Annotated in this window: 47 protein-coding genes, 2 tRNA genes and 1 pseudogene (2 of these 50 cut by a window edge); 29 read left to right on the top strand and 21 right to left on the bottom strand. The window is 73.2% G+C overall.

The genetic code is table 11. The features are described from left to right. From cimA to B9L22_RS16660, 8 genes are all read left to right on the top strand, one after another. A protein-coding gene (gene cimA / locus B9L22_RS16695; RefSeq protein WP_076405729.1) for a citramalate synthase crosses the window boundary here: on the top strand, positions 1–1,024 show its 3' portion. 635 nt of this gene lie to the left of the window's left edge; the window shows 1,024 of its 1,659 coding nt (coding positions 636–1,659); its start codon lies beyond the left edge, outside the window; it ends in the stop codon at positions 1,022–1,024. 35 nt (positions 1,025–1,059) lie between these two features. Further along, positions 1,060–2,109: a biotin/lipoate A/B protein ligase family protein gene (locus tag B9L22_RS16690; RefSeq protein WP_086151210.1), complete on the top strand. Its 1,050-nt coding sequence runs from the start codon at positions 1,060–1,062 to the stop codon at positions 2,107–2,109. 297 nt (positions 2,110–2,406) lie between these two features. Then, on the top strand, positions 2,407–3,714 hold the full coding sequence (locus tag B9L22_RS16685) for a sugar ABC transporter substrate-binding protein (RefSeq protein ID WP_086151209.1): 1,308 nt from the start codon (positions 2,407–2,409) through the stop codon (positions 3,712–3,714). 112 nt (positions 3,715–3,826) lie between these two features. Next, on the top strand, positions 3,827–4,831 hold the full coding sequence (locus B9L22_RS16680) for a carbohydrate ABC transporter permease (protein WP_085387622.1): 1,005 nt from the start codon (positions 3,827–3,829) through the stop codon (positions 4,829–4,831). Between the two features lie 56 nt (positions 4,832–4,887). Continuing rightward, a complete protein-coding gene (locus tag B9L22_RS16675; RefSeq protein WP_369824859.1) occupies positions 4,888–5,724 on the top strand; it encodes a carbohydrate ABC transporter permease in 837 nt (278 codons plus the stop codon). Next, the gene (locus B9L22_RS16670; RefSeq protein ID WP_086151208.1) at positions 5,721–7,433 is read left to right on the top strand and encodes a glycoside hydrolase family 3 N-terminal domain-containing protein; all 1,713 of its coding nucleotides are present in this window, start codon (positions 5,721–5,723) and stop codon (positions 7,431–7,433) included. The genes B9L22_RS16675 and B9L22_RS16670 overlap by 4 nt, the downstream gene beginning before the upstream one ends. Beyond that, the gene (locus B9L22_RS16665; RefSeq protein WP_086151207.1) at positions 7,430–8,728 is read left to right on the top strand and encodes an anhydro-N-acetylmuramic acid kinase; all 1,299 of its coding nucleotides are present in this window, start codon (positions 7,430–7,432) and stop codon (positions 8,726–8,728) included. The genes B9L22_RS16670 and B9L22_RS16665 overlap by 4 nt, the downstream gene beginning before the upstream one ends. Continuing rightward, positions 8,725–9,717, top strand: a complete 993-nt coding sequence (locus B9L22_RS16660; RefSeq protein ID WP_086151206.1) for an N-acetylmuramic acid 6-phosphate etherase — start codon at positions 8,725–8,727, stop codon at positions 9,715–9,717. The genes B9L22_RS16665 and B9L22_RS16660 overlap by 4 nt, the downstream gene beginning before the upstream one ends. Before the next feature lie 102 nt (positions 9,718–9,819). Here B9L22_RS16660 and B9L22_RS16655 read toward each other — a convergent pair whose 3' ends face one another. Beyond that, positions 9,820–10,569 carry a YggS family pyridoxal phosphate-dependent enzyme gene (locus tag B9L22_RS16655; protein WP_086151205.1) on the bottom strand — a complete coding sequence of 250 codons (750 nt, stop codon included), beginning with the start codon at positions 10,567–10,569 and terminating at the stop codon, positions 9,820–9,822. A 109-nt stretch (positions 10,570–10,678) separates the two neighbouring features. Here B9L22_RS16655 and B9L22_RS16650 point away from each other — a divergent pair, with 109 nt between their 5' ends. Further along, positions 10,679–11,077: a YccF domain-containing protein gene (locus tag B9L22_RS16650; RefSeq protein WP_021483390.1), complete on the top strand. Its 399-nt coding sequence runs from the start codon at positions 10,679–10,681 to the stop codon at positions 11,075–11,077. Positions 11,078–11,085: 8 nt separating this feature from the next. Here B9L22_RS16650 and ybaK read toward each other — a convergent pair whose 3' ends face one another. The 3 genes from ybaK to B9L22_RS16635 all read right to left on the bottom strand — a co-directional run bounded on the left by ybaK (position 11,086) and on the right by B9L22_RS16635 (position 13,809). Continuing rightward, complete coding sequence (gene ybaK, locus B9L22_RS16645) at positions 11,086–11,589, bottom strand: Cys-tRNA(Pro) deacylase (protein WP_086151204.1); 504 nt, start codon at positions 11,587–11,589, stop codon at positions 11,086–11,088. A 44-nt stretch (positions 11,590–11,633) separates the two neighbouring features. Further along, a complete protein-coding gene (locus B9L22_RS16640; protein ID WP_086151203.1) occupies positions 11,634–12,818 on the bottom strand; it encodes a Cmx/CmrA family chloramphenicol efflux MFS transporter in 1,185 nt (394 codons plus the stop codon). A gap of 262 nt (positions 12,819–13,080) precedes the next feature. Then, positions 13,081–13,809: a VIT family protein gene (locus tag B9L22_RS16635; RefSeq protein WP_086151202.1), complete on the bottom strand. Its 729-nt coding sequence runs from the start codon at positions 13,807–13,809 to the stop codon at positions 13,081–13,083. 89 nt (positions 13,810–13,898) lie between these two features. Here B9L22_RS16635 and B9L22_RS16630 point away from each other — a divergent pair, with 89 nt between their 5' ends. Then, entirely contained in the window at positions 13,899–14,324 is a 426-nt protein-coding gene (locus B9L22_RS16630; RefSeq protein ID WP_085388710.1) for a carboxymuconolactone decarboxylase family protein, read from the top strand. A gap of 36 nt (positions 14,325–14,360) precedes the next feature. Here B9L22_RS16630 and B9L22_RS16625 read toward each other — a convergent pair whose 3' ends face one another. Next, entirely contained in the window at positions 14,361–17,096 is a 2,736-nt protein-coding gene (locus B9L22_RS16625) for an RNA helicase (RefSeq protein ID WP_086151201.1), read from the bottom strand. Positions 17,097–17,434: 338 nt separating this feature from the next. On the opposite strand from B9L22_RS16625, the gene B9L22_RS16620 reads away from it, so the two are divergent. Both B9L22_RS16620 and B9L22_RS16615 read left to right on the top strand, forming a co-directional pair. Next, complete coding sequence (locus B9L22_RS16620) at positions 17,435–22,552, top strand: glycoside hydrolase domain-containing protein (RefSeq protein ID WP_086151200.1); 5,118 nt, start codon at positions 17,435–17,437, stop codon at positions 22,550–22,552. A gap of 118 nt (positions 22,553–22,670) precedes the next feature. Next, positions 22,671–23,267, top strand: a complete 597-nt coding sequence (locus B9L22_RS16615) for a YdeI family protein (protein ID WP_086151199.1) — start codon at positions 22,671–22,673, stop codon at positions 23,265–23,267. A gap of 30 nt (positions 23,268–23,297) precedes the next feature. Here B9L22_RS16615 and B9L22_RS16610 read toward each other — a convergent pair whose 3' ends face one another. Both B9L22_RS16610 and B9L22_RS16605 read right to left on the bottom strand, forming a co-directional pair. Beyond that, complete coding sequence (locus B9L22_RS16610; RefSeq protein ID WP_086151198.1) at positions 23,298–24,125, bottom strand: aminoglycoside 3'-phosphotransferase; 828 nt, start codon at positions 24,123–24,125, stop codon at positions 23,298–23,300. An 87-nt stretch (positions 24,126–24,212) separates the two neighbouring features. Then, positions 24,213–25,205: a 3-methyladenine DNA glycosylase gene (locus B9L22_RS16605; RefSeq protein ID WP_369824858.1), complete on the bottom strand. Its 993-nt coding sequence runs from the start codon at positions 25,203–25,205 to the stop codon at positions 24,213–24,215. A gap of 199 nt (positions 25,206–25,404) precedes the next feature. Between B9L22_RS16605 and B9L22_RS16600 the strand changes: the two genes are divergently transcribed. Then, positions 25,405–26,475 carry a DUF4190 domain-containing protein gene (locus B9L22_RS16600; RefSeq protein WP_086151197.1) on the top strand — a complete coding sequence of 357 codons (1,071 nt, stop codon included), beginning with the start codon at positions 25,405–25,407 and terminating at the stop codon, positions 26,473–26,475. A gap of 32 nt (positions 26,476–26,507) precedes the next feature. Next, positions 26,508–27,452 (top strand): hypothetical protein, encoded by a 945-nt coding sequence (locus B9L22_RS16595; protein WP_086151196.1) that lies wholly within the window; start codon positions 26,508–26,510, stop codon positions 27,450–27,452. A gap of 25 nt (positions 27,453–27,477) precedes the next feature. Here B9L22_RS16595 and B9L22_RS16590 read toward each other — a convergent pair whose 3' ends face one another. From B9L22_RS16590 to B9L22_RS16580, 3 genes are all read right to left on the bottom strand, one after another. Continuing rightward, positions 27,478–27,858, bottom strand: coding sequence for an MmcQ/YjbR family DNA-binding protein (locus tag B9L22_RS16590; RefSeq protein ID WP_086151195.1), 381 nt, complete (start codon positions 27,856–27,858; stop codon positions 27,478–27,480). Positions 27,859–27,924: 66 nt separating this feature from the next. Then, positions 27,925–28,932 (bottom strand): aldo/keto reductase, encoded by a 1,008-nt coding sequence (locus tag B9L22_RS16585; protein ID WP_086151194.1) that lies wholly within the window; start codon positions 28,930–28,932, stop codon positions 27,925–27,927. Positions 28,933–28,942: 10 nt separating this feature from the next. Then, positions 28,943–30,163 carry a heparan-alpha-glucosaminide N-acetyltransferase domain-containing protein gene (locus B9L22_RS16580; RefSeq protein WP_086151193.1) on the bottom strand — a complete coding sequence of 407 codons (1,221 nt, stop codon included), beginning with the start codon at positions 30,161–30,163 and terminating at the stop codon, positions 28,943–28,945. 129 nt (positions 30,164–30,292) lie between these two features. Between B9L22_RS16580 and B9L22_RS16575 the strand changes: the two are divergent. From B9L22_RS16575 to B9L22_RS16555, 5 genes and pseudogenes are all read left to right on the top strand, one after another. Next, positions 30,293–31,183, top strand: a pseudogene (locus B9L22_RS16575) (methyltransferase domain-containing protein). A 31-nt stretch (positions 31,184–31,214) separates the two neighbouring features. After that, a complete protein-coding gene (locus B9L22_RS16570; RefSeq protein WP_034654511.1) occupies positions 31,215–31,997 on the top strand; it encodes a fumarylacetoacetate hydrolase family protein in 783 nt (260 codons plus the stop codon). A 2-nt stretch (positions 31,998–31,999) separates the two neighbouring features. Next, positions 32,000–32,266, top strand: coding sequence for a hypothetical protein (locus tag B9L22_RS16565; protein WP_086151192.1), 267 nt, complete (start codon positions 32,000–32,002; stop codon positions 32,264–32,266). A gap of 66 nt (positions 32,267–32,332) precedes the next feature. After that, the gene (gene gltX / locus B9L22_RS16560) at positions 32,333–33,835 is read left to right on the top strand and encodes a glutamate--tRNA ligase (protein WP_021482938.1); all 1,503 of its coding nucleotides are present in this window, start codon (positions 32,333–32,335) and stop codon (positions 33,833–33,835) included. After that, the gene (locus B9L22_RS16555; RefSeq protein WP_086151191.1) at positions 33,832–34,623 is read left to right on the top strand and encodes an HAD family hydrolase; all 792 of its coding nucleotides are present in this window, start codon (positions 33,832–33,834) and stop codon (positions 34,621–34,623) included. Before gltX ends, B9L22_RS16555 begins: the two co-directional genes overlap by 4 nt. A 182-nt stretch (positions 34,624–34,805) precedes the next feature. Here the strand turns inward: B9L22_RS16555 and B9L22_RS16550 are convergent, their stop codons facing one another. Continuing rightward, positions 34,806–36,062, bottom strand: a complete 1,257-nt coding sequence (locus B9L22_RS16550) for a YeiH family protein (RefSeq protein WP_086151190.1) — start codon at positions 36,060–36,062, stop codon at positions 34,806–34,808. A 69-nt stretch (positions 36,063–36,131) separates the two neighbouring features. Here B9L22_RS16550 and B9L22_RS16545 point away from each other — a divergent pair, with 69 nt between their 5' ends. Then, a complete protein-coding gene (locus B9L22_RS16545) occupies positions 36,132–37,055 on the top strand; it encodes a LysR family transcriptional regulator (protein WP_086151189.1) in 924 nt (307 codons plus the stop codon). A gap of 8 nt (positions 37,056–37,063) precedes the next feature. On the opposite strand, the gene B9L22_RS16540 is transcribed toward B9L22_RS16545, so the two are convergent. Then, positions 37,064–37,759: a hypothetical protein gene (locus tag B9L22_RS16540; RefSeq protein ID WP_086151188.1), complete on the bottom strand. Its 696-nt coding sequence runs from the start codon at positions 37,757–37,759 to the stop codon at positions 37,064–37,066. Positions 37,760–37,961: 202 nt separating this feature from the next. On the opposite strand from B9L22_RS16540, the gene B9L22_RS16535 reads away from it, so the two are divergent. Both B9L22_RS16535 and B9L22_RS16530 read left to right on the top strand, forming a co-directional pair. Beyond that, a tRNA-Gln gene (locus B9L22_RS16535) sits at positions 37,962–38,033 on the top strand. Positions 38,034–38,133: 100 nt separating this feature from the next. Further along, positions 38,134–38,206 (top strand) — tRNA-Glu (locus B9L22_RS16530). Positions 38,207–38,399: 193 nt separating this feature from the next. Here B9L22_RS16530 and B9L22_RS20295 read toward each other — a convergent pair. The 3 genes from B9L22_RS20295 to B9L22_RS16520 all read right to left on the bottom strand — a co-directional run bounded on the left by B9L22_RS20295 (position 38,400) and on the right by B9L22_RS16520 (position 40,428). Then, positions 38,400–39,362, bottom strand: coding sequence for a PH domain-containing protein (locus tag B9L22_RS20295; RefSeq protein ID WP_198947326.1), 963 nt, complete (start codon positions 39,360–39,362; stop codon positions 38,400–38,402). Between the two features lie 2 nt (positions 39,363–39,364). Continuing rightward, complete coding sequence (locus tag B9L22_RS20290; protein WP_163187158.1) at positions 39,365–39,532, bottom strand: hypothetical protein; 168 nt, start codon at positions 39,530–39,532, stop codon at positions 39,365–39,367. Between the two features lie 176 nt (positions 39,533–39,708). Beyond that, positions 39,709–40,428, bottom strand: coding sequence for an IclR family transcriptional regulator (locus B9L22_RS16520; RefSeq protein WP_034654517.1), 720 nt, complete (start codon positions 40,426–40,428; stop codon positions 39,709–39,711). A 161-nt stretch (positions 40,429–40,589) separates the two neighbouring features. On the opposite strand from B9L22_RS16520, the gene leuC reads away from it, so the two are divergent. Then, complete coding sequence (leuC, locus tag B9L22_RS16515; protein ID WP_074809932.1) at positions 40,590–42,071, top strand: 3-isopropylmalate dehydratase large subunit; 1,482 nt, start codon at positions 40,590–40,592, stop codon at positions 42,069–42,071. A 57-nt stretch (positions 42,072–42,128) separates the two neighbouring features. Continuing rightward, positions 42,129–42,764, top strand: coding sequence for a 3-isopropylmalate dehydratase small subunit (gene leuD / locus B9L22_RS16510; protein ID WP_076405679.1), 636 nt, complete (start codon positions 42,129–42,131; stop codon positions 42,762–42,764). 180 nt (positions 42,765–42,944) lie between these two features. On the opposite strand, the gene B9L22_RS16505 is transcribed toward leuD, so the two are convergent. From B9L22_RS16505 to B9L22_RS16495, 3 genes are all read right to left on the bottom strand, one after another. Further along, complete coding sequence (locus B9L22_RS16505; protein WP_233140200.1) at positions 42,945–43,856, bottom strand: LLM class flavin-dependent oxidoreductase; 912 nt, start codon at positions 43,854–43,856, stop codon at positions 42,945–42,947. A 94-nt stretch (positions 43,857–43,950) separates the two neighbouring features. Next, positions 43,951–45,258: a hemolysin family protein gene (locus B9L22_RS16500; RefSeq protein WP_086151187.1), complete on the bottom strand. Its 1,308-nt coding sequence runs from the start codon at positions 45,256–45,258 to the stop codon at positions 43,951–43,953. A 36-nt stretch (positions 45,259–45,294) separates the two neighbouring features. Next, entirely contained in the window at positions 45,295–46,281 is a 987-nt protein-coding gene (locus tag B9L22_RS16495) for a DUF808 domain-containing protein (RefSeq protein ID WP_021482433.1), read from the bottom strand. A 374-nt stretch (positions 46,282–46,655) separates the two neighbouring features. Between B9L22_RS16495 and B9L22_RS16490 the strand changes: the two genes are divergently transcribed. Then, entirely contained in the window at positions 46,656–47,243 is a 588-nt protein-coding gene (locus B9L22_RS16490) for a hypothetical protein (RefSeq protein WP_143317355.1), read from the top strand. Between the two features lie 16 nt (positions 47,244–47,259). Next, positions 47,260–47,742 carry a hypothetical protein gene (locus tag B9L22_RS16485; protein ID WP_086151185.1) on the top strand — a complete coding sequence of 161 codons (483 nt, stop codon included), beginning with the start codon at positions 47,260–47,262 and terminating at the stop codon, positions 47,740–47,742. A gap of 481 nt (positions 47,743–48,223) precedes the next feature. Here the strand turns inward: B9L22_RS16485 and B9L22_RS20585 are convergent, their stop codons facing one another. Further along, entirely contained in the window at positions 48,224–48,763 is a 540-nt protein-coding gene (locus B9L22_RS20585; RefSeq protein ID WP_233140199.1) for a hypothetical protein, read from the bottom strand. A gap of 350 nt (positions 48,764–49,113) precedes the next feature. Here B9L22_RS20585 and lpdA point away from each other — a divergent pair, with 350 nt between their 5' ends. Further along, complete coding sequence (gene lpdA / locus B9L22_RS16475; RefSeq protein WP_034654525.1) at positions 49,114–50,520, top strand: dihydrolipoyl dehydrogenase; 1,407 nt, start codon at positions 49,114–49,116, stop codon at positions 50,518–50,520. Positions 50,521–50,703: 183 nt separating this feature from the next. Next, on the top strand, positions 50,704–51,990 hold the full coding sequence (locus B9L22_RS16470) for a tyrosine-type recombinase/integrase (RefSeq protein WP_086151183.1): 1,287 nt from the start codon (positions 50,704–50,706) through the stop codon (positions 51,988–51,990). Between the two features lie 54 nt (positions 51,991–52,044). Here B9L22_RS16470 and B9L22_RS16465 read toward each other — a convergent pair whose 3' ends face one another. Continuing rightward, positions 52,045–52,734 carry an SMI1/KNR4 family protein gene (locus B9L22_RS16465; RefSeq protein WP_086151252.1) on the bottom strand — a complete coding sequence of 230 codons (690 nt, stop codon included), beginning with the start codon at positions 52,732–52,734 and terminating at the stop codon, positions 52,045–52,047. A 96-nt stretch (positions 52,735–52,830) separates the two neighbouring features. Beyond that, a complete protein-coding gene (locus B9L22_RS16460) occupies positions 52,831–53,046 on the bottom strand; it encodes a helix-turn-helix domain-containing protein (protein WP_233140198.1) in 216 nt (71 codons plus the stop codon). Positions 53,047–54,153: 1,107 nt separating this feature from the next. On the opposite strand from B9L22_RS16460, the gene B9L22_RS16455 reads away from it, so the two are divergent. Continuing rightward, positions 54,154–57,671 carry the 5' portion of a hypothetical protein gene (locus tag B9L22_RS16455; protein WP_198947325.1) on the top strand. The gene runs 1,564 nt beyond the window's last position, so 3,518 of the gene's 5,082 nt are visible here — the first part of the coding sequence; the start codon lies at positions 54,154–54,156; its stop codon lies beyond the right edge, outside the window.

Below are 57,671 nucleotides of genomic sequence, written 5' to 3'. Positions count from 1 at the left end.
CGGGCTCCCGCACGGGCGCGACGCGCTGCCGGGGGACGCGCTGCTCGGGATGCACGCGCACAACGACTCGGGCTGCGCCGTCGCGAACACGCTCGCCGCCGTCGAGGCGGGCGCCGCGCACGTCCAGGGCACGGTGAACGGGTACGGGGAGCGCACGGGCAACGTCGACCTGCTCACGGTCGTGGCGAACCTCGAGCTCAAGCACGGGGTGCGCACGCTCACGGGCGAGGGCCTCGAGGAGGCGACGCGCATCTCGCACGCCATCAGCGAGATCACGAACATCTCCCCGTACGCGCGCCAGCCGTACGTCGGCGCGAGCGCGTTCGCGCACAAGGCGGGCCTGCACGCGAGCGCCATCAAGGTCGACCCGGACCTGTACCAGCACATCGACCCGACGGCGGTGGGCAACGACATCCGCATGCTCGTCTCCGACATGGCGGGCCGGGCGTCGATCGAGCTCAAGGGCCGCGAGCTCGGGTTCGACCTGTCGGGCCAGGGCGACCTCCTCACCCGCGTGACGAACCGCGTCAAGGACGACGAGGCGCGCGGCTACACGTACGAGGCCGCCGACGCGTCGTTCGAGCTGCTGCTGCGCGAGGAGATCGCGGGGGAGCGCCCGCCGTACTTCCGGGTCGAGAGCTGGCGCACGATCGTCGAGCGCGCCGGGTCGCGCGGCACCGAGGCGACGGCGGAGGCGACCGTCAAGCTGCACGCCGGGGGCGAGCGCATCGTCTCCACGGGCGAGGGCAACGGCCCCGTCAACGCGCTCGACCACGCGCTGCGGCTCGCGCTCGGGCGCGTCTACCCGGAGATCGAGGTGTTCGAGCTCATCGACTTCAAGGTGCGCATCCTCGACACCGAGCAGGGCACGGACGCCATCACGCGCGTGCTCATCGAGACGACCGACGGCTCGACGTCGTGGTCGACGGTCGGCGTCGGGCCCAACCTCATCGAGGCGGCCTGGGAGGCGCTCACCGACTCGGCGATCTACGGGCTGGTCCACGCGGGCGTCGAGCCGCGCTGAGCCGGAGGTGCGCGCGTCGGGCTTAGGGTGGACGCGTGCGTGGTGAGTACAAGGTCCCCGGTGGCAAGCTCGTGGCGGTCGACGTCGAGGTGGAGGCCGGGCGGCTCGCCCGGGTCGCGGTCAGCGGCGACTTCTTCCTCGAGCCGGACGACGCGCTCGAGGACATCGACGGCGCCCTGACGGGCATGCCGGAGACGGCGACGGTCGCGCAGCTCGCGAGCGCCGTGCAGGCCGCGCTCGGGCCCGACGTGACGATGGTCGGGTTCTCGCCCGAGGCGGTCGCGATCGCGGTGCGCCGGGCGCTCGGCCGGGCGACGGGGTGGGGCGACCACACGTTCGAGATCGTGCACGAGGGGCCCGAGGAGCCGGCGATGCACCTCGCGCTCGACCAGGTGCTGACGGAGGAGCTCGACGAGGGCCGTCGCGGCCCGACGCTGCGCATCTGGGAGTGGGCGTCGCCCGCGGTGATCATCGGCTCGTTCCAGTCGCTGCGCAACGAGGTCGACCCGGAGGGCGCGGAGCGGCACGGGGTGACGGTCGTGCGGCGCATCTCGGGCGGGGGCGCGATGTTCGTCGAGCCCGGGAACACCATCACCTACTCGCTGTACGTGCCGGGGTCGCTCGTCGAGGGGCTCAGCTTCGAGCGCTCGTACGCGTTCCTCGACGACTGGGTGCTGGGCGCCCTCGCCGACCTGGGCGTGGAGGCGACGTACAAGCCGCTCAACGACATCGCGTCGCCGGCCGGCAAGATCGCGGGCGCGGCGCAGAAGCGGCTGCGCGGGGGAGCGGTGCTCCACCACGTGACCATGGCGTACGACATCGACGCCGACAAGATGACCGAGGTGCTGCGCATCGGGCGCGAGAAGCTCTCGGACAAGGGCACCACGAGCGCCAACAAGCGCGTGGACCCGGTGCGCTCGCAGACGGGCATGGCGCGCGAGGACGTCATCGAGGCGTTCAAGGACCACTTCCGCTCGCGGTACCGCACGGTCGAGGGTGCGGTTACCCCCGAGGAGCGCGAGCGCGCGCAGGAGCTCGCGCGGGCGAAGTTCTCCACGCCGGAGTGGACCGCGCGCGTCCCGTGACGCGCGGGGTGGTGCGCCGGGCCGTGTGCGGCCGGCGCGGGAGTGTGACGCCCGCCCGCGGGCAGGGCCCCGCGGCCTGAGGGGTCGCCAGAGGCGGGCGACGCCCGGCGATTGTTAAGAACGTGCAACATCTGCCGCCGTGGCTTCCGTTCGCGCACGCGTGGCAGTAATCTCCACACATACGTCCACTGATGGAAGTAAGTTTCACACCGCGGGAGCCGACCGGCCGCGCGGGACCGTCAGGACACACGACCCGGCCGTTCCCCCGACGGCCGACCAGAAAGGAAGTGTCACGGCATGCAGCGACGCAGCACGGTGGCCGTCACGGGCACCCTCGTCCTCGCGCTCGGCCTGGCCGCGTGCAGCTCCGGCGGCGGGTCCGGCTCCGAGGGGACCGGTGGCGACGACGCGACCGACTTCTCGGGCGAGACCCTCACCGTCTGGATCATGGAGGGCACCAACCCCGACGCGGACGCGTTCTTCGACGAGGTGACGACCGCGTTCAAGGACGAGACCGGCGCCGACCTCCAGATCGAGTTCCAGCCGTGGGCCAGCGCCCACGACAAGTTCACGACCGCCATCGCCGGCGGCACGACGCCGGACGTCGCCGAGGTGGGCACCACCTGGACGGGCGAGTTCGCGGACGTCGGCGCGCTCGCCGACCTCTCGGACCGGATCGCGGACGCCGGCCTCGAGGACGACCTCGTCCCCGGGCTCGTCGAGTCCGCGACCCTCGACGGCGGCGTCTACGGCATGCCGTGGTACGCGGGCGTGCGCTCGGTCGTCTACCGCGCCGACCTCTTCGAGGCCGCGGGCATCGAGACCCCGACGTCGTGGGACGAGCTCGTCTCCGCGGCGGACGCGCTCAAGGCGGCGAACCCGGAGATCATCCCGTTCCCCGTCGCGGGCGACAGCCAGTACGGCGCCATGCCGTTCGTCTGGGGCGCGGGCGGTGACCTCGCGGTGAAGGACGGCGACACCTGGACGTCGGAGATCAGCTCGCCGGAGTCGGTCGAGGGCCTCGAGTTCTACACCGGCCTCGCGACCGAGCACGGCTTCTCGACCGCCGCTGCGACGACGTGGAAGGAGACGGACCTCCTCGCCGCGTTCGAGCAGGGCCAGGTCGGCATGATGATCTCCGGCAGCTGGACGCCGGGCAAGATCCTCGCCGACGTCCCGGACATGGAGGGCAAGATCGGTGCCTTCCCGATCCCCGGCCAGACCGAGGGGCTGTCCGACTCGTTCCTCGGTGGCTCGCACCTCGGCGTCTTCGAGGCCAGCGAGAAGCAGGACCTCGCGTGGAAGTTCGTCGAGATGATGACGACCGGCGAGTTCGCGCAGGCGTGGGGCGAGCAGTCCGGCTACTTCCCGGGCCAGACGTCGCTCCTCGAGAAGGTCATCGAGGAGGACGACCCGATCGTCGCGCCGTTCGCCCAGCAGATGGTCGAGGCCGGCCGCTCGGTCCCGGTCACGCCGCTCTACGGCCAGATCCAGGGCAAGAAGACGCTGGAGACGATGCTCCAGTCCGTCCTGTCGGGCAGCGCGACCGTCCAGGAGGCCGCCGACACCGCGGCCGCCGACATGGACGAGACGTTCGGCTCCTGACCTGACGCGTCCGGCCGCGGGCAGCACGCCCGCGGCCGGACGCCGCCCTCCGCCGGCACCCCGACCGTCGGCGCCCGCACCACGCCCCGCACCCCGCGACAGGACCTCTCCCATGGCAGACCTTCGAGCCGCGCCCGGCGCCTCGCCGGCCCCGGCCGCCCCGGCCGACCGGCCGCCGTCGAGCACCGTGCCGACCGCCGCACGACGGCGCCGCACGGGCCTCGGCCACCGTTCCCCGCTGCGCCCCTGGCTGCTGCTGGCACCGGGACTCGTCGTCCTCGGCGTCCTGCTCCTGTGGCCGCTCGTGCGCGTCGTGCTGCTCTCGCTGCAGGACTACGGCCTGCGGCAGATCGCGAGCGGCGAGTCGAACTGGATCGGGCTCCAGAACTACGCCGACCTGCTCGGCGACAGCTACCTGTGGACCACGGTCCTGCCCAACACCGTGCTGTTCGCGCTCGCGTGCGTCGTGCTCACGGTCGCGCTCGGGACGGCGGTCGCGCTGTTCCTCAACACGCTCGGCGGGTTCTGGCGGGGCGTCGGCGCGACGGCGATCATGGTCGCCTGGGCGGTCCCCGCGATCACGGGCACGTACGTGTGGGTGTGGATCTTCGACCCGCTGAACGGCCTCGTCGCCTCGGTGCTCGAGGGCGTGGGCGCGATCGAGCCCGGCACGGTCAACTGGTTCACGGAGCGCCTGTCGTTCTACGCGATCGCGACGCTCAACGTGGTGCACCACGGGTTCCCGTTCGTCGCGATCACCGTGCTCGCGGGGCTCATGACGATCCCGCACGAGCTGCACGAGGCCGCCAAGGTCGACGGCGCGACGGCGTGGCGCCGGTTCTGGGCCATCACCGCGCCCATCCTGCGCCCCGTGTTCGCGGTCGTGACGATCCTGTCGACCATCTGGGACTTCAAGGTCTTCACGCAGATCTACCTCATGCCCGGCGGCAACGGCGGGAACAAGGACGTCTTCAACCTCGGCGTGTGGTCGTACATCCAGTCGTTCGCGCAGGGCAAGTACGGCATGGGCGCGGCCATCGCGGTCCTGCTCACGCTCATCCTGCTCGGCATCACGCTCGTGTACATGCGCACCCTGTTCAAGGAGGAGGAGCTGTGAGCGCCGCCGTCGTCGACACCCGCGCCACCCCCGGGCCCGGCGCCCGCACCGAGCAGGTGCTGCGCGCCCGCCGCCGTCGTCCCGGCGTCGCGGCGGCCAAGACCGTGGGGATCGTCGCCCTCCTCGCCTTCTCGCTCTTCCCCGCCTACTGGATGTTCTCCTCGGCGATCGACCCGGAGGCCGCGACGCGCGGCGCCCGGCTCCTGCCCGCCGGGGTCACGTGGGACAACTTCGTCACCGTGATCGACGACGGCGGGTTCGGCCACTACCTGCGCAACTCGGTGCTCGTCGCGCTCGGCACGGTGCTCGCGTCGTCGGTCGTGGCGCTGCTCGCCGCCGTCGCGGTGAGCCGGTTCCGCTTCCGGTTCCGCAAGTCGATGCTCGTGCTCATCCTCATGGTGCAGATGGTGCCGCTCGAGGCGCTCGTCATCCCGCTGTTCATCCAGATGCGCAACCTCAACATGCTCAACTCGCTCCTGGGCCTGGCGGTCGTGTACCTCGCGTTCGCGCTGCCCTTCGCGATCTGGACGCTGCGCGGCTTCGTCGCGGCGGTCCCGGTCGAGCTCGAGGAGGCGGCGTTCCTCGACGGCGCGTCCTGGGGGCGCATGTTCTGGAAGGTCCTGGTGCCGCTCGTCGCGCCCGGGGTCGTCGCGACGAGCGTCTTCTCCTTCATCACCGCGTGGAACGAGTTCATCTTCGCGCTGACGTTCCTCCAGCAGTCGAGCAAGTACACCGTGCCGATCGGGCTGCAGAAGTTCTTCGGCGAGAACACGACCGACTGGGGCGCCGTCATGGCCGCGTCGACGATCATCACGCTGCCCGTGCTCGTGTTCTTCGTCCTCGTGCAGCGCAACCTGTCCTCGGGCCTCACCGCCGGGTCGGTGAAGGGATGAGCGGCGCGACGCCCCTGACCGCGGCCCCGACCGGGGCGCAGCGCGCGGCCGACGTGGTGCGCGCCGTGAACGGCGTGCTCCTGCCCGGGTTCACCGGCACGGACGACCTGCCGGCGTGGCTCGTCGACGCGGCGCGCGACGGCCTGGCCGGGGTCGTGCTGTTCGGGCACAACACGCCCGACGTCGCGACCACCGCGCGGCTCACCGCGCGCCTGCGCGGCGCGTCGCCCGACCTGCTCGTCGCGGTCGACGAGGAGGGCGGGGACGTGTCCCGGCTCGAGGCGGCGACCGGCTCGAGCCTGCCCGGCAACGCGGCCCTCGGGCTGGTCGACGACGTCGCGGTCACCGAGGAGGTCGGCGCCGCGCTCGGTCGTCTGCTCACGGCGACGGGCATCGACCTCGACCTCGCGCCCGACCTCGACGTGAACTCCGACCCCGACAACCCCGTGATCGGCGTGCGCTCGTTCGGCGCGGACCCGGCGCTCGTCGCCCGCCACGGCGCGGCGTTCGTCCGCGGCCTGCACGCGGGCGGCGCGGGTGCGTGCGGCAAGCACTTCCCGGGGCACGGCGCGACGAACGTCGACTCGCACCTCGCCCTCCCGGTCGTGGACGCGAGCCTCGACGAGCTCCGTGCGCGCGACCTGCCCTCGTTCGTCGTGACCATGGCACCGGACGACGAGGCTGGCGACGCGCTGCTCGACGCCGTGATGACGGCGCACGTCGTCGTCCCCGCGCTCGGCGCGCTGCCCGCGACGCTCGAGCCCGCCGTCGGCGCGCTCGTGCGCGAGCTCGGGTTCGACGGCCCGATCGTCACCGACGCGCTCGACATGGGCGCGGTCGCGACGTTCGCGGCGGACGACGCAGGCTCCTCGTCCCGTGCCGACGACGCCGCGCCGCACGGCATCGGCGAGGTCGCGGTCCGCGCGGTCGAGGCGGGCGCCGACCTGCTGTGCCTGGGCACGACCGTCGGGCGCGACGACGAGGTCCTGTTCCGCCAGGCGCAGCGCGCGCTCGTGGACGCCGTCGCGTCCGGCCGGGTCACGGTCGAGCGCCTGCACGCGTCCGCCGCACGCACGGCGCGCACCCTCGCCGCGGTGCGCGCGCGCCAGGCCGCGAGCGGCGTCGTCCCCTCGCCGGAGTCCGCGCGCGCCGCGCTCGACGCCCTCGACCGGCTGGGCGCCCGCGTCGCGGCGCGCGCCGTCCGGTTCGCCGGTCCCGCACCGGAGCACGCGCCCGTGACCGCGGCGCCCGACGTCGTCGACCTGCGCCTGCGGTTCGACCACGCCGCGGGCCGCACCGCGCAGCACGTCCAGCGCGCGCTCGACGACGCGTTCGGCCCCGACGTGCGGCACCTGCGCCCGGCCGACGCCGAGGCGTGGGCGCGCACGCTCGACGCCGTGCGCGCGGCCGACCGCCCGCTCGTCGTCCTCACGCGCGAGCCGGTCCCCGGCTCGGGCGAGCACGAGCGGCTCACCGAGCTGCTCGCCGCGCGGCCCGACGCCGCCGTCGTGCACACCGGGTTCCCCGGCGCCGTCGGGGCGTGGTTCGGCGCGGACCGCACGGTCGTCGTCGCGTGCGGGACGGGGCGCGCCAACGCGCGCGCCGCCGTCGCGCTGCTGCAGGGGGTCGTGGGCCCGCGCACGAGCCCGGACCCGGAGACGCGTCGAGCCGACCTGACCGTCGGCGCGGCGGGGGAGGGAGAGCGGTGATCGTCCTCGGACTGTCCTCCGGCACGTCGGTCGACGCGATCGACGCGGCCGCGGCCGACCTCACGCTCGGCGACGACGGCGTGCTGCGCATGCGGCCCCTCGGCCACACGGAGTACGCGTGGCCGCGCGCCCTGCGCGAGCGCATCCTCAAGGCGCTGCCGCCCGCCGCCGTCGACGTGGCCGAGGTGGCCCAGCTCGACACCCTCATCGGGCAGGAGCTCGGGCGCGCCGGTCGGCGCGCGATCGACGACGTCGCCGGCGGCGACGTCGACCTCGTCGCGTCCCACGGCCAGACGATCTACCACTGGGTCGTCGGGGCGCGGGCCCGCGGCACGCTCCAGCTCGGCAACGCCGCGTGGGTCGCCGAGCACGTCAAGCGCCCGGTCATCAGCGACTTCCGCGTGGCCGACGTCGCGGCCGGCGGCCACGGCGCGCCGCTCGTCAGCGTGCTCGACGCGCTCTGGCTCGGGCGCGAGGACGCGGGCGCCGACGACACGGACGCCGGGCTCACCGCGGCGCTCAACATCGGGGGGATCGCGAACGTGTCCCTCGTGGGGCGCGTCGACGACCCGGTCACCGGCTGGGACACGGGCCCGGGCAACTGCCTGCTCGACGTCGCGGTCGCGGCGCTCACCGACGGCCGTCTCGCGTACGACAAGGACGGCGAGCTCGCCGCGCAGGGCACGGTCGACCCGGTGGCGCTCGCCGCCCTGCTCGACGACCCGTACTTCGCCGCGCCGGCCCCGAAGTCGACGGGCCGTGAGCTCTTCGACACGACGTACACGGCCCGCCGGCTCGCGTCCGTGCGCCCGGGGCTCACCGGCCCCGACCTCGTCGCGACGCTCACCGAGCTCACCGCGGTCAGCGTCGCCGACGCGCTCGCGGGCCGGGACGTGCGCCGCGTCGTCGCGTCCGGCGGGGGAGCGCGCAACCCCGTGCTCCTCGACCGGCTGCGCGCGGCGCTCGCCGAGCGCGTGCCGCACGCGTGCGAGGTCGTGACGTCCGAGGCGCTCGGTCTGCCGGTCGACGCGAAGGAGGCGTACCTCTTCGCGCTCCTCGGCTTCCTGTCGGCCCACGGGCTGCCGGGCACCGCCGCCGGCGAGCACCGCCGTCGGGCGACGGGCGCCCGCCGCGCGGTCGTCCTCGGCTCGCTCACCCCGCCCACGCCGCTGCCGTGGCCCGCCGCGAGCGGCCCGGTGCGCCGTCTGGCGCTCGCCAACACCCCGCACGGCCTGCACCCGGGCCCGCGCACCCAGGGTCCGCTGCCGGACCCGACGAAGGGAACCTCCCGATGACCGACCCGACCGTCGCCACGAGCGGCACTCCGAGCGGGGCTGCGAGCACCACCTCGAGCCCCGACGAGTGGCAGGAGCTGGTGCGCCTCGCCTCGCCGACCGAGGAGCGCAACCCGCGCACGACCGACGTCGACCTGCTCCCGACGGCGGACGTCGTCCGGCTCATCACCGAGGAGGACGCCGTCGTCGCGGACGCGGTGCGGGCCCAGCGCGGTCGCATCGCGCAGGCCGTCGACCTCGCCGTGGAGGCGCTGCGCTCCGGCGGCCGCGTGCACTACGTGGGGTCGGGCACGTCGGGCCGCCTCGGCGTGCTCGACGCCGTCGAGCTCCTGCCGACGTACGGCGTGGGCGAGGAGTGGTTCGTCGCGCACCTCGCCGGCGGCGTGGGCGCGATGATGCTGGCCGTCGAAGGGGCGGAGGACGACGTGGCGCTCGGGCGCGCCGACGTCGACGCGGTCGGCCCGCTCGACGTCGTCGTCGGTCTCGCGGCGAGCGGCCGCACCCCGTACGTGCGCGGGGCGCTCGACGTCGCGCGCGAGCGCGGGGCGCGCACGGTGCTCGTCTCGGCCAACCCCGACGCGCCGCTCGCGGCCGGGGTGAACGTCGCGATCCTCGTCGACACGGGCCCCGAGGTCGTCACGGGCTCCACGCGCATGAAGGCGGCGACGGCTCAGAAGCTCGTGCTCAACACGTTCTCGACCGCGACGATGATCCGCCTCGGCAAGACGTACTCGAACCTCATGATCGACGTGCGCCCGACCAACCAGAAGCTGCGCGCACGCATCGTCCGGATGCTCGTGCAGGCGACCGGGCTGGGCTCGGCGGAGTGCGAGGACGTGCTGCGCGCGGCCGACGGCGAGGTGCACGTCGCGCTGGTGATGCTGCTCGCGGGCGTCGAGGCCGACGCCGCGCGCGAGGCGCTGGCCGGCGACGGCGTGGCCGGCGTCCGCGGCGCGCTCGCGCGCCTGGGCGCTCTCCCCGCGCGTTGACGAACCCGCCGAGGGAGAGGCCGGGTACCGCGAGGTAGAGCCGTGGTCGCGACCAGGCCTCTCCCTCGGCCGACCGGGCCTCTCCCTCGGCCGACCGGGGCTCTATCTCGGCGGGGTGGGGCGGGGGCCGAAGACGGCGGTGCCGACGCGGACGATCGTCGCGCCCTCGGCGACCGCGAGCTCCAGGTCGCCGCTCATGCCCATGGACAGCGCACGGGCGTCCGCGGTCCCCGGCACGCCCGACCCCACGACGGCGTCGCGCACGGCGCGCAGGCGCGCGAAGCCCGCGCGCACCACGGCCTCGTCGGGCGAGTTCGCGCCGATCGTCATGAAGCCCGCGAGCCGCAGCCCGTCGAGCGCGGCGACCGCCGTCGCGAGGGCGGGCGCGTCGTCGGGCCGCACGCCCGACTTCGACTCCTCGCCCGAGACGTTGACCTGCACCAGGACGTCGAGCACGCGGCCGTCGCGCGCGCAGCGCGCCGCGAGCGCCTCGGCGAGCGCGAGCGAGTCCACGCTCTCGACGCCGGTCGCGGTGGCGAGGACCTGGTTGACCTTGTTGCGCTGGAGGTGGCCGATCATGTGGACCTCGACCCGCCCCGCGGCGACGAGGTCGGCGAGGTCGGGCGCCTTCGCGACGAGCTCCTGCACGCGGTTCTCGCCGATGAGGTCCGCGCCCGCCTCGACCACCGCGCGGACCGCGTCGGCAGGCTGGGTCTTCGTCGCCACGAGCAGCCGCACGTCCGACGCCGCACGCCCGGCCGCGCGCGCGGCGTCGTCCACCCGGGTCCGCACCCGGGCGAGGTTCTGCGCGATCTGCGCGGGCAGCACGGACGACGGCTCGGGGAGGGGCATGCGGCCAGTCTAGGTCGGCCGCACGGTCCGGGATCCGGGTCGTCTCAGGGTGGTCCCCGATCCGCACCGACCCCTCGATCGGCGAGAATGGTGGGGAAAGGACGGTGCCGTGAAGACGCTGCTCAACATCATCTGGCTCGTGTTCGCCGGGCTGTGGCTCGCGCTGGGCTACGTCGTGGCGGGGATCATCTGCTGCATCCTGATCGTGACCATCCCGTTCGGGATCGCGTCGTTCCGCATCGCGGGCTACGCGCTGTGGCCGTTCGGCCGCACGGTAGTCGACAAGCCGACCGCGGGCGCCTGGTCGACGATCGGGAACGTCATCTGGGTGCTCGTGGCGGGGATCTGGCTCGCGATCGGGCACGTCGTCACCGCGATCCCGCTGTTCGTGTCGATCATCGGGATCCCGCTCGGGATCGCCAACCTCAAGATGATCCCCGTCTCGCTCCTGCCGCTCGGCAAGGACATCGTCCCGACCGACGCGCGGTACACCTTCTACCAGCGCTGACGGACCGCCTACCGCGCGATCGGGGCGGCCGTGCCCGTCGTGAGGCGCAGCAGGTCCGCGGGCGCCAGACCCACGTCGAGCCCGCGGCGCCCGCCCGAGACGTAGACGGCGTCGAACGCGAGCGCGCTGTCGTCGAGGAACGTGCGGTGGGGCTGCTTCTGGCCCAGCGGCGAGATCCCGCCGACGACGTAGCCCGTCGCGCGCTCGGCCGCGGCGGGCTCGGCCATGCTCGCCTTCTTGCCGCCTGCGGCCTTGGCGAGCGCCTTGAGGTCGAGCTGTCGGTCGACCGGCACGATCCCCACCACGAGCGGGCCGCCGTCGACCACGGCGAGCAGCGTCTTGAACACCTGCTCCGCGGGCACCCCGATGGCCGCGGCCGCCTCGAGCCCGAAGGACAGCTCGCTCGACGGGTCGTGCTCGTACGGGTGGAGCGTGTGCGCGACCCCCTCGCGCTCGAGGAGGGCGACCGCGGGCGTGCCGGCGTGCGCGGAGGACTTCGACTTCTTGGCCACGGCCCGATTCTGCCGCAGCGGACGCGGGGGAGCGCCCGCACGGGTCAGCGGGGGGCGCGGGCCGTCGCGGGGCCGGTCGCGCGACGCAGGACGGCCACCGGCACCAGGGCGAGCGCCGTCGCCGCCACGGCGACCCACACCGGCCCGCGGTCGCCGAGCCCGGTGGCGATGGTCGCTGCGGCGGCGGCCGGTCCCACGGCCGCGCCGACGTTGAGCGCCGCCGTCGCGAAGGAGCCGCCCAGCGTCGGTGCGCCCGACGCCGCGCGGAGCACCTGCGCGATCAACGTGCTGCCGACCGCGAAGCCCAGGACGCCCTGCACCAGCACGAGGCAGAGCAGCGCCACCGGAACGGCGGCGAAGACGGCCAGGGCGACCCAGCCCCCCAGCAGCAGGACGCCGCCCACGGCGACCACGACCCCGGGGATGCGGTCGGACGTCCGGCCCGCGACGGTGACGCCGACGAAGGAGCCGACCCCGAAGAGCACGAGCGCGACGGGCACCCACCACCGGCTCAGCCCGGCGACGTCGGTCACCAGCGGAGCGAGGAACGTGAGCGTCGCGAAGGTGCCGGTGTTGACCAGCGCGGCAGACACCATCGTCAGGCCGAGCGGGGGCGAGACGAGCTGTGCCAGCTCCGTCCGCAGCGACGGTGCGTCGACGGACGGCAGGGCCGCGCGCTCGGGCCCGCGCGCGGGGAGGCCGCGCGCGATCCCGAGCGCGGCGGGCAGGCAGAGGACAGCGACGGCCCAGAAGGTCGACTCCCAGCCCCACGCGGCGCCGAGGAGCGCCCCGGCCGGGACGCCCGCGACCATCGCGACGGTGGTGCCCGACAGGAGCACGGCGACGGCGCGCCCCGTGCGGTCCGCGGGCACGAGCGTCGCCGCCGTGCTGAGCGCGACGGCGAGGAACCCCGCGTTGGCGAAGGCCGCCACCACCCGGACCGCGACGAGCGCCGCGAAGCTCGGGGTGACCGCGCCGACGACGTGGGCGAGGGCGAACAGCGCGACGCAGCCGAGCAGCGTCGCCCGCACCGGCAGGCGGCGGGCCGAGGCCGCCATGACCGGCGCGCCGACGACCATGCCGACGGCGAAGGCCGACGTCAGCAGGCCCGCCGTCCCCACCGGGACGTCGAGGCGGGCGGCGATGTCCGGCACCAGGCCGGCGAGCATGAACTCCGAGGTGCCCATGGCGAAGACCGCCAGGGCGAGCAGGTACAGGGCACGAGGCATCGAGGGCTCCGGGGTGCGAGAGGACGAGCAGGAGGCGTCTCGTCACACCACGGTCAGCGCCCGGAGGGCAGCGTCCGGCACGGCACCCGCACGCAGCGGGGGGCGGAAGGCAGCGCTGAGAGGCTCAGCGGTCCTGGGGGCTGACGGTGTGACCGTAAGCCCCCGGAGTGGATGCCTCAGGGCTCGACATGGGCCACACCCTACCCAAGGCGCCGCGCGGGCGCCCGGAGCCCCCCCGACCGTCCCGGGCCCGGCACTCCGGTCAGACGTTCACGTCGAGCAACGAGCCGATCGCGTACGTCACGCCCATCGCGACCGCGCCGCCGACGACGGTCCGGACCGTCGCGCGGCGCGTCGGCGCGTTGCCCAGGCGCGCCGACCCCCAGCCGGTGAGGACGAGCGCGAGCACGACGGCGACGAAGGTCAGCGGGATGCGGATGGTCGCCGGGGCCAGGAGGATCGCCGCGAGCGGCAGCAGGCCACCGACGGTGAACGACACGATCGACGCGACCGCGGCCTCCCACGGGCTCGTGAGCTCGTCGGGGTCGATGTGCAGCTCGGCGTCGGCGTGCGCGGCCAGCGGGTCGCGCTCGGTGAGCTGGACGGCGACCTGGCGTGCGAGGTCGGGCGTCAGGCCCTTCGCCTCGTAGATGCCGGCGAGCTCGTCGAGCTCCGCGTCCGGCATCTCCGCGAGCTCGCGGCGCTCGGTCGCGAGGAGCGCCTTCTCGGTGTCGCGCTGCGTGCTCACCGAGACGTACTCGCCCGCCGCCATGGAGAGCGCGCCCGCGAGCAGCGCCGCGCCGCCCGCCGTCGCGATGACGGGGATCGACGTGCTCGTCGCCGCGACGCCCACGACGACGCCCGCCGTCGAGACGATGCCGTCGTTCGCGCCGAGCACCCCGGCCCGGAGCCGGTTGAGCCGCGAGCCCGTGCTCTCCGGGTGGTGGGGCTCGCCGGGGTGCCGACCGGTGCGCGGGGGTGCGTCGCTCATGGGTTCACCGTAGGACGCGACCGGCGCGGCGCGACCCGGGCCGCGAGACCGTCGACCGCGACCGCCCCGCGTCCTCTACCCTGCTCCGCGTGACGCAGGGGAACTCCACGGACGACCGGCCGACGACGCGCGCGGAGCGCTACGAGCACGGGCGGGCGGTGTTCGGCGCGGTCAACGAGGCGGCGCCCGCCGCCATCGCCGAGGCGCTCGCCGACGTCTCGCCCGAGCTCGAGCACCAGATCTCGGCGTGGGCATACGGCGAGATGTACGCGCGCCCGCACCTGGGACCGCGGGACCGCCAGCTCGTCACGCTCGGGATGCTCGCCGCGCTCGGCGGGTGCGAGGCGCAGCTCGACATCCACGTGGGGACCGCGCTCGACGTCGGGCTGACGCCGCGCGAGATCGTCGAGGCGCTCCTCCAGTCGGCGGTGTACTGCGGCTTCCCACGCGCGCTCAACGCGACCGCGGTCGCGAAGGAGGTCTTCGGGCGGCGCGGGCTCCTGCCGGTCGAGTGAGGGCGGGGGCCGGCGCGCCCCCCGGTCTCGCCCGGCCTACAGCGGCCCGACGGCGAGCACCGTCACCACGGGCTCGCCCGCCTCGTCGCTCGCCGCGAGGTCGACGCTCGCCGTGACGGCCCAGTCGTGGTCGCCCGCCGGGTCGTCGAGCACCTGCCGCACGAGCCACGTGCCCGCGGGCACCACGCCGCCGGGGGCGTGCTCCGCCGTCGGGCCCTCGTGGCCCGCGGGCAGCTCGGCGCCCGCCTCGACGACGCGGAACAGCGCCGCGGAGCGGGCCCCGGGCCCGATGCCGATCGCGTCGTCGCCCTGGTCCTCGAAGAGCGGGTCGAGCGCGTCGCCCCACGCGTCCGCGTCCCAGCCCGCGCCGCCGTCGAGCGCACCGAGCGCGCGGTAGTCCTCGCGCGCGGCGAGCTCCACGCGCTTGAACAGGGCGTTGCGCACGAGGCGGCGGAACGAGCGCGGGTTGCCCGTGACGGGACGGGTCGGCGCCTCGGCCCCCGCCCCGGAGAGCGGGCCGTCGCCCACCTCGGTGTCCGCGTCGTCGTCGACCGGGTGCGCCAGGCGCTCCCACTCGTCGAGGAGCGACGAGTCGACGCCGCGCACCAGCTCGCCGAGCCACTCGACGATCTCCTGCACCTCCTCGGTGCGGTGCTCCTCGGGGACGACCTGGCGCAGCGCGCGGTAGGCGTCCGCGAGGTAGCGCAGCACCACGCCCTCCGTGCGCTCGAGCCCGTAGACGGACACGAACTCCGCGAACGTCATGGCGCGCTCGACCATGTCGCGGACCACGGACTTGGGGGAGAGCTCGGCGTCCGCGACCCACGGGTTGGACCGCTTGTACATCGCGAACGCGGGCGCGAGCAGCTCCTCGAGCGGCTTGGGCCACGTGATCTCCTCGAGCAGCGCCATGCGCTCCTCGTACTCGTACCCCTCGGCCTTCATCGCGGCGACGGCCTCGCCCTTGGCGGCGTTCTGCTGGGCGTAGAGGACCTGGCGCGGGTCGTCGAGCGTCGCCTCGATGACGGAGACGACGTCGAGCGCGTGGGTCGCGCCCTCGACGTCGAGCAGGTCCAGGGCCGCGAGCGCGAACGGCGACAGCGGCTGGTTGAGCGCGAACTCGCGCGGCAGGTCGCCGACGAGGCGCACGCTCGGGCGGTAGCCCGCGGGGCGCGACGGGTCGGGGACGCGCACGCGCTCGACGATCCCCGCGACGCGCAGCGAGCGGTAGATGCGGAACGTCTGGCGCACGTGCTCGCGGCGCTGCGACTCGGTGTCGTGGTTCGCGAGGAGCAGGTGGCGCATGGCCTCGACCGGGTCGCGACGCGGGTCGCTCGCGTCGGCCTGGCCGCCGCGACCGTGCTGCGCGGTGCGCGCGAGGACGTTGAGCACCATGGCGTGCGTGACGGTGAAGTGGCTCGTCAACGGCTCGGGCTCGGCGTCGCGCAGACGCTCGAACGTCGCGTCGGTCCAGTTGACCGAGCCCTGCGGCGCCTTCTTGCGAACGATCTTCTTGAGCTTCTTCGGGTCGTCGCCCGCCTTGGCGAGCATCTTGCGGTTCTCGATGACGTGCTCGGGCGCCATGACGAGCACCTCGCCCACGGTGTCGTACCCGGCGCGGCCCGCGCGCCCCGCGATCTGGTGGAACTCGCGCGCTGTGAGGTGGCGCATGCGCTCGCCGTCGAACTTCACGAGGCTCGTGAGCAGCACGGTGCGGATCGGCACGTTGATGCCGACGCCGAGCGTGTCCGTGCCGCACACGACCTTGAGCAGGCCCGCCTGCGTGAGGCGCTCGACGACGCGCCGGTACTTGGGCAGCATGCCCGCGTGGTGCACGCCGACGCCGTGGCGCAGGAACTTGCTGAGCGTCTTGCCGAACCCGGTGCCGAAGCGGAAGTCGCCGAGCTCGGCGGCGATCGCCTCCTTCTCGGACTTCGTCGCGACGTTCATCGACAGCAGGGACTGCGCGCGCTCGACCGCGTCCTTCTGGGTGAAGTGCACGACGTACACGGGCGCGCGGCGCGTGCTGACGAGCTCCTCGATGACCTCGGTGAGCGGCTCGACGACGTAGCTGAAGTGCAGGGGGACCGGCCGCTGCGCGGTGGTCACCTCGGCGACGGGCCGGCCGGTGCGCTCCTCGAGCTCCTCGACGAACCGGGTCGTGTCGCCGAGCGTCGCGGACATGAGCAGGAACTGGGTGTTCGGCAGCTCGAGCAGCGGCACCTGCCACGCCCAGCCGCGCTGCGGGTCGGCGTAGAAGTGGAACTCGTCCATGACGACCTGGGAGATCGCGTCCTCGTCGTCCGCACCGGCGTTCTCTCCGCCGCGGCGCAGCGCGATGTTCGCGAGGATCTCGGCCGTGCAGCAGATGATCGGCGCGTCGGGGTTCACGGCGGAGTCGCCCGTCGTCATGCCCACGTTCTTGGAGCCGAACGCCGCGACGAGCGCGAAGAACTTCTCGCTGACGAGCGCCTTGAGCGGCGCCGTGTAGTAGGTCCTGCCGCCGCGACCCGAGCGGTGCGCGGCGAGCGCCGCGAACTGGGCCCCCATCGCGACGAGCGACTTCCCCGACCCGGTGGGCGTCGAGAGGATGACGTGCGAGCCGGTGACCAGCTCGATGAGCGCCTCGCTCTGGTGGGGGTAGAGCTCGAGGCCCTGCTCCGTCGCCCACGTGGTGAACCCCTCGTAGAGCGCGTCCGGGTCGGGGGCCTTGCCCGTCGGGGCGGGCACGTGCGCGAGGAGAGCCGGGGTGCGGCCGGTCGTGGTGGTCACGGGACGAGTCTGTCAGGTGTCGCGGAGGCCGGTCGCCGGACCGGCGCTGCGGGGGGCCCGGGGGACCGAGAAGGGGGTTGATAGCGCTGTCAACGTGTGCGAGGGTAGGCCCGGACGTGCACTGGACGTGCGTCCAGCCTCCGCGTCACCGACGACCACCGAGCCCACGCCGCCGTGGGACGGAGGGAGCACCCCGTGCGGCCACCCGCAGATCACCTGCTCGTCACGTGCCCCTGACAGGGTGGCGCGGGGCCGCCCCCGCCCGCCCGCGCCACCTCACCCCCGACCGAACCCGGCCACCGCGGCGCCCCCGCCGCCGGCCCCTGCCCGAGGACACCATGGCCCCCAGCCTGCCGACCCCCCGAACCCTGCACCCGAGACCCCTGACCCCCGGCACCACGACCCCGGACCGCCCGCGCCGGCCCGCCCCGCGGCTGGTCGCGGGCGCGCTCGCCGTGGCGCTCGCCGTCGTCGGCCTCGCGCCCGCGACCGCCGCGAGCGCCGCCCCCGAGCCGCCGTCGACCGACTACGCGTCCCTGGTCGACGTCTTCGTCGGCACCGAGGGCGACTACGGCAACGACATGCCTGCCGCGCAGGCGCCGAACGGCCTCGCGAAGGTCAACCCGCGCACGACCCCGGGCCGGAACAACACCGGGTACGACTACGCGCAGTCGAAGATCTCGGGCTTCACGCACACCAACCTCGACGGGGTCGGGGGCTCCGGCGGCGGCGGCGACCTCCTCGTGGTCCCGACGTCCGGGTCGTACACGGCGCGCCCCGGCACGGGCACGTACGCGCACCCGTTCTCGCACGACGACGAGCAGGCGGGTCCCGGTTTCTACTCCGTCGGGCTCGGCAACGTCGCGGGCAAGGACGGCGCGATCACCGGCGCGCCGGGCACGATCGAGGCCGAGGTCGCGGCGACCACGCGCTCAGGCGTGCACCGCTACGCGTTCCCCGCGGGCTCGACGCCGAGCCTCGTCGTGGACCTCGAGACGAACAACACGAGCCGCCGGTCGTCGTCGGTGCAGGCCGAGACGCGCGCGGACGGCACCGTGGAGCTGTCCGGACAGGTCACGGGGTACTTCTACAACGCGGCCTACACGCTGTACTACACCGCGCGCACGCTCCAGCCCGCGACGGTGCAGACGTGGGGCGACGACGACCGGCTCGTCGACGCCACGACCCAGGACGGCGTCGACACCGGCGCGATCCTCACGTTCGACGCGGCCGACGCGGGGGAGATCGGGCTCCAGGTCACGCTGTCCCCGGTGAGCGTCGAGCAGGCGCGGATCGACCAGCAGGTCGAGCTCGGCGACCTGTCGTTCGACGCGATCCGCGACCGCACGCGCGCGGAGTGGAACGCGACGCTCGGGCGGGTCGCGATCGACGCGTCGACGGCGACGGACCCGACGGGCGAGCTCCAGCAGCTCTTCTACACGCACCTCTACCGCATGTTCGCCATGCCGATGAACGCGACGAGCACCTCGGGCACGTACCGCGGCGTCGACGGCGCGGTGCACGCCGCGCAGGGCTTCACGTACTACGACTCGTGGGCCACGTGGGACGACTTCCGCAAGTTCTCCGTCATCGCGTACATCGACCCGGCGCTGTACCGGGACATGGTGCAGTCGCTGATCTACCTGTTCGCGGACGCCGAGGCGACGGGGACCGGCGGCGGGCTCGGCGGGTTCGTGCACTCCGTCCCGACGGTGCGCTGGGAGCGGTCGTCGGTCGTGGTCGCGGACGCGATCGCCAAGGGCTTCGACGGGTTCGACCGCCTCGACGAGGCGTACCCGGCGCTGCAACGGCTCGTGGGGCAGTACAGCGCGGACGAGCTCCGGCGCGGCTACGTGGCGGGCAACCCCGGCGCGTCGGTGCAGCGGGGCTACGACCAGTACGGCCTCTCCGTGATCGCGGACGAGCTGGGGCTGACCGACGAGGCCGAGACGCTGCGCGAACAGGCGTCGTGGCCGATCGACAGGCTCACGAAGCCGGGCGCGTGGACCGCGGCCGACGGCACCCCGGTCGGCCTCCTCACCCCGCGTGCGGCCGACGGCTCGTGGCAGAGCGCCGACTACGCGAAGTTCGAGGCCGCGAGCCTCTACCAGGGCACGCTCTGGCAGTACCACTGGTACGACGCGTACGACATGGACGCGCTCGTCGAGGCGATGGGCGGCCCCGAGGCGGCGCGGCTCGCGATGCGCCACATGTTCGGGGAGCACGCGCCGGACGACGGGAAGGCCATGCTCCACTCGAACGCCAACGAGATCGACCTCCAGGCGCCGTACCTGTTCAACTACACGGGCGAGCCGAGCCTCACGCAGAAGTGGGCGCGCGCGATCTACACGAAGGAGACCTGGAACCGGTACATCGCGACGGGCTCCTCGAGCGCCGTGCCGAGCGGCGGCGGCGAGTTCACGCCGCCCGTGAAGACGAAGGTCTACCAGCTCGACCCGCGCGGGATGCTCCCCACGATGGACAACGACGCGGGCACGATGTCGACGATGTTCGTCGCCGCGGCCGTCGGCCTGTTCCCGGTGACCGCCGGCTCGTCCCAGTTCCAGGTCGGGTCGCCGTTCTTCGACTCGACGACCATCACCTACGACGACGGCAGCGCCTTCACGGTCACGGCCGACGGCGTCTCGGAGGACGCGTTCTACGTCCAGTCCGCGACCCTCGACGGCGCGACGTTCGGCAACACGTGGGTCGACTACGCGACCGTGGTCGGGGGCGCGGACCTCGCGTTCCGCATGGGCGAGCAGCCGAGCGACTGGGGCACGGACACCGCGCCCGCGTTCTCGATGAGCACCGCGACCGACGAGCCGGCCGAGGGACCGCGCGTCAGCGCCGACCCGACCACCGTGCCGACCGGCGACGGCGGCGCGCTCGACGCGACCGTGACGCTCACGCTCGACGGCGCCCGCCTCGCCGCGCCCGCCGGCACGGACCTCGTCACGAGCGGGGCGGCGAGCGTCGTCGGGCTGCCCGACGGCGTCACGGCGGCGGTGACGGTCGCGTCGCCGACCGCGCTGACCGTCTCCCTGACGGGGACGGCGTCCGCCGACGCGCGCTTCTTCGTGCACCTGCGCGACGCCGCGCTCGCCGACGGCGTCGCCGCGGCGTCGCTCCAGGGACAGGGCGTCTCGGTGCGCTCGCCCCTGCGGCTGTCCGTGGCGTCCGCCGAGCGCGACGCGCTCGCCGCGCTCGTCGACGACGCCGTGCTCGTGCGGCACGGGAACTACTCCTCGGTGACGTTCGACCGGTTCTCCACCGCGCTGACGAAGGCGCAGGAGGCCCTCGGTGACGAGGCCGCGACGAGCATCGCGCTGCGGTTCGCGGCCGACCGGCTCGGTGCGGCGGCCGACGCGCTCGACCTCACGGGCGGCGGGTACCGCACGCTCGAGGCCGAGCAGTCCGAGGCGTGGTCGGGCGGGGAACTGAAGAACGAGGCGAACAGCTCGTCCGGCAACCTCGGCGGCGTGCGCTCCGGGTCGTGGGTGCAGTACCGCGACATGACCTTCGAGACCGCCGCCGGGGACACCCCGCCGCGCTTCCTCACGGTCCGGTACGACACGAGCTTCGCCCCGACGGACACGCCGAGCACCGTGCGCGTGCACGCGGGCGACGTGGGCGGCCCCGTGGTCGCGACCGTCGACCTGAAGGGCACGAGCGGCTGGGGCAGGTACGCCGAGGTGACGGCGGAGCTCGGCGACGTGCAGGCGCTCGTCGATGCGCAGGCCGTGACGTTCGAGCTCCTCGCGCCGTCGGGCCGGAGCTGGGTCGGCAACTTCGACTGGTTCCGCTTCAGCGCCGAGGACCCGGCAGCCCCGGGCCAGCCGGGCGAGTCCCCGACGGTGACGATCGAGGCCGAGGACTGGACCGCGAGCTCCGGTCGCGGGCTCAAGAAGGAGTCCTCGACGTGGACGAGCGGTCCGGTGACGAACGTCGGCGGCACCGCGGACGGCGACTGGCTCGCCTACGGCGAGGTCGACCTGGGTGAGCTCCCGCTCGGCGAGCTGTCGGTCCACTACGTGCACAACTCCAACCGGTCCGGGAACAACTCCGCGCTGTCGGTGTACCTCGACGCGTTCGACCCGGCGAACCCGGGCGAGCCGTTCGTCACCGTGCCGCTGCCGACGACCGGGTCGAGCTGGACCGCGGACGGGACCGCGACCGTCGTCCTGCCCGAGACGGTGCAGGGGACGCACGAGGTGTTCGTGCGCCTGTCCACCGAGCCGTACGCCGACCACCCGTACGTCGCGAACCTCGACAGCCTGACGTTCGCGCCGGGCGGCCCGACGTCGGTCGTCGTCGAGTCCGAGGCCTGGACGTCGAACTCCGGCCGCGGGTTGAAGAACGAGAGCTCGACGTGGACGAGCGGGCCGGTGACGAACGTCGGCGGCACCGCGGACGGCGACTGGCTCGCGTACGGCGAGATCGATCTCGGCTCCGCCGCGCTCGACCAGCTCTCCGTGCGCTACGTGCACAACGCGAACCGGTCCGGGAAGAACTCGGCCCTGTCGGTGTACCTCGACGCGTTCGACCCGGCCAACCCGGGCGAGCCGTTCGTCACCGTCCCGCTGCCGAGCACCGGGTCGAGCTGGACCACGGACGGGACCGCCGTCGTCGACCTGCCGAGCACGGTGCGTGGCAAGCACCAGGTGTGGGTGCGCCTGTCGACCGAGGCGTACGCCGACCACCCGTACGTCGCGAACCTCGACAGCATGCGCTTCTTCACGGACGCGTACGACGTCGAGGTCCCGCCGACCGACACCGCGGCGCTCGCGGCGGTGGTCGGCGCGGCCGGGACGCCCGAGGCGGAGATCGCGCGGTACGGCCGGATCGACGCGCGCGTCTTCACGCGCGAGCTCGCGGCGGCACGCTCCGTGCTCGCCGACGCCGGCGCCACCCAGGCGCAGGCCGACGAGCGGGCCCGGCGCCTCGGCCTGGCGACCGACCAGCTCGTGCCCGCCGAGCGCCGTCGGCTCGAGAACCTCGTGGCGAGCGCGGAGACCCTGACCGACGAGGGGTACAGCCCCGAGTCCTGGCAGGCCTTCCGCACGGCGCTCGCCGCGGCGACCGGGACGCTCGACGACGCGGCGGCGTCCGACGCGGCGCTGCGCGACGCGCGGCTCGCGCTCCAGGGTGCCGTCGACGCCCTGGAGGAGCCGGCCGACGTCGTGCTCGTCGAGGTCGAGGTCAGCCTGCGCTGCCTCGCCGGCAAGCCCTACGTCGCGGTGCGCGCGGTGAACGTCTCCGACGCGGCCGTCGACGTCGAGCTCGCGTCGTCGCTCGGGACGAGGTCGTTCACCGGCGTCGCGCCGGGCGCGAGCGCGTACCAGTCGTTCGCCGCGCGGTTCGCGACGGGCGACCTGGCCGTCACCGTCACGGCGACGGGGGCGGACGGCGCCCAGACGGTCGAACAGGTCGTCACCGTCCCGTCCTGCTCCTGACCGCACGACGCACGACCGACCCGGGAGGCGCCGACGGGGCGCCTCCCGGGCCGGCACCCTGGCGCCTCCGCGGCGGACCGGGCACGCTGGTGCCCCGACCGACGACGGAGGCGCCACCGTGACCGAGGAGTACCAGGGCCGGCCCGCGTTCCACGCGCAGACCCCCGCGGAGTGGCGGGCGTGGCTCGCGGCGCACCACGACGACGCCGAGCCCGGGGTCTGGCTCCTCACGTGGCGCCGCGAGAGCGGCCGGCCGACGTTCGGGTACGAGCCGTGGATCGAGGAGGCGCTGTCCTACGGCTGGATCGACGGGCAGGCCGCGACCGTCGACCAGGACCGGCACGCGCTGTGGTTCACGCGCCGCCGTCCCGGCTCCCGGTGGACGCGCCTCAGCAAGGAGCGGGTCGCGCGCGTCGAGGCGGACGGGCGCCTGACGGACGCGGGGCGCGCCGTCGTCGAGGCCGCCCGGGCGGACGGGTCCTGGACCCGGCACGACGACGCGGAGGCGCTCGTCGTCCCCGACGACCTCGCCGCGGCGCTCGGCGAGCGCCCCGACGCGCGGGCCCGCTTCGACGCCTTCACGCCCGGCGTGCGGCGCTCGATCCTCGGCTGGATCGTCGAGGCGAAGCGGCCCGAGACCCGGGCCCGCCGGATCGCGGAGACCGCCGCGCTCGCCGAGCAGGGCGTCGCCGCCCACCAGCCGCGTCGGCGCTGACCGCGTCCGCGGCGGTACCGCGCCCCGCCGTCAGGACAGGTCCCAGAGCAGCCGGTAGTACGCGATGCGCTCCGGGTCGGGCTCGACGCCGTAGCCCGCGTAGACGTGGCCGTCGTACCCGGAGCCGTAGTTCCACTCCGTGCTCCACGCCGCGACGGCGAGGTCAGCCCAGCGGTCCGCGACCCCGAGCGAGCCGAGGTCGACGTGCGCGGCGAACGTGCCGTCGTCGTGCAGGAGCGTGTTCGGCACGCACGCGTCCCCGTGGCACACGACGAGGCGGTCGACCGGGGGAGCGTCGTCGAGCCGGGCGCGCGCCTCGGCGACGGCCAGACCACGGTGCTCGGGGAACCACTCGTCGGGCCCGTGCCCGCGCGCGAGGCGGTCGTCGGCCTGCGCCACGCGCTGCGCGACGGACCAGGTGAAGGGGCACGAAGCGACCGGGAGCGCCTCGTGCAGCGCACGCAGCCCGCGGCCGATCGCGGTCGCCGCGACCGCCGGGTCGCCCGCCCAGCGCGCCTCGACCGCCGACCGCCCCGCGACGGCCCGCGTCACGAGCCACGAGCCGTCGTCGTCCGCGCCCTGGTCGAGCACGCGCGGCACCGGGGTCCGGTCGCCGACCCACGCGAGCCGCTCGGCCTCCGCGGCCAGGTCGATCTCGGGGACGCCCGCCGGGACCCACTTCGCGTACCGGACCGGTCCGGCGGCCTCGCCGCCGCGGGGGTCGAGCCGGAACGTCAGCCCGCCGACGGTGTTGCGCCAGACCGGCGTGACGCCGTCGTCCCCCGCGAGCGCGCGGACGACGGCGGGGACGGCCACGGGTCCGGTCGGGATCTCGGCGATGGTCTCGGCGCGGCTCACGCGGGCGATCCTCGCACGCGGCCCGTCCGCCGGTCACGGCCATTCCGGGCGCGACGTCGGCCGCCCGGTGCGCCGGTCGTCGGTGCGTCAGCGGGGAGGGCGGGCGGCCGCGTCGTCGTCCGGCGGGAGCAGCGCGTCGCACACGGCGACGAGCCGCTCGCGCAGCGCCCCGCCGCGGGCGGCGAAGGCGCGCTGGTGCCGCACGTACTCGGCCTTGCCCTCGGGCGTCTCGATCGCGACCGGCTCCAGCCCGTACGACGAGACGTCGTAGGGCGACGCCTGCATGTCGACGACGCGGACGTCGCGCGCGAGCTCGAACGCGTCGAGCACGGCGTCGCCGGGGACGGCCGGCGTGAGCTTGAGCGCCCACTTGTAGAGGTCCATCGTCGCGTGCAGGCACCCGGGCTGCTCCAGGGCGGGCTGCGTCTCGCGCGTGGGCCGCAGGCGGTTGAGCGGCCCGGCCTCGGGCGTGAAGAAGCGGAACGCGTCGAAGTGGGAGCACTGCACGGGGTGGTCCTCGACGACCCGGTCGGTCCCGTCGTGCCCGAGCCGGAGGGGGAGCGGGTGCCGGTGGTCGCGCCCGGCCGCCTTGTCGCGGTAGACCATGGCCCACTCGTGGAGCCCGAAGCAGCCGAACCGCCCCGGGCGAGACGCCGTCGCCGTGAGCAGACCGCGCAGGTACCGCACGGTGTCGCCACGGTCGGCGAGGAACGCGTCGGTGTCGAGCGTCAGGCCGTCGGGCGTGCTCCGGTACCAGCGCCATCCGGAGCGGTCGGTGGACGGGTCGGGCGCCGCGTCGGTGCCCGGTGCCGCACCGCTCGCGGCGGTCGGGGGAGCCAGCACGACGCCCGGCCCCGGGTGCCAGCGCCGGAGCTGGGCCGGGCGCGTGGGGTAGTAGGTGAAGAGGAAGTCCTCGATCGCGTGCTTCTGCCCGAGCGGCTTGCGGTGCCGCCACCCGGCCGTGAGCGCGTCCGCGCGCTCGGCGTGGGCGCGCTCACGCTCCGCCCACTCCGCGGCAGGCAGCACGACGGGCCCGACGACGGGCGTCGTCCGGGGGGTCGTGGTGGCGGTCGCAGGCACGCACCCAGGGTACGAGAGCCCGCGGGCGCGCCGTCGCGGCGGACTTTCACCCGCCGTGCGGTTTTCCCGATGTGGGCACGACCGGGAAGAATGGCCGTGAACGTGCTGTGAAGACCCGGCGCGTCAGGCCGGCCGGCCGCGCGTCGGCCGTCCACCCCGACCCGAACGACCGATCGCGGCGAGGCCGCGGAGGAGCACCATGTCGCAGCCGCCCACGGCACCGCAGGACCCCTACCAGTTCGACCCCTACCGGCCGCAGGGCTCGGACCCGGCGCAGCAGGAGCGCGGACAGGGGCAGGACGCGTGGGCGCCGCAGGGGGAGCCGCAGCCGTACGGCTCGCCCGACGCCGCGTCCGGCGCGCCCGGGTACGGCGGCACGCCGGAGCAGGCGCCCTACGGCGACCCGGGCTACGCGCCCTACGGCGCGGACCCGCAGACCCCGTACGGGCAGCCGGGCTACGGTCAGCCCGCTGGTGAACCTGCGCCGGGACACGCGCAGCCGTACCCCGCCGCCGGGGCGCAGCAGCCGTACGGCCAGCCCTACGGCGACCCCGCGCAGCAGCCCTACGGCGCCCCGCAGCAGCCCTACGGGAGCCCGTTCGGGAACGGCTACGCCCCGTACACCGCGCCCGCGTCGTCGACCGGGACGATGGCGATCGTCGGCTTCGTGCTCGCGATCCTCGGCTTCCTCGGCAGCTGGATCCCGTTCGTCAACATCTTCGCCGCGGTGATGGGCATCGCCGGCGTGGTGCTCGGCTTCGTCGGGCTGTCGCAGGCGAAGCAGGGCCGTTCGGGCAAGGGCTTCTCCATCGCGGCGATCGTGCTCGGTGTCGTGTCCGTGCTCGTGACGATCCTCGTGTGGGTCCTCTTCGTCGTCGCGGCGAACGAGGCCTCGTCGCAGTACGAGCAGTCGCTGGCGGAGATCCAGGAGGACTCCGACCGTGCGCTCGGCGAGTCGACGGACGAGATCCTCGCGAACGACCTCGAGGTCGAGGTCGGCACGTTCGAGGGCACCGCCGACGAGTTCGGCTGGGTGGAGTCCGCGCTGCCGGTCACGCTGACCAACACCTCCGACGAGGCGCTGACGTTCGACCTCGACATCGACGCCGTCGCGGCCGACGGTACGGTCGTCGAGTCCGACTTCGCCTACACCGACGAGCTCGCGCCGGGCGAGTCGACGACGGTCGAGACCTTCGACTTCATCGACTCCGAGAACCTCGAGGCGATGAAGACGGCGACCTTTGAGGTCACGCGCGTGAGCGCGTACTGACCGGCGCACGGCACCGAGGGACGGACGGACCGGTGAGCACGGACGACAGGACCCCGCCCGCCGGCGCGGCTCCCGCACCTGCCTGGGGCACGGCGCCCGGCGCGGCGGGGGAGCGCGAGCCCGCGTCGTCGGCGCCGGACCCTGCGGAGACCTCGCCGCCCACGGACGGCGGGGAACGCCCGGCCCCGGGCGACCCCGAGCCCGCAGCGACGGCGCAGCCCGCGCGCGCTCGGCGGCCGGGGACGGGCGTCCTCGTCACGGCGTGCCTCGGCGTCCTCCTCGTCGGGGCCGTCCTCGTCACCGAGGCCATGACGGCGCGCTGGGGCTGGGCGCACGTGGGCTGGCTCTACCCCGTCGCCGGAGCCGTCGTGCTGACGGTCGGCGCCGTCGCCTGGCGTCGCGGCACGCGCGGCGTGCCGGGGGCGACGCGCGCGCTCGTCGCGCTGCTCGCGGGGACGGTCGTCGTCACGACCTGGGTCGCGGTCGACCTCGTGCCCGCGTCAGGTCCCGGCTACGGCGTCGGCAGCTCGCTGCGCGGGTACCCCCTCGGCGGCGGGTCCGACGACGGCCCGGAGATCGCGGCCGTGTCCGACCGCGTCTGGTTCGGCGACTCGGTCCGGTACGCCGACGGCCTCGTCGTCTCCGTCTCGGCCCCGCAGGCGTACACGCCGAGCGAGCACGCGGCGGTGCGGGACGGCGACCCGCCGGACTCCGTGCGCGTCCGGGTGCGCCTGACGAACGGCACGGGCCGCGCCGTCGACCCCGGGAGCATCGACGTGCAGCCGGTGTCGGGCGGCCTCGTGGCCCGCCGGGTGTACGACTACGCGCCGGACGTCCTGCTCGAGCGTCCCGACCTCGTGGCGCGGGGGTCGAGCGGCGAGTGGGACCTCGTGTACGCCGTGCACGACCCGGAGGACGTCACGGTGGCGTTGGAGCCGACGTGGGCGAACTACGCGGTGGCGGTCTTCTCCTGGTAGCACCTCGTCCGGTGCGGCGCAGGCGTCACTCCGTGCGCCGCAGGTACTCCTGCGCGAGCCGGTGCGGGGCGCGGGCGAGCCACGCGTCCTGGACGAGCTCCTCGAGCTCCGGCACGGGGACCCGGTCGAGGCGCGCGAGCACGATCGGGTACCCGTCGAAGTGGCTCGTCGTGAAGAACGTGTCGGGGTCGTCCTGGACCAGCGCGGCCTTCTCGCCCTCGTCCGCGACGCGGAGCGCGACGGGCGGCTCCGTCGGGGCCGCGTCGCCCAGCTCGGCGAGGTCGCGCGGGCGCAGGGGGCGCTCCCACACGAAGAGCTTGCCGTGCACCGTCCACCGGCGCACGTCCTTGAGGTCCGTGCCCGGCAGCACCGCCACGACCCGTCCGACGTCCTCCCACGAGGCCATGCCTCCACGGTAGGCACCCGGTCGCGGGAGGGCCACACGGCCCGGCCGCCCGGCCGACCCGGCGGATCAGAAGGGCGCGACCTTCCCGAGCGGCGGGAAGATCTCGTCGAGCTCGGCGAGGTCCTCGTCCGTGGGCCGCCACGCGCCCGCGGCGGCGTTCTGCCGCACCTGCTCGGGCTTCGTCGCACCCGCGATCACGCTCGACACCTGGGGCCGGGAGAGCAACCACCCGAACGCGACCTGCACCTCGGTGATGCCGCGCACCTGGCAGAACGCGCCGAGCCGCGCGAGCGCCTCCCAGGGCGCGGACTCGAGCAGGTGCGGCTTGCTGCGCACGAGCCGGCCGTCGTCGGGCCGCGCGCCGTGCGCGTACTTGCCGGTGAGCAGGCCGTTCGCGAGCGGGAAGTACGGCAGGACGCCGAGCCCGTACGCCGCCGCGGCGGGCAGCACCTCGAGCTCGGCCGCGCGGTCGACGAGGTTGTACTGGTTCTGCGCGGACACGAACCGCACGGTGCCCGCCGCGCGCGCGACGAACTCGGCCTCCGCGATCTGCCACCCCGCCCGGTTCGAGTGCCCCACGTAGAGGACCTTGCCCGCGCGCACGAGGTCGTCGAGCGCCGCGAGCGTCTCGTCGATCGGCGTCCGCGGGTCGGGGGTGTGGAACTGGTAGAGGTCGATGCGGTCGGTGCCGAGGCGGCGCAGCGAGCCCTCGACCGCCCGCACGACGTAGCGGCGCGAGCCGCGCGCGTCGAAGTCCGACCCCGCGGCCCCGCGCATCGACATGCCGAACTTCGTCGCCACCACGACGTCGTCGCGCCGCGACCCGAGCGCCTGGCCGAGCAGCTCCTCGCTCAGGCCCGGGCGGCCGCCGTACGTGTCGGCCGTGTCGAAGAGCGTCACGCCCGCGTCGAGCGCGGCGTCGACGACGGCGCGCGTGCCCTCCAGGGTCTCCGTCGCCGTCGCGGGGCGCCCGAAGTTGTTGCACCCCAGCCCGACGGCGGACACCGCCAGGCCGGACCGGCCGAGACGGCGCAGGGCGGGGCGGGGTGCGGTGTCGTCGCTCGTGGTGGTCATGCGGCCGACCTTACGTCGGCCCGCGCGACGACGTGACGGCGGAGGCGCGCGCCGCGACGGACGCGACGAGCCGTTCCAGCGGGCCGCGCCCGATCGCCCAGCGCCACAGGGTCGCCACCACGAGCGTCGCGAGCACGAGCGCGAGGAGCGGTCCGTTCGTCGTCTGCTCGTACGCCGCGTCGCCCCACGCCCAGAGCGTGACGATCTGGGCCGAGTAGACCGTCAGCGCCATGGCGCCGACCGCAGCGACGGGGGCGAGCACCCAGCGTCCGACCCGGCCTGCGAACAGGCACAGCCCGAGCACCGCGACGGCGAACCCGCCCGACCCCACGACCTCCAGGAGCGTGTCCGTGTGCGGGCCCGCGAGCCAGAGGTAGGCGCTCGTCGGCCACGGGTCCGCCCACCCGAGCGGCTCCGGCCGGTACGCGCTCGACCACACGGCGGCCGCGTCCTCCACGGCCTGCGCCCCGCCGAGCGGACCCGTCACCAGTGCCGAGACGCCGTACCCGAGCCCGGCGGCCAGCAGCCCGCCGGCGACCAGCGCGACGCGCGTCGTCCTCGCGCCGAGGTCGGACCGCCCGATCGCGATGCCGACGAGCACGTACGCCATCCACACCACAGCCGGGTAGTGCCCCGAGACGAGGAAGTCCGTGAGCGCGCCCGACCCGTCGTCGGGCAGGTGGAGCCCCGCGCGTGCGAGCACCTCCGGAAGCCACAGCGCGAGCACCGGGCCGACGACGGCGACCGCGCCCGCGAGCACCAGGAGGTCCCGGCGCCGCCAGCGCAGGAACGGCAGTGCGAGCACGAAGTAGGCGGCGTAGAAGCCGAGGATGAGCAGCACGCGCGTGCCGAGCAGGTCCAGCAGCCCCGCCAGGGCGAGCAGGAGCACCGCGCGCACGAGGACCCGGGTGCGGTTCTGGAGCGCGGGCAGCCCGTCGAGCGGGGTGCGTCCGCCCGAGACGAGGGCGAGCGACACCCCGGCCACGAGCGCGAAGAGGACCGACGAGCGGCCGTGCGACAGCGAGAGCCAGCCGGAGACCTCGCCGAAGTCGTCCGTCGTGAAGCCCACGTGCGCCGCGAACATCCCGAGGACCGCGACCCCGCGCGCGACGTCGAGCCCCGTGACGCGGCCCGGCCCGCCGAGCAGGAGCGCGGCGTGGCGCCGCGCGAAGCCGGCGGAGGGTCGAGCGGGGTCGCCCGGGGCGGAGGTCGTGCCGGTCGCGGCCGTCATGGGGGGATTGTCCGTGCGCGGGCGCGCTCCCACCCCGCCGCCACGCCGGGGACGAGCCGCGCGGCGACCGCGCGCCCAGAGTGTGAGAACGGGGTCGAGAACGCCGCACCCGCGGCCTACGGTGCGGGTATGACGCACACCCCCCACGGCGCCGACGAGGCCGCCGAGCACCACGCCGACGCCCCCACCGGGGCAGGCAGCGACCCCGCGCAGGAGTCCGAGTCGTACACCCACGGCCACCACGAGTCCGTGCTGCGCTCGCACCGCTGGCGCACGGCCGAGAACTCGGCCGGCTTCCTCCTGCCGCACCTGCGCCCCGGCATGAGCCTCCTCGACGTCGGCTGCGGCCCGGCCACGGTCACCGTCGACCTCGCCGACCGCGTCGGCGACGGGCGGGTCGTCGGCGTCGACGCGTCCGAGGCCGTCCTCGACAGCGCGCGCGAGCTCGCCGCCCAGCGCGGCACCGCGAACATCTCGTTCCAGCACGCGAACGCCTACGAGCTGCCGTTCGCCGACGGCACGTTCGACGTCGTCTATGCGCACCAGCTCCTGCAGCACCTGTCCGACCCGATCGGCGCGCTGCGCGAGATGCGGCGCGTCACGAAGCCGGGCGGCCTCGTCGCCGTGCGCGACGCCGACTACGCCGCCATGACCTGGTACCCCGAGTCGCCGGGGCTCACCGAGTGGAACACGCTCTACCACGAGGTCACCCACGCCTACGGGTACGAGGCCGACGCCGGCCGTCGCCTCTTCTCCTGGGTGCAGGACGCCGGGTTCCCGCTCGACGGGATCGAGCCCAGCGCGAGCACGTGGTGCTAGGCCACCCCTGCCGACCGCACGTGGTGGGGCGGCCTGTGGGCCGAGCGGTGCGTCGCGTCGAACTTCGCCGTCCAGGCGAAGGAGTCGGCGCTCGCGGACGACGTCGCGCTCGAGCAGCTCGCGCAGGACTGGCTGCGCTGGGCCGAGGAGCCCGCGGGCTGGTTCGCCGTCCTCAACGGCGAGGTCCTCGCCCGCGCGTGATCCTGCGGGCACGTCCGGATAGCCTGGGCCCGTGCGCATCGCGAGATTCACCACCGGAGACGACCCCCGCTACGCCCTCGTCCAGCAGGAGGGGGACCGCACGTACCTCGCGGTCCTCACGGGCGACCCGCTCTACATGCCCGTCACGCCGACGGGCGAGCGCGTCGAGCTGGGCGACGGCGTCCGGCTCCTCGCGCCGGTGATCCCGCGCTCCAAGGTGGTCGCCGTGGGCCGCAACTACGCGGACCACGCGAAGGAGATGGGCAACGACGTCCCGACGAGCCCGCTGCTGTTCCTCAAGCCGAACACCTCGGTCGTCGGCCCGGACGACCCGATCGTCCTGCCCGACTTCTCGCAGGAGGTCTCGTACGAGGCCGAGCTCGCGGTCGTCATCGGACGCCTCGCGAAAGACGTGTCGCCCGAGGCCGCGCCGGCGTACGTGCTCGGGTACACGGTCGCGAACGACGTCACCGCGCGCGACGCGCAGCGGACCGACGGCCAGTGGGCGCGCGCCAAGGGCTTCGACTCCGCGTGCCCCCTCGGGCCGTGGATCGACACCGACCTGAACCCCGAGGACGTCGGCGTCCGCAGCCGCGTCAACGGCGAGGTCAAGCAGGACGGCCGCACGAGCGACATGATCTTCGACATCCCGTTCCTCGTGTCCTACGTCTCCGAGGCGATGACCCTGCTGCCCGGCGACGTCATCCTCACCGGCACCCCCGCGGGCGTCGGGCTGATCGACGTCGGCGACCGCGTCGAGTGCGAGGTCGAGGGGCTGGGCGTCCTGAGCAACCCGGTCGTCCGGCGCGGCTGACCGTGGGACGCGGTCCGGGCCGCGTCGTCGCGCGGTGGGCGGGCTGGGGCGCCGTCGTCCCGTGCGTCGTCGTGGTCGTGCTCGCGGTCCTCGCCATCGCCTCCGGGAACGTGCCCCCGGGCGAGGTGCTGGCCTACGCCGTCGTGCTGGCGATCATCCTGGTCCCGGGGTGCGCGCTCGCGGGCGCCGCCCTCGGCGCGGCGGTCGCGGCGACGCGGTCGTGGCGGGCCGGGCGCGCGGGAGGCGTGGCGGGGACCGTCCGGGACTGAGACGAGGACAGGCCCGGCGCCGGACGCCCGGGCGGCGGGCGGCGTCGGGCAACTAGGCTGGGAGCCGTGATCCCCGCACCTGGTTCCTCGCCCGTCCGCGTCCGCTTCTGCCCGTCCCCGACCGGGACGCCGCACGTCGGGCTCATCCGCACCGCGCTGTTCAACTGGGCCTACGCGCGGCACACGGGTGGCACGTTCGTGTTCCGCATCGAGGACACCGACGCCGCGCGCGACAGCGAGGAGAGCTACCAGCAGCTCCTCGACGCGCTGCGCTGGCTCGGGCTCGACTGGGACGAGGGCGTCGAGGTCGGCGGCCCGCACGAGCCGTACCGGCAGTCGCAGCGCGCGGACATCTACCAGGACGTCATCGCGCGGCTCGTCGAGGGCGGGTACGTCTACGAGTCGTTCTCGACCCCGGAGGAGTCCGACGCGCGCAACGCCGCCGCGGGGCTCAAGACGAAGGGCTACGACAACTTCGACCGCACCCTCACGGACGAGCAGAAGGCCGCCTTCCGCGCCGAGGGCCGCGAGCCGGTGCTGCGCCTGCGGATGCCGGACGAGGACATCACGTTCACCGACGTCGTGCGCGGGGAGATCACGTTCAAGGCGGGTTCGGTCCCGGACTACGCGCTCGTGCGCGCGAACGGGCAGCCGCTCTACACGCTCGTGAACCCGGTGGACGACGCGCTCATGGGCATCACGCACGTGCTGCGCGGCGAGGACCTGCTGTCCTCGACGCCGCGCCAGATCGCGCTCTACCGGGCGCTGCTGGAGATCGGCGTCGCGCACGTGATGCCGGAGTTCGGGCACCTCCCGTACGTCATGGGGGAGGGCAACAAGAAGCTCTCCAAGCGCGACCCCGAGTCGAACCTGTTCCTGCACCGTGAGCGCGGGTTCACGCCCGAGGGCCTGCTCAACTACCTCGCGCTGCTCGGCTGGTCGATCTCGCCGGACCACGACATCTTCACGGTGACAGAGATGGTCGAGGCGTTCGACGTGCACGACGTGTTGCCGAACCCGGCGCGCTTCGACCTCAAGAAGGCCGAGGCGATCAACGCGACGCACGTGCGGATGCTCGCGCCGGAGGACTTCCGCGACCGTCTCGTGCCGTACCTGCACGCGGGCGGGCTCGTCCCGGCGGACTCGTTCGCCGACCTGTCGCCCCGCAACCAGGAGATCCTCACGGCGGCCGCTCCGCTCGTCCAGGAGCGCATGGTGCTGCTGGGCGAGTCGGTCGGGATGCTGGGGTTCCTCTTCACGGCCGACGACGCGCTCACGGTCGAGGAGGACGCGCGCGGCGCCCTGCGCGACGACGCGAAGGACATCCTCGCGGCGGCGATCGCCGCGCTCGACGTGCTGCAGGACGACGAGTTCGTCACCGCCGCCATCGAGGAGCGCCTGCGCGACGCGATCGTCGAGGGCATGGGCGTCAAGCCGCGGTTCGCGTTCACGCCGCTGCGCGTCGCGCTCACGGGCCGCCGCGTCTCGCCGCCGCTGTTCGAGTCGATGGAGCTGCTCGGCAAGGGCTCGACGCTGGAGCGCCTCGTGCGCCTGCGGGACGCGCTGTGACCGACGCCGCGGCCTCGGCGGCGCCCGGCCCGCTCGAGGGCGTCCTGTTCGACGTCGACGACACGCTCGTCGACACGCGTGCCGCGTTCGCGCAGGCCATCGCCGCTGCGTCGCGCGTGTGGCTGCCGCACCTGCCCGAGGAGCGCTACGACGAGGTCCTCGCGCTGTGGCGCGCCGACCCCAACGGGCACTACCGCGCGTACACGCGCGGCGAGGTCGACTTCGACGCCCAGCGGATGGCGCGCGCCAACGAGCTCCAGGCGGCGTTCGGCGGCGAGCTGCTCGACGACGCGGCGTACGTCGACTGGAAGGACCTCTTCTGGGGCACGTTCGAGGCGTCGTGGGCGGCGTTCGCCGACTCCCGCGGGGTCGTCGACGCGCTCACGGGGGCCGGGGTGCGCGTCGGGTCGCTGACGAACGCGCGCGTCGAGCTCCAGACCCGCAAGCTCGCGGCCGCGGGCCTGGCCGACGTGCCGCTGCTCGTCGGGGTCGACACGCTCGGCTTCGGCAAGCCCGACCCGCGCGTGTTCGCCGAGGCGTGCCGTCGTCTCGGCACCGACCCGGCCCGCACCGCGTACGTCGGCGACGAGCTCGACGTCGACGCGCGCGGTGCGCTCGCGGCCGGCCTCGTCGGGGTGTGGCTCGACCGCCCCGGCACCCGCCGCGGCGGCCCGCACCCGGAGGACCCGACGTCGGCCCGCGCGTCGGGCGTGCACGTCGTCCACGGCCTCGACGACCTCCCCGCGACGCTCGGCGTCGCGGCCGCGCAGACCCCCGCGCCGAGGTAACCCCCGGCCCTGCGAGGCACAGCCCCCGCCCGCGAGGTAGAGCCCCGGTCCCGTGAGGTAGAGCCCTGGTTCCGTGAGGTAGAACCTTGGTTCCGCGAGGTAGAGGTCTGGTCATGACCAGACCTCTACCTCGGCCCACCATGCCTCTACCTCGCGGGACCGGGCGCTTGCTCGCGGGGCGGTCAGGCGAGGAGCAGGACGCCCACGAGGGCCGTCGCGGTGACGAGCACCGCGGAGAGGGCGCCCAGCACGAGCGACCGCCGCCCGGTGCGCACGAGCGTCGGCACGTCCACGCCGAGCCCGAGGGCGAACATCGCCGCGACGAACGCGAGCGTCGAGGCCGTGACGAGGACGGCGAGCACCGGCGCGGGCACCACCCCGAGGCTGCGGAGCGCGACCGCCGCCACGAACCCCACGACGAACCACGGCACCGGGGCGACGCGTCGCTTCTCGGCCTCCGCACCGGCACCCACGCCGCGGGGCTCGCCGTCGTCCGCACCGGTCGACGGCGCGGCGCCCGGTGCCCCGAGCGCGCTCGTGCTCGCGAGCGCCGACGCCGCGCGTCGGGCCCCGCGGGCCACGACGACCCCGGCGACGGCGACGAGCGGCGCGAGGAGGGCCACGCGCGCGAGCTTCGCGACCGTCGCGGTGGCGAGCGCCGGCGCGGAGATCGTCCCGGCCGCGGTGACGACCTGCGCGACCTCCTGGACGCTCGCGCCGATCCAGAGCCCGGCCCGGTCGTCGGTGAGCCCGAGCAGCCCTGCGAGCCAGGGCAGCACGATGATCGCGAGGGTGCCGTAGACGGTGACGAGCGCGAGCGCGGTGGCGACGCCGTCGTCGTCCTCGCGCACCTCGTCGGGCGTGCGACCCGGCCGGTCCACGACGCCCTGCATCGCGGAGATCGCGGCGGCCCCGCACACGGAGAAGCCGGTCGCGACGAGCAGCGTCGTCACGCGCGGCACGCGCAGCACGCGGCCGAGCGCGAGCGTCCCCGCGAAGGTGACGGCGAGCGTCGTCGTGACGACGACGAGCCCGCGCCAGCCCAGCCCCAGCACCTCCGGCAGGGAGAGCTGGAAGCCGAGCAGCACGACGCCCACCCGGAGCACCACGCGCGACGTCCACGCGACGCCGGGACGCGTCGCGGCGACCGTCGCCCCGCCCCGCCGGGTCGTCGCGAGCCGGCCGAGCGCCGGGGCGACGAGCGCGCCCAGGACGAGCGCGACGACGAGCGGAGACACCGTCGGGACCAGGCGCGCGCCCGCGAGCACGAGGAGCGTGGCCGCGCCGACGAGGACGAGCCCGGGGACGAGCGCGCGCGGTTTGCGCGGTGCGTCGGGGCGCCGGTCGGGTGCGGGCGCCGGGGGAGCGGCCGTGACCGCCGGGACGCCTCGGGTCGCGAGGGCCTCCGTGCGGGCCGAGGGAGGTGCAGGCTGGGTCATGCTTCCAGCGTGCTGCGGCCGGTGCGGCGGCAGAAGAGCGACTTCCCTCGCGAGGCATAGAGTGGGCCTATGGCTCCGACCGCCCGCGACAGGACGTCCCTCTCCGCGCTCGAGCTGCTCGTCGCCACCGACTCGCACGGGTCGATCAGCGCGGCGGCCCGCGCGCTCGGCGTCGCCCAGCCCACGGCGTCGGCGGGCCTGCGCGCGCTCGAGCGCCGCCTCGGCCTCGACCTCCTCGAGCGCACGACGCGCGGGTCCCGGCTCACCGAGACCGGCCGCGCGACGGCGGCGTGGGCGCGCGAGGTGATCGAGGCCTCCGACCGCTTCGAGACCTCCGTCGCGGCGCTGCGCGACGCCCCGGCGGCCCGGGTGCGCGTCGCGGCGAGCCTCACGGTCGCGGAGTACCTGGCGCCGCGCTGGCTCGCGCGGCTCGCGCTCGAGGGGGCGCCGGGCGGCGGGGCTCCCGACGTCGAGCTCGTCGTCCGCAACTCGCGCGAGGTGACCGACCTCGTCCTCGACGGCGGCGTGGAGCTCGGGTTCGTCGAGAGCGCGACGCTGCGGCGCGGGCTGCGCAGCCGCACCGTCGCGCACGACCGGCTCGTCGTCGTCGTCGGTCCGGCGCACCCCTGGGCGCGCCGCAGCGCCGTGCGCGTCGACGAGCTGCTGTCCGGGGGGCTCGTCGTGCGCGAGCGCGGCTCGGGCACGCGCGAGACGCTGGAGCGCGGCCTCGCGGCGCTCGGCGAGCGCCTGCCGGACCACCTGCCCTACCTCGGCTCCACCGCGGCGCTGAAGACGGCCGTGCAGCACGGCGGGGCGGTCGCCGTGCTGTCGAGCCTCGCCGTCGCCGACGACGTCGCGCGGGGCGCCCTCGTGCGGGTCGCGGTGCCGGGGCTCGAGCTGGACCGCCGGCTGCGGATGGTCTGGAAGGACGGCACGGCGCTCTCCTCGGCCGCGCGCCGCATCGCGGCGGCCGCCGCCGCGGCGTCGGGCTGACGGCCGGCTCAGCCCGGCGCGCCCTCGCGCACGGTCGCGTCCCAGCGCCAGCGCGTGCGCCGGGGCCGACCCGGGAGCTCGCCCCGGCCGGTCGCCCAGAGGAGCACGGCGTCGGGGTCCTCGTCCGGGCCCGTCTCGACGTCGGGGAACAGGCGTGTCAGCGCCCGAGACGCCAGCCCCGGGGGGAACGGGGTGGGTGCGTCCGTGAGCCCGAGCAGGACGTCGTGGCCGTGCACGAGGACCTCGACGACCCCCATCGCCGCGAAGCCGTCGGCGTCCGAGACCCCGTACGGGTGGAAGGCGCGCGCGTCCGCGGGCCGCGTCTCGGCGAGCGTCGCGAGCAGTTCCCCGCCGCCGACGAGCGCCTCGACGAGCCCCGCCGTCCCGGCCGCGCGGTCGACGTGCGCGATCTCGCCCTCGCCCTTGGGCCCGACGAGCGGCACGTACGCGAGCGCGGGGAGTGCCGCGAGCTGGAGCGCGTAGGCGAGGAGGTCGTCCACCACGTGCTCCGTCGTCGTCCAGCACGACCAGCGGACCGGCCCGGCCTGCGCGTCGAACGCCGACACGGGCTGGTCCACGAGGCGGTCGGCGAGCCATCGGACGGCCACCCGGACGTCGTCGCCCGTGACGACGCCCGCTGTGCTCGGCGCGGCGACGGGTCGATCCGCGGGCGCACCAGGGTCCGGGGAGTGTCCAGGGCTCATGCCCTGACGGTGCCAGACGGCGGCCGTGCACGTCGACCGCAGGACGCGCGCGTCGCCCGGCCGCTCGGGCGCGCGGAGCGCATTTGGTCCGCGTCGGCATGTCCGGTAATGTTCTCGGCCGGTGGGACCTCCACGGGAGGGAGCCAGGGGACGGGTCTATGACTCGTCGTCGCGGCCTCTCGACGCGGATCGGTTACCCCCTTGGGGTATGGTGTAATTGGCAGCACGAGTGATTCTGGTTCACTTAGTCTAGGTTCGAGTCCTGGTACCCCAGCGAAGAGCTCCGGCTCTGGATCTCGCGGTCAAGACCGCGAGAAACATGAGGTAGAGTTCTCACCGGAGAAACGGACCGGAAACGGTACGAAGCTCCACAGGCCCCCATCGTCTAGCGGCCTAGGACGTCGCCCTCTCACGGCGGTAACACGGGTTCAAATCCCGTTGGGGGTACAGAAGAAGGCCCGGTCACCATCACGGTGACCGGGCCTTCGTCGTTTCTTCTTGATGCCCGATGCCCGATGACCGCGCGTCGATCGACGACGGGCCGTGGCCGATGCCCGGTGTGACGCACGTCGCGTGGCTGGCGAGACCCCGCGGGGGTCGGCCTCGGGGCCTGGGTCGTCGGGCGGGTGGTGCGGCCGGGTCAGGGAGCGTCGTCGCGCCCGGGTCCGGGCTCGTACGGCTTCGGGATGGGCGTCGACGACGGCCGTGGGGGCGCAACCGGCACGTACGTCGCGCGGTGCTCGCCGGAGACCGTCCAGCCCTGCTCGTCCTCGCCAGACCCCGCCTGCCGGCCGTCGGGACGCACCGTGTCCCGCGCCGCGTGAGCGTCGCCGGTCACGGGGATCGGCTGGGTGGGCCCGCTCGACGCGCCGGCGGACCGGCCGGGCACGACGACGACCCGCGGGTCCGTCGGGAGCGGTGCCGGGGGAGGCGGGGTCGTGGCGGCCGGGCTGCGTCCGTCCCACGCGGGCGCGGGCTCGACCGGAGGCGGCTCGGCAGGCTGCGGCGGGCGCGGCGCGGGCGGCGGCACGGTCGCGGGCAGCGCACCACCCGTCGTCGCGGCGGCCCCACCCGGGCCGACCGGCGCTCCGCCCGGTCGGACGCCCGGGATGAACAGCGTGTCGCACAGCAGGCGATAGGTCCGATCCGGGTGCGCGACCCAGTCGATCTGGCGCAGCGCCTGGTCCTGCCCGGCGGACTCGAGAAGGAACTGGCCGTAGCCCAGCACGCGCCCGACGAGCGAGCGCCCGTAGTTCATGTCCGTCACCTTGGTCAGCGGCATCATCGCCACCTTGTGCGTGATGAGGCCGTAGAGCAGGAGCAGGCGCTTGTCCGTGGCGACGAACCACTCGTTGCGCCACTCGAAGACCTTCCACACCAGGCGGGCGGCGAGGATCAGCCACAGCCACCACAGCACCAGCACGCCGTCGCCGACCGCGGGGCCGGCCTGCACGACGAGCCAGGCGATCACGACCGCGCCCGCGACCGTCGTCGCGACGGGCTCGACGAGCATCCCCCAGTGGTGGCGCGTCGCGATCACGACCCGCTCGCCGTTGAGCACGTAGCGGTCCAGGATCCTGCTGCGAGGTCCGCCGCGGGCCACGGTCAGTCCAGGAGCGAGCTGAAGAACTGGCCGATCGAGCGGAACGCCCCGACGATCACGTCCCAGATGCCCTCGACGATGTCGGCCGCGCGGTCCGGGCTCGTGACGATCGCGTACACGGCGAAGATCACGAGGACCCAGATCAGGGCGGCCTTCAGCTTCGGGTGCATCGGAACTCCTCGTGTCTCGGGATCGGACGGTCAGCGGTCGCCCCCGCGACCGCTGCGCTGTCCGGGCGTCGGGCACGCACAGCATGGCAGCAGCCGGGGACATTTTGACAGGGCGCGTCCCGTTTGCGGCCCGCGGCACGCCGACGCCGGCCCGGTGCCGGCCGGCGTCGGCGTCCTCACTCGCCGGCGCGGCGCAGCACCTCGGTGAGGCGGTTCGCGGCGGCGACGACCGAGCCGGAGTGCAGCCGCCCGGGCTGGCGGCTCAGGCGCTCGACCGGGCCCGAGATGGAGACGGCGGCCACGACCCGGCCGGACGGACCGCGCACGGGGGCGGAGACCGACGCGACGCCGAGCTCGCGCTCGGAGACGGACTGGGCCCACCCGCGGCGTCGGACGCCGGAGAGGATCGTGGCGGTGAAGACGGCCTCGCGCAGCCCGCGGTGCAGCCGGTCCGGCTCCTCCCACGCGAGGAGGACCTGGGCGGCTGAGCCGGCGTTCATGGTGAGCGTCGCGCCGACGGGGATCGAGTCGCGCAGGCCGACGGGGCGCTCGGCGGCCGCGACGCAGATGCGGTGGTCGCCCTGGCGGCGGTAGAGCTGGGCGCTCTCGCCCGTGTGGTCGCGCAGCGCCGTGAGCACGGGGTTCGCGGCGGCGAGCAGGCGGTCCTCGCCGGCCGCGGTCGCGAGCTCGTTGAGCCGGGGGCCGAGGACGAACCGGCCCTGCATGTCACGCGCGACCATGCGGTGGTGCTCGAGGGCGACGGCGAGGCGGTGCGCCGTCGGGCGGGCCAGGCCCGTGGCCGTGACGAGCTGGGCGAGGGTGGCAGGTCCGGACTCCAGGGCGCCCAGGACGGAGGCCGCCTTGTCCAGCACTCCGACTCCGCTAGTATTGTCCATAGGTCGATATTGACGTCTCACGCACTGAGATGCAAGTCCGGCACGGATGTTCCACCCGCTGGACGTCTTCCCCGGCAGGATGCCGGACGGCGGACCATCGACCCAGGCGGCTCTCCGTACCCCCCAGGAGGACCGTGACAGACGACGAGGAGATGAGCTACATGGCCGGCACGCTGGCGGAGAAGGTCTGGGACGCGCACCTGGTGCGACGAGGCACCGACGGGTCGCCCGACCTCCTCTACATCGACCTCCACCTCGTGCACGAGGTCACCAGCCCCCAGGCGTTCGAGGGGCTGCGCCTCGCGGGCCGCCCGGTCCGCCGCCCCGACCTCACCATCGCGACCGAGGACCACAACACCCCGACGCTCGACATCGACCTGCCGATCGCGGACCTCACGAGCCGCACGCAGATCGACACGCTGCGCAACAACGCGCGCGAGTTCGGCGTCCGCATCCACTCGCTCGGCGACGCCGACCAGGGCATCGTGCACCAGGTCGGGCCGCAGCTCGGGCTCACCATGCCCGGCCTGACGGTCGTGTGCGGCGACTCGCACACCTCGACGCACGGCGCGTTCGGTGCGCTCGCGTTCGGCATCGGCACGTCCGAGGTCGAGCACGTGCTCGCCACGCAGACGCTCCCGCTCGCCCCGTTCAAGACCATGGCGATCAACGTCGACGGCGAGCTGCCGCCCGGCGCCACGAGCAAGGACATCATCCTCGCGATCATCGCCAAGATCGGCACCGGCGGCGGCCAGGGCTACGTCCTGGAGTACCGCGGCGAGGCCATCCGCAAGCTCTCCATGGAGGCGCGGATGACGATCTGCAACATGTCGATCGAGGCGGGCGCGCGCGCCGGCATGATCGCCCCGGACGACACCACGTTCGAGTACCTCAAGGGCCGCCCGCACGCGCCCGAGGGCGCCGACTGGGACGCGGCCGTCGAGTACTGGCGCACGCTGCGCTCCGACGACGACGCCGTGTTCGACACCGAGGTCACGCTCCGCGCGTCCGACCTCGAGCCCTTCGTCACGTGGGGCACCAACCCCGGCCAGGGCCTGCCCATCTCCGCGACCGTGCCCGTCCCCGAGCAGATCGCGGACGAGAACGAGCGCGTCGCCGCCGAGCGCGCGATCGAGTACATGGGCCTCACGCCCGGCCAGCCGCTGCGCGAGATCCCCGTCGACACCGTGTTCATCGGGTCGTGCACCAACGGTCGCATCGAGGACCTGCGCTCGGTCGCGAAGGTCGTGCAGGGCAAGAAGAAGGCCGACGGCGTCCGCGTCCTCGTCGTCCCGGCGTCCGCGCGCGTGCGCCTCCAGGCCGAGGCAGAGGGCCTCGACCAGATCTTCCTCGACTTCGGCGCGGAGTGGCGCAACGCCGGCTGCTCGATGTGCCTCGGCATGAACCCCGACCAGCTCCAGCCGGGCGAGCGCGCCGCCTCGACGTCGAACCGCAACTTCGAGGGGCGGCAGGGCAAGGGCGGCCGCACCCACCTCGTGTCGCCGCTCGTCGCCGCCGCCACCGCGCTGCGCGGGACGCTCTCCTCGCTGAGCGACCTCGACCTGCCCGAGGGCACCGACATCACGTCCTTCGACGGCACGCCGCTCGCGCCGCTCGACCCGCGCGTTCTCGTGCAGGTCTGAGCCACCCGCGCCGCGCTGCCCCACTCGTCGCCCCGAAGACCCGAAGAGGTTCCTGCCATGGAGAAGTTCACGACCCACACCGGCGTCGGCGTCCCGCTGCGCCGCAGCAACGTCGACACCGACCAGATCATCCCCGCCGTCTACCTCAAGCGCGTGACGCGCACCGGGTTCGAGGACGCGCTGTTCGCCGCCTGGCGCGGCGACCCCACGTTCGTCCTCAACCAGGACGCCTACCGTGCAGGCTCCGTGCTCGTCGCCGGGCCTGACTTCGGCACCGGCTCGTCGCGCGAGCACGCCGTCTGGGCGCTCAAGGACTACGGCTTCCGCGTCGTCCTCGCGTCGCGCTTCGCCGACATCTTCCGCGGCAACTCCGGCAAGCAGGGCCTCGTCGCGGGCATCGTCGCGCAGGAGGACGTCGAGCTGCTCTGGAAGATCCTCGAGACCAACCCGGGCACCGAGGTGACGGTCGACCTCGTCGCCCGCACCGCGTCGGCGCTCGACGTCACCGTGCCGTTCCAGATCGACGACTACACGCGCTGGCGCCTCATGGAGGGCCTCGACGACATCGGCCTCACGCTCCAGCACGAGGACGAGATCTCCGCGTTCGAGGCGACGCGCGCGTCCTGGCGCCCGAAGACGCTGCCGGCGAAGACGCTGCCCAAGGTCGAGATCGAGGCGGCGCGGCCGGTCTGATTCTTCGAGTCCGTGGTCGGGGGGCGGGCTCTGGGGTGGTGACGACGGGTCTACCATCCGCAGGGCTCGTCCCTCGCCCTGCTCCCGCCAGGCCCGCCACGACCCGTCGTCACCACCCCAGAGCCCGCCCGTGATCGTGTCGCCGACACGTCGTCCGGGTCCCTTCCTGGATCAGGGGCGTCAGTGTCGCGGCGGGCCCGCGTGGATCGCGGCCAGGAGGGAGTCCGGGGTCGCGGTCTCGGGATTCCAGCGGGACTCGACCCACCAGGTCGCTCCGGCGTCCGCGAGGCCGGCGAGCTGGTCGGCCGCCGCGGAGCGGTCCGCCGGGAGCTCGCCCTGGACGACGACGTCGAACGGCCGGGCCGCGTCGAGGCCCAGCTCGGCGCGCCGCGTGGTGAGCCACGCGACGAGGGTGGAGACGTCGTCGGGCGTGGGCACGTCGAAGCCGCGGTCGCCGCGGAGCTGGAGCACGATCCCGTCGGCGCGCAGGGTGCGGTCGAGCGAGCGCACCGGCGGGCGCTCGGCGTCCCACACGCCGACCGGCCAGACCGGCACGTGGTGGCCGACGACGGCGCGCTCGACCGGGCGCGGCAGGAACTGCATCTCCCCGGTCCGCACGTGGGTCCCCTCGAACGTGAACCGCTCGCCGGTCCACGCGCGGTCGAGGTAGGCGAGCGCGTCGTCGAGCAGCTCGGCGCGCTCGCGCAGCGACTGCGGCTGACCCGGCACGGCGGAGAAGCCGCCGTCGTCGAGCACGCCGACGCCGACCGGCAGCACGAGGCGACCGCCCGACAGGTGGTCAACGGTCAGCGCCTGGCGCACGACCTCCCACGGCTTGCGGCGGGGGAGCGCGAAGACCATCGCGCCCAGCGTGATCCGCTCGGTCCGGACCGCCGCCGCGGCGAGCACCGCCCACGGGTCGAACGTGTCGACCGGCATGGACAGCAGGCTCAGCCCGTCCCACGAGAAGAACCCGTCCCAGCCGGCGTCCTCCGCCCCGACCGCCATCTCCAGCACCTGGGCGGCGGAGCCGAAGCTCCCGACCACCCCGACCTTGATCCCCGACCCTGTCCCCGTCGTCGCTGCGCTCATCCACCCGACGCTACGCGGCCCCACCCACACCGCTGGGCGCGGGAGACGGCCGCGTCCGAGGTGCCGTGACGCGACCGTTCCCTTCGCACAGCGGTCAGGGGAGCGGGACGACGTCCACGCGCACGATGCGCCGCCGCGCGACGTCGGTCACCGTGAGCCGGTAGCCGTCCGCGTCGACGTGGTCGCCCACGACGGCGAGGCGCCCGAGCTGCGCCAGGACGAAGCCGGCGACGGTCTCGTACGGGCCGTCGGGCAGCTCGACGCCCGTGCGGCGCGCGAACTCCTCGATCGTCTGTCCGGCGTCGACGCTCGTCGTCGCGCCGTGCTCGCGCGCGGGCGACGGCTCGTCGGCGTCGTACTCGTCGCGGATGTCACCCACGAGCTCCTCGACGAGGTCCTCGAGCGTGACGATCCCGTCGGTCCCGCCGTACTCGTCGACGACGACGGCGATGTGCACGCCCTCGCGCCGCATCTGCGACATGGCGGGCAGCACGGTGTTCGTCGCGGGCAGCGCGAGGATCGGCCGCACGACGTCGCGCACGGTGAGGGCGCGCCCCGTCGTCGGGTCTGTCGGCGGGTGGTCGGGGCAGTCCCGGCCGAGCAGGTCGCGCACGTGGAGGAAGCCGACGACGTCGTCGAAGTCGTCGCCCGTCACGGGGTAGCGCGAGTACGGGCCCGCCGCGACCGTCTGGGCGGCGTCCGCGAGGGGGGTGTCGGCCGCGAGGAACGCGACCTCGCCGCGCGGCGTCATCGCCTCGGCGAGCGAGCGGTCGCCCGCCGCGAACACGTCGTCGAGGATGCGGCGCTCGTCCTCGGGCAGCGACTCGTGCGCGAGCACGATCTCGCGCAGCTCCTCCTCGCTCATCTCCTCGCTGCGCGCCGAGGGGTCGCCGCCGAGCAGCCGCACGACGCCGTCGGTCGAGCGCGACAGCAGCCAGATGACGGGCCGCATGAGGGTCGCGAAGCGGTCCAGGGGAGGGGCGACGACGAGCGCGACGCCCGCCGAGCGCTGGAGCGCGATGCGCTTGGGCACGAGCTCGCCGAGCACCAGGGAGAGGTAGGCGATGACGAGCGTGAGCCCCACGAGCGCGACGGTGTCCGCGAGCCCGCTCGACAGCCCCAGGTCCTCGAGCGCGGGCGCGAGGTCCGGCGCGAGCGTCGACGCGCCGTACGCGGCCGAGAAGAAGCCCGCCACGGTGACGCCGATCTGCACCGCGGCGAGGAAGCGATTGGGGTCGCGCGCGACCGCCGCGACCCGCGCGCCGCGTGCCGACTGCTTCTCGATGCGGGCGACCTGGCTCTCGCGCAGCGAGACGAGCGCGATCTCGGTCCCGGCGAACACGCCGCCGACGAGGATGAAGAGCAGGACGAGGCCGATGTTGGTCCAGGTGCCGGAGTCCATGCCTCATCCAACCAGGCCGTTCGGCCCGGCGTGGGCTCAGCCGGCGGTCGGGGCCGGGCCGTCCGGCGTCGTCGGCTCGGTCGCGGCGGGCTCGCCGTGCTTGCGGCGCGGGATCAGGTGCGCCACGAGGACCACCACGCCGCCGACCAGGATCCCGACGACGGCGGAGCACGCCGTGTTGACGAGCCAGCCGAGGAACCCGCCCACGCCCGCGACCCCGGTCACCGCGTGCTCGAGGTGGTGCACGACGTCGTACGGGCCGTGCCAGCCGAGGTCGTACGTGCCCTGCAGCAGGATGTGGCCGCCCACCCAGAGCATCGCGACGATCCCGACGATCGAGATGACGGACATGACCTTCGGCATCGCGCTCACGAGCCCGCGCCCGAACGACTGGACCCAGGGCGTGTCGCGCTTCGCGAGGTGCAGGCCGATGTCGTCCATCTTCACGATGAGCGCCACGACCCCGTAGACGAGGACCGTGATGAGGATCGCGACGATCACGAGGATGATCAGACGCGACCAGAAGTTCTCCGAGGCGACCTCGTTGAGCGCGATGACCATGATCTCCGCGCTGAGGATGAAGTCGGTGCGGACCGCGCTCGATACCACCGAGTCCTCGTCGACCGCCTTCTTCTCGGTCTTCGTCTCGACCTCGGCGTGGTGCCGCCCCGAGACGAGCTCCCACAGCTTCTCCGCGCCCTCGAACGCGAGGTACGTGCCGCCGAGCATGAGCAGCGGCGTGAGCAGGAAGGGCAGGAACTGGCTCAGCAGCAGGATCGCCGGGAGGATGAAGAGCAGCTTGTTGCGCAGCGACCCCGTCGCGATGCGCTTGATGACCGGCAGCTCGCGCTTGGCCGCCAGACCCTCGACGTAGCGGGGCGTGACGGCGGTGTCGTCGATGACGACGCCCGTCGCCTTCGCGCTCGCACGCCCGGCGGCGGCACCGACGTCGTCGATCGAGGCGGCCGCGAGCTTGGCGAACGCCGCGATGTCGTCCAGGAGGGCAGCGAGTCCGAAGGCCATGGGTGGGTGCTCCGTGCGCCGGCCCGTGTCGCCGCGCACGGGCCCGCTGGTCGAGTGGACGCGGCCGCAGCATCGTAGCGACTTCATCCCCGCTCGCGTCGGGCGGTCAGGACGTCGCGGCGCGCGTCACGACGTTCACGACGTGCGGCGCGCGCACGACGACGCGCACGACCTCGCGGCCCGCCGTCGCCCGGGACGACGCCGGTCGCCGCGAGCGCCAGGTCCCGCGGCCACTTCTCTAGGTCCAGGTGGGGTCGCGCCTGTGCGATTGATCACAGTCGTGTGTTTGCGCAGGCCACCCGAGCGGTTGGTCTGCCATCTTCGGGGCGAGTTCGCCCGCAGGGGGATCGGACTCGTGAGCAGAGGAGCAACCGATGAGTGGTTTCTCGAGACGGGTGCGGGGCCTGGCGAGCGCGGTGGGTGCGCTCCTGGTGGTCGGGGCCGTGGCCCCAGGCGCGTGGGCTGAGGATGCCCCTGTCTTGACTGGGGATGAGATCGAGGTCGTCACGCCGGCTGGGATGCCTGCGGATGAGGTGCAAGAGGTCATCGAGGAGGCCTTTGCCGCTGAGGCGGCTGGCACCCTGATTCAGCCAAGGGCAGCCGTAGCAACGGTGTCGTACCGGTGGAAGGACCACGCTGCGCGCAACGTGGTCATTCGTTCCGACGTGGTGACGAAGCTGCGCACGAAGCACGGACTGACCTCGACGTCTCCGACCCGGGTCTCGACCCAGTTCCCCGACGGGAACAAGTCGATCGCGCAGGGCACCGCCCGCGTGTACTACGCCACGATGCAGAAGCGTTCGTGCTCGACGATCGTGACGTGCCGGGTCACGGCATCGGTGCGGATGAAGACAGTGGTGGAGTACAAGATCCAGGTGCCGCTGGCGGAGCCGAAGGGTGTGATCACGTCCTATTGCGAGGGCACGACCGTGTGCCCGTCGTGGGTCAACGCCGTCATCTGAGAAACCTGGGAGGGTCGTGAGCGACATCGGAGGGCTGATCGTCGCGGTCGGGCAGGTCGAGGCAAGCCAACCGGGGCTTGTCCCGGTCACACGCTCGCTAGAACTGCTCGCCGGTGGGCTGCGAGTGCAGACCGTTGGGGGAACGAGTGTGGATCTGCTTCTTGGACAGAGTCTGGACACGGTCTGGACTGCGCTCGCACGGAACATCTCGGGGCTGAACCCGATCAACCCCATGGCGCAGGTAGGGGGCTTCACACCCTGGTCGTGCAGGCTCGGATGGGCGAACTACCTGATCGACCTGGGTACGTGGGAAGACATGCTCCGCGACTTCGAAGAGCCACTGGCCTACGAACGGATCCGTTGGAACGAGGACACTCTCCACGTGGGCATCACGAACGGTGCGCGAGCCGAGGAGTTCACGAGGCCGTTGGACGGTACCGGGTTCACGGGCGCGACACCCGCCGAGCTCGCCGCAGACTTCCTCCGACCGGCAACCTAGCGACCGCATTTGGTGAGTCCGACGAGCTGGCGCCCTCCGCGAAGGAGGGCGCCAGCTTCGTGCCTTCTGACTCTGACCGCCCTCACCCTCGATACCCGAACAGAGTTGGGAGTTGTGAGTGACGTGGTCGGTGGTGCGCCCGCAACCCGCGCGCCGCCGCCAAGCCGACGCGACCAAGCGCCGAGGTATCGGGCGTCGAGCCGCCTGAGCCACCTACCCTCGGGTGCAGGAAGGAAGACGCCCTCGTGCGCGCCCAGTGACACGTGGACGCCTTCGTCGTGCGGGCCGGCCGCGTCGCCGCCCACTCGTTCGTGCAGGGCCGGGAGGCGCTCAAGCGGCTGGCCGACGACACCGACGAGATCGGCGTGGACCCGGTCACCGGAGTTGGGGTAATGCTCCGAAGTTCGTATTCACCCGGGGAGGTCATCGAGTCCGCCGCGGCGCGCGTGCGGCCGATCATCCTCGAACGCAAGGACTGCTACTACCGCAAGGCCCTCTCGGCGCTGGGGCCGAGCGGCGAGCGGCTCCGGGGGAGCAGGTCGTCGCCGGCCAGGTCGGGCAGCCACACGGGCAGCTCGTCGTCGGAGACGGGCACGGCGCCGCAGCCCGGGACCGGTGCTCCCTCGTAGCGCTGTCGCGAGACCAGCCAGTCGCGCAGCCGGCACGACGTCGTGCGCTCGCCCGCGCCGTCGTCCTGCAGCAGGGCGATCGCCTCGTCCACGCCCGGTCGCGTCTCGCCCGACCCCGTCGGCAGGCCGTGCGCGGCGGCGAAGAGCGCGTCGCGGTCGTCGGGCGCGGGCACGCCCATGACCGCACCCGTCCCGTAGTGGGGCAGCACGTGGTCGGCGGCCCAGACCGGCCGCTCGTCGGTGCCGGGACGGCGGACCCAGGCGCCAAGGAACGTCCCGGCGCTCGGGCGCTGCGCGCTCGTCCGCTCGATCTCCCCGGACGCCAGCGCGGTCCTCGATCTCTCGCGACGACGCGCCGAGCATGCGGCTGTCGCCCGAGCTCGGCTCGGCATGGTCGATATCCGCATCGTCGACGGGGACGGTCGGGACGGTGGGGACAGAAGGGTGGGGTAAGGGTGCGGCGTGCATCGGGAGGGTTCCTCGAGAGGTGGGCTCGTCGTCGGGCACTCGCCGTGCGGCCCCTCGGGGACGCGCAGGCACCGCCGCGCTGAGCGTGCCCGCCCGGCGGGCTCAGCGCGGCCGACGAAGGAGGAGCCGCAGGTGTCGCATCCCGGCCATCGTCGCCCGGGCGCCGACGCGCGGTCAACACCGGGACGGCGCAGGACCGGGGCGGGGCCGGGTGTGGCGGACGTCGCGCACGCGGGCGCGCCACGGCCGATGCTGCGCCAGTAGGCTTGAGGCCATGGCATCCCACTACGACGTCGTTGTCCTCGGTGCAGGTCCCGGTGGTTACGTGGCCGCGATCCGTGCAGCCCAGCTGGGTCTGTCGGTCGCGGTCGTGGAGGAGAAGTACTGGGGTGGGGTGTGCCTCAACGTGGGCTGCATCCCGTCCAAGGCGCTCCTGCGCAACGCCGAGCTCGCGCACATCTTCCAGCACGACGCGAAGACCTTCGGCATCTCCGGAGAGGTCAGCTTCGACTTCGGCGCGGCGTTCGACCGCTCGCGCACCGTCGCGGAGGGGCGCGTCAAGGGCGTGCACTTCCTCATGAAGAAGAACAAGATCACCGAGTACGACGGCCGCGGCACGTTCCGCGACGCGCACACGCTCGACGTGAAGCTCGCCGACGGCTCGACCGACCAGGTGACGTTCGACAACGTCATCATCGCGACCGGCTCGAAGGTGCGCCTGCTCCCCGGCGTCGAGCTGTCCGAGAACGTCGTCACGTACGAGAAGCAGATCCTCACGCGCGACCTGCCCCGCTCCATCGCCATCGTCGGTGCGGGCGCGATCGGCATGGAGTTCGCCTACGTCCTCAAGAACTACGGCGTGGACGTGACGATCATCGAGTTCCTCGACCGCGCGCTGCCCAACGAGGACGCCGACGTGTCGAAGGAGATCGCCAAGCAGTACAAGAAGCTCGGCGTCAACCTGCTCACCTCGACCGCCGTCCAGACGGTCAAGGACAACGGCGCCGACGGCGTCACCGTCAGCTACAAGGGCGTCAAGGACGACAAGCCGGGCGAGCTCGTCGTCGACAAGGTCCTCATGGCCGTCGGCTTCGCGCCCAACGTCGAGGGCTTCGGCCTGGAGAACACCGGCGTCCAGCTCACCGAGCGCGGCGCCATCGCGATCGACGACGTCATGCGCACCAACGTCGAGCACATCTACGCGATCGGCGACGTCACCGCGAAGCTCATGCTCGCGCACGTCGCGGAGGCGCAGGGCGTCGTCGCGGCCGAGACCATCGGCGGCGCCGAGACCCTCACGCTTGGCGACTACCGCATGATGCCGCGTGCGACGTTCTGCCAGCCGCAGGTCGCGAGCTTCGGCCTCACCGAGCAGCAGGCGCGCGACGAGGGCTACCAGGTCAAGGTCGCGACCTTCCCGTTCATGGCGAACGGCAAGGCGCACGGCCTCGGCGACCCGGTCGGCTTCGTCAAGCTCATCTCCGACGAGACCTACGGCGAGCTCCTCGGCGGCCACCTCATCGGCCCCGACGTCTCCGAGATGCTGCCCGAGCTCACGCTCGCGCAGAAGTGGGACCTCACCGTCAACGAGGTGGCCCGCAACGTGCACACCCACCCGACGCTGTCCGAGGCCGTCCAGGAGTCGATCCACGGTCTCGCGGGGCACATGATCAACTTCTGATCCCACGCCTTTCGGCGTGACCCGGATCACACCTGGTCAGAGGCCCGGATCTGCGAGTTCTCGCAGGTCCGGGCCTCTTTCTGTACTCGGGGAGGCGTGGACCCTAGAGACAGAAGAGGCCCAGCGGTTCCATCCGCTATGGCACGGGGATGGCACGACGGGCGCACGACCAGGAGGCAGACCATGGCCAGCAAGGCACCCCGGCGACGTGAAGCGTGGGGATCATTGAGGCAGTTGACGTCGAAGCGGTGGCAGGCGAGATACACGGTGCCGGACGGAAGGACCTACTCAGCCCGCACCGAGGACGACCGCTCGCTGACGTTCCTGACGAAGGGGGACGCTCGTGCATGGCTCAGCCGGACCCACGACGCGATCGCGAAGGGGACGTGGGAGCCGCCGTCCATCGCGGGCGAGCGCCGGGCAGCGGAGGCGCGCGCGGCCGCACTCCGCGACGTCACGTTCGCCGACTACGCCGAGCAGTGGCTCGCGCGCATTGAGTCGGAGCCGGGCAAGGGTGGCCGGATGCGGAAGCCCGGCACGATCCTCACGTATCGCGGCCGGGTCAGGAACTATCTGCTCGGACCGCTCGGCGACGTCCCGGTTCGCGAGATCGACGACGACCGGGTCCGCGCGCTGGCCCGCTCGCTGGTCGCGCTGCCGTCGGTGCTGCGCCCTGGCGCGGCGACCAACGGCGTCGCGGCCCTGGCGATCGACGTCCTCAAGATGATCCTGCGTGCCGCAGTAGGGGACGGCGTCCTCGCCGCAATGCCCGTGGTCCCCACACCCGCCCAGCGGTCCGTCCGCCACGACCAGGACCACACCCCGGAGGACGACGTCGCCACGCCGGCTCAGGTGGAGGCGCTCTACGCGGCCGTCCCGGAACGATGGCGCATCGCCGTGCTGCTCGCCGCCTGGTGCCAGCTTCGCCGAGGCGAGGCCCTCGGCCTGCAGCGGCGGGACATCGTGTGGTCCGACGACGGGGCGTCGGCCGCGCTGTTCGTGCGCCGCCAGAAGAACGGCTCGACGGGCGACCTGACAGATCCCAAGTCCGACAAGGGAGTGCGGTCGATGTCTGTGCCGCCGCTCATGCTGGACCGGCTTCAGGAGCACCTCGACGCTCACGTGGCATCAGGGCGAACGGCTCCGGTCGTTCCCCAGGACGAGCGGGGTCTGCGGCACATGTCCGCGACGCAGTGGAACGCCGTCTGGTCCAGGCATCGGGGCGCCGTCGACGGTCTGCCCGAGGGCTACCGGTTCCATGATCTCCGGCACACGGGGCTCACGCGGTTCGCTCAGGAGGGCGCGACGCTCGCCGAGCTGATGCGCCGCGGTGGTCATGCCGACATCCAGGTCGTTCTGCGCTACCAGAAGGCCACGATGGAGCGCGACATCGACCTCGCCGCGAAGATGAGCCGGACTGTCGCGGCCGAGCTCAGTCGCGTGCACCGGACAAAGCCGGATGCCGCCTAGATTGTTTCGCTAGGGGCTGCTGGGGAAGAGCCGGATGTCCGGTGGCCTTCGGCATCACGACCGGGGCGTCGCGGCGGGAGCGAGAGTCGCTTCCGCTTCGTCCAGCCACCGGAGATACCACTCCGTGAACGAGGCGGCGCTTGGATAAAGGTTGCCGTCGTCTGCCCGGTTGTCTGTCCAGACCTGTCCGCGGAGTGGTCCGGAGACAATCAGCCAGTCGTAGTAGGCGCACCCCTGGTGGGCGAGATAGACAGCGCCCACCGTGTGATCGTCGGAGTAGTACCAGCCTTCGAAAGTCGCTCGCCAGGCCTCGTACGCCGCATCGAACGCCTCCTCGTCATCGAAGGAGTCCTGATCGGGCTCGCTCGTCAGTGCCTGTCGCAGCCTTTCCGGTTCGATCGGCCCAGGGAACGGGGCGGCGAGTCGGTGGACGTCCGTCGAGACCTCCATGGGGCGGGTCTGCCAACGCCAGTTTGACCCGTCGAGTTCCAGCGTGACGAGGCCGTAGAAGGGCCCTGCTCCGCCAGCCCCCACGATGCGGAGGAACTCGCGGTAATCAGCGGGCAGCGTGACTCCCCACTGCGCCTCTGCTTCAGCGAGATCGTCACGCGTTAACGGCTCGTCCAAACGGAACTCGTGCCCCATGGCGCCGAACACCTCGAGTCGGCGATCAGACCTTCCAAGCGCGAGGACACGCTCCCGCACCGCGTGCCAGTCAGTGTCTACGGCGTCCCGTTCCGTCATGGGCCCGAATCTAGTGGCGGCGACCGCGGCGGTGACCACCAGCGTCACCTCAACGTTGCAGTCCGCGGGTTTGCTCCCGGTCTACTGCGACGCGGTCTAGGTTCGCCGTGCGCTCGGGATCTCGACCAGTAGCTCATGCTCAATGTCGTCGAGGTCGAGGCGCACCAGGCGGCCGACGCGGTACCCGGTGATGGTGCCGTCCGAGATGCGGCGGCGGACGGTCTTGACCGAGACGTGCAGGTGGTCGGCCGCGTCCCGCAGCGAGACGAGGTCGTGGCGCGGCAGGCGGGCGGCGGTGGGGTGCGTGGTCACGGGTGCCTCCGTTCGTCCTCGTGGGCCCCGTGGTGGACCCGTACTCATCGCATTGGTGTGCGGCGGGCGCCCGACGGCGGCGTGACCGGGCGAAGCGGGCTGCCACCGTCGGTCGGCGGGCATGACGTGGAGGCGGTCCTCGTACGTGCACGAGCGCATGTCGAGCGACAGGGCGACTCCCGCGACGAATCGCGGCCTGATGCGGTCGCGTAGCTCGTGCAGGCCCTGCAGGTCGGCGCTCGAGATCCGTTCGCCGGCCTGCCAAACTGTGAACTCTGCAGCGCATCCACTTGTAAGCCTTCATCCACTGAACTGCCACGTTTGCAGGGGCACATCGAAGGCGTTGAAGAGGGAACCGGCCCGCGCGCTGGCTTGTCGGCAGTGCGCCAGACGTTCATGGCGGCCGGGAAGGCAGAGGCCCGACGGAGCTGGAATCAGGTGAGAGGGAGCATGCGCCTTCCGCGTGCGCTGGCGAGGCGGTGGAGCCCGAAAGCACGATGACACTCGCGAGCGTTGGGCCCACCTGCGACTACGCAGCGGTGTCACTCGGCGAATGGTGTTCGAGCGCGCGGCCGAGCGGCGGTTTCAGGGCCGGATCGGCTGGGCGCTTGGACAGCGCGGGCGTACGCCGTTCCGCTCGAGGTCTGCGACCTCGTGACGGACCTGGCGATTCGCCATACCCGTCACGACCTGCGGTTTCGCTTCACTGGCTCGCGATCCGATGCTCTGTCAGTCCGACCCCTCCAATCGGACCGGTCGCGACGTCCTCGATCCAGGATCGCACACGGCTCGCACGCCATTGCCGACTTCCGTCCCTGGCCGCTCGACTGCGCTCGTCCCGCACCCATCTTCCGTGCCTCACCCAACACGTACCCCCGCTTCTCGGAGCCGCCACACCTCTCGCTCAGCCGGTTATGGGTAGCTCGGCGTCATTCAGAGCGTGCGCGGACCACGGACTCGCGGCGTCCGCGGCACACCTCCAGTTGGAGGTGTCGCAGGCAACGATTCTCGAAATGGGTCGGTCAAGTCCTGTGGCGTGGTGTGTTCGCTGGTCACTCGGGCGTGGTGAAGTGCACGATCCTTGCGGGCCTGAGTCAGGATGTGAACGTGCCGAGCAAGGAAAGTGCCGCCGAGGAACCACTGGCTAACGCCGCTGGCCACCCTGGCCACGCCGCAGCGGAGGGCGAAGGCGGGACAGGAGTTGTCAAGGCGAAGCGCGGCTCGAGTCCCTACGCGACCGGTGGCGGTGGTGTGACCTTCGCCCAGCTCGTGGCATCCGTGTACTTGGCCAGCATGCTGACCGGTGGCCGGCGGCGGGAGATCTCCGACCTCCAGGTTCGGACAGTTGGGTTTCAGAACGGTCCGGAGCACCCGATCGATGACCTCCTCATCACGTGCGGCAACAGCACCATCGAGGCGACACTCGCGGTGGCGTGTCGGGCGACCCCGAACTTCGTGCACAGCGACGACGAGACGGTGAAGCTGGTCAAGTCGTTGCTTGCCGAGGTCGAAGAATTCGACTCCGATGCCCACCAGGTCGCCGTGGCCACTGCGGGGCGGAGCGCCCAGTGGGATGACCTGGCGAGGTTGTGCGACATCGCTCGCGCACACGCCAGGCCGGCGTCGTTCAAGGCGTCGATGGATGTCGACGGCCGCTGGACGAAGCAAGTGCGCGGCAGGTTCGACCAGTTCCAGAAGATGGTCTCGGCGGCGATGAAGGGTGCGGTTACTGCCGACGAAGTTCTTCGGGTGTCCTGGCGGCTGCTCGGCCGTCTGCATGTGCTCGGTTTCGCGGTGCAGTCACCCGACGAGAGCGACCGCACGGCGGTCGCGATGACGCTGGACGGAGTCGCAGACGCGTCCGGTGACGGCGTCGCTCTTCGGGACCGGTTGGAGACCCTGGCCGCGGGCTACGACAGCAGGGGCGGCGTCGTCGATCTCAACCTGGTGCGCCGGGACCTGCACGGGCATCTGAACGTGGCTGCTACCCGAACCAGGCAGGCGTGGAAGGTCCTGGAGGAGCATCGCGACCTGGCCGTGGGCGGTGTGCGCACGACCATCGGAGACGGCGCACCTGGTGGGCCTGTCGAGCTCGCGTTCGCTGGCCGACGCACTCGACTGAGTGAGGCGATTTTGGACGCGGGGCTGAACAACACCGGGCTGCTCGTCTCCGGCGAGTCCGGCATCGGCAAGAGTGCGCTGACGCTGTCGGCTGTCGCCGAGCTGGAGGCTGCGGACCGGGCCGGGTTCGAGGCCGCGGTGGTGAACTTTCGGTCTCTTCCGCAGTCGAGCCTGGACCTGCGCGGTGTGCTCGGCGTGTCGGTTCAGGATGTGCTGACGGAGCTGTCGGCGCCCTCAAAGGTGTTGGTCATCGACGCTGCGGATGCTGCGCTGGAGCGGAACGCCGCGCTGTTGAGCGACCTGGTGTTGGCCGCGAAGGCGGCGGGCGTCGGTGTTGTGGCGGTGTCCTCGGACGTGGCGTCGGAGTTCGTGCGGGAACAGTTGTCAACTGGGTTCGCTTCCACAGCGCCTTTCAAGATGGACCCGCTGGGCGATGACGACGTCGCGGTCGTCGCGGATGCGTTCCCACTCCTACGTCCAGTGTTGAGGGACCTGCCGAAGAACTCGCTCCTGCGCCGGCCGGTGGTCCTCGACCTGCTGGCTCGGACCGGTGTGAAGCTTGAGGGCACCCTGAGCGAGTGGGACGCGCTGAACCTAGTGTGGACGGCCGTTGTCCGTGGTGAGGGGCGTCCAGGTGTCGGCTCGGCAGAAGCGCGGGCGCAGACGCTTCTCGCGGTGGCGGCGGCTGCCATGCATCTGCCTGCTGAACTGCGGCCCTCTGCCGGCATCGACTTCGAAGCGGTCGACGCGTTGCGCCGTGACCACCTGCTCGCGCCAGCCAACCCGTACCGGGAGGCACCGGAGTTCGCGCACGACGAGATCCGCCGGTACGCGACGGCCATTCTGCTGGTTCGGGCCGCAGACATGACCGGTGTCCTGGATGCGTCTGCGGTCCCGCGGTTGGCGATGTCAGCAGCTACTCTCGCGTGCAAGGGCCTCTTCAAGGACATCGGCAAGAAGCCGGACGTCAGGTTCGTCCACCTGCTCTCGCAGTTCAAGGCATTCGCCGCGAAGCATGGTGCCCGGTGGGCCGACGTCCCGGTCGAGGCTGTCATGGAAACCCCCGACGCGTACGAGTGCCTGAAGGCTGCGCTCGACGACAAATCGTCTGGTCTCGCGCTCGCCGACGCCGTCCGCATCGTCAACCAGAGGCACAAGGTCGGCGGGCTGATCGACGTCACGGCCGCGAGCGCGGTCGTCCGCATCCTGCTCGACTACAACGAGCCATGGGACGCGGCCAAGGACTCCTTCGAACTGCTCGCGGACTGGCTTCAGGCGCTCGTCGTCGCTGATGAGCCCGCGGGCAACCGTCTCCGTGTCGCGCTCCGGGCGCGACTCTTTGCACACTGGAAGGCGTACCCGCCGAGCGAACCCGCCGAGGGCGACCTCGAAATCACGTCCCTCTTCACCGGGATGCGGCCGCGGCGCCGACGCCGAGGCGACCTCGATTACCACGTCACCGGCGAGAGGTTCGTCGAATGCTTGGCGCTCCTCGGAGCGGACATCGACGACGACATCGAAGCGTGTCTGCGCGCCATCGCCGAGGACGCGCCGGCGTTCCTTGCGCCGGCAGCTGACTCCCCGCTGAGTGCCCGTGCCGTGGGACAGCACGACCCTGAACTGCTCGCGATGCTTATTGAGGCCTACTACGTCGACGACGAGGAGAGTAGTTGGCACCGCGATGAAGGCGTCCGCGGCCATCAGGGACGATGGACGAGTGTCGGTGGCCCGTTCTGCGCGTACTGGTTTGGTGGGTTCTGGCAGCTGTGCCACTACGCGCACTTCCAGACGTGGGTCCGGGTGCTGAACAACATCCTGAACAGCGGCGCGAACGCGCGCGTCAGGAGGAACACCGACGGGGTCTCCCTTCCAGCCGACACGCACGGCGATGTCGCGACCGAGGATGCAGGCAATCGCGAGGAGCGAGGCTTCGTCCTGGACCTGGATGGAACGCCGCGGCTCTATGTTGGCGACTCGGCCACGTGGAGTTGGTGCCGGGGCACGACGGTCGGGCCATACTCGGCGATGAGCGCTTTGCAGGCGGTGGAGCGCGTCCTTGAGACGTGGCTGGACCAAGGCGCGCCTGTCGAGCGCGTCATCGAGATCGTTCTTGAGGGCTGCAAGAACTTGGCGATGCCCGGCATGCTGTTCGGGGTGTTGGTGCGCCATCTCGACAAGGTTGGCGACGCCCTCGACCGGTTCCTCGCGGAGCCGGTCGTGTGGGAACTCGAGTTCGCCCGCGCGACCTACGAGTACTCGGGTCTCGCTGCTCGCACCGAGGGGCTCGTCAACCTCGACCGGCGTAAGTGGACGCCTCGTGAGGTCGCGGCCGTGTTGCTCACCACAGGTGGTGAGGAACGCGTCGAGGCGTTGAAGAAGGTTGGCCATGCGCTCGTGGGCAACGGTGACCTGCTCGGCCTTCCGCGTGAGGCGACGCTGAACTGGGCGGCCAGCTTGGATGCCGGGAAGTACAAGCTGACTCAGGTCCCCGAAGGTCTGCAGAT

Source organism: Cellulosimicrobium sp. KWT-B (assembly GCF_002127155.1).
Lineage (GTDB): Bacteria > Actinomycetota > Actinomycetes > Actinomycetales > Cellulomonadaceae > Cellulosimicrobium > Cellulosimicrobium funkei.
The sequence above is the reverse complement of the archived record's forward strand: the minus strand, read 5'-3'. Positions and strand labels throughout refer to the sequence as shown.

Bases quoted from the DNA above. Each gene is read 5' to 3' on its own strand.
- B9L22_RS16635 (WP_086151202.1), bottom strand. From the start codon at position 13,809: ATGAGCGACGCACCCCCGCGCACCGGTCGGCACCCCGGCGAGCCCCAC.
- B9L22_RS16470 (WP_086151183.1), top strand. From the start codon at position 50,704: ATGGCCAGCAAGGCACCCCGGCGACGTGAAGCGTGGGGATCATTGAGG.
- B9L22_RS16685 (WP_086151209.1), top strand. From the start codon at position 2,407: ATGCAGCGACGCAGCACGGTGGCCGTCACGGGCACCCTCGTCCTCGCG.
- B9L22_RS16465 (WP_086151252.1), bottom strand. From the start codon at position 52,734: ATGACGGAACGGGACGCCGTAGACACTGACTGGCACGCGGTGCGGGAG.
- leuD (WP_076405679.1), top strand. From the start codon at position 42,129: ATGGAGAAGTTCACGACCCACACCGGCGTCGGCGTCCCGCTGCGCCGC.
- B9L22_RS20290 (WP_163187158.1), bottom strand. From the start codon at position 39,532: ATGCACCCGAAGCTGAAGGCCGCCCTGATCTGGGTCCTCGTGATCTTC.
- B9L22_RS16580 (WP_086151193.1), bottom strand. From the start codon at position 30,163: ATGACGGCCGCGACCGGCACGACCTCCGCCCCGGGCGACCCCGCTCGA.
- B9L22_RS16545 (WP_086151189.1), top strand. From the start codon at position 36,132: ATGGCTCCGACCGCCCGCGACAGGACGTCCCTCTCCGCGCTCGAGCTG.
- B9L22_RS20585 (WP_233140199.1), bottom strand. From the start codon at position 48,763: ATGCCGAGCCGAGCTCGGGCGACAGCCGCATGCTCGGCGCGTCGTCGC.
- B9L22_RS16640 (WP_086151203.1), bottom strand. From the start codon at position 12,818: ATGCCTCGTGCCCTGTACCTGCTCGCCCTGGCGGTCTTCGCCATGGGC.
- lpdA (WP_034654525.1), top strand. From the start codon at position 49,114: ATGGCATCCCACTACGACGTCGTTGTCCTCGGTGCAGGTCCCGGTGGT.
- B9L22_RS16600 (WP_086151197.1), top strand. From the start codon at position 25,405: ATGTCGCAGCCGCCCACGGCACCGCAGGACCCCTACCAGTTCGACCCC.
- B9L22_RS16620 (WP_086151200.1), top strand. From the start codon at position 17,435: ATGGCCCCCAGCCTGCCGACCCCCCGAACCCTGCACCCGAGACCCCTG.
- B9L22_RS16540 (WP_086151188.1), bottom strand. From the start codon at position 37,759: ATGAGCCCTGGACACTCCCCGGACCCTGGTGCGCCCGCGGATCGACCC.
- B9L22_RS16520 (WP_034654517.1), bottom strand. From the start codon at position 40,428: ATGGACAATACTAGCGGAGTCGGAGTGCTGGACAAGGCGGCCTCCGTC.
- B9L22_RS16660 (WP_086151206.1), top strand. From the start codon at position 8,725: ATGACCGACCCGACCGTCGCCACGAGCGGCACTCCGAGCGGGGCTGCG.
- B9L22_RS16490 (WP_143317355.1), top strand. From the start codon at position 46,656: ATGAGTGGTTTCTCGAGACGGGTGCGGGGCCTGGCGAGCGCGGTGGGT.
- B9L22_RS16670 (WP_086151208.1), top strand. From the start codon at position 5,721: ATGAGCGGCGCGACGCCCCTGACCGCGGCCCCGACCGGGGCGCAGCGC.
- B9L22_RS16505 (WP_233140200.1), bottom strand. From the start codon at position 43,856: ATGAGCGCAGCGACGACGGGGACAGGGTCGGGGATCAAGGTCGGGGTG.
- B9L22_RS16590 (WP_086151195.1), bottom strand. From the start codon at position 27,858: ATGGCCTCGTGGGAGGACGTCGGACGGGTCGTGGCGGTGCTGCCGGGC.
- leuC (WP_074809932.1), top strand. From the start codon at position 40,590: ATGGCCGGCACGCTGGCGGAGAAGGTCTGGGACGCGCACCTGGTGCGA.
- B9L22_RS16680 (WP_085387622.1), top strand. From the start codon at position 3,827: ATGGCAGACCTTCGAGCCGCGCCCGGCGCCTCGCCGGCCCCGGCCGCC.
- B9L22_RS16550 (WP_086151190.1), bottom strand. From the start codon at position 36,062: ATGACCCAGCCTGCACCTCCCTCGGCCCGCACGGAGGCCCTCGCGACC.
- B9L22_RS16495 (WP_021482433.1), bottom strand. From the start codon at position 46,281: ATGGCCTTCGGACTCGCTGCCCTCCTGGACGACATCGCGGCGTTCGCC.
- B9L22_RS16500 (WP_086151187.1), bottom strand. From the start codon at position 45,258: ATGGACTCCGGCACCTGGACCAACATCGGCCTCGTCCTGCTCTTCATC.
- B9L22_RS16585 (WP_086151194.1), bottom strand. From the start codon at position 28,932: ATGACCACCACGAGCGACGACACCGCACCCCGCCCCGCCCTGCGCCGT.
- B9L22_RS16655 (WP_086151205.1), bottom strand. From the start codon at position 10,569: ATGCCCCTCCCCGAGCCGTCGTCCGTGCTGCCCGCGCAGATCGCGCAG.